Source organism: Photobacterium lipolyticum (genome assembly GCF_003026475.1).
GTDB classification, from domain to species: domain Bacteria; phylum Pseudomonadota; class Gammaproteobacteria; order Enterobacterales; family Vibrionaceae; genus Photobacterium; species Photobacterium lipolyticum.
Genome location: NZ_PYMC01000016.1, coordinates 1 through 57671, shown reverse-complemented (window position 1 = coordinate 57671; position 57671 = coordinate 1). Strand labels below are relative to the sequence as shown.

General features: G+C 47.9%; 52 protein-coding genes and 1 riboswitch (1 of these 53 running past the window's edge). Of the genes, 34 read left to right on the top strand and 18 right to left on the bottom strand.

Annotated features, from left to right (window positions below; genetic code table 11):
- Both C9I89_RS18120 and rarD read right to left on the bottom strand, forming a co-directional pair.
- Positions 1 to 414: the 5' portion of an AraC family transcriptional regulator gene (locus C9I89_RS18120; protein WP_107284728.1), read on the bottom strand. Its footprint begins 381 nt before the window's first position; 414 of the gene's 795 nt are visible here — the first part of the coding sequence; it begins with the start codon at positions 412 to 414; the stop codon falls past the left edge of the window.
- Between the two features lie 106 nt (positions 415 to 520).
- On the bottom strand, positions 521 to 1432 hold the full coding sequence (gene rarD, locus C9I89_RS18115; RefSeq protein ID WP_107284727.1) for an EamA family transporter RarD: 912 nt from the start codon (positions 1430 to 1432) through the stop codon (positions 521 to 523).
- Between the two features lie 261 nt (positions 1433 to 1693).
- Between rarD and recQ the strand changes: the two genes are divergently transcribed.
- The 3 genes from recQ to C9I89_RS18100 all read left to right on the top strand — a co-directional run bounded on the left by recQ (position 1694) and on the right by C9I89_RS18100 (position 4750).
- Positions 1694 to 3541, top strand: a complete 1848-nt coding sequence (recQ, locus tag C9I89_RS18110; RefSeq protein ID WP_107284726.1) for an ATP-dependent DNA helicase RecQ — start codon at positions 1694 to 1696, stop codon at positions 3539 to 3541.
- A 52-nt stretch (positions 3542 to 3593) separates the two neighbouring features.
- Complete coding sequence (locus tag C9I89_RS18105) at positions 3594 to 3929, top strand: DUF3630 family protein (protein WP_107284725.1); 336 nt, start codon at positions 3594 to 3596, stop codon at positions 3927 to 3929.
- A 143-nt stretch (positions 3930 to 4072) separates the two neighbouring features.
- Positions 4073 to 4750 (top strand): 7-cyano-7-deazaguanine/7-aminomethyl-7-deazaguanine transporter, encoded by a 678-nt coding sequence (locus C9I89_RS18100; RefSeq protein ID WP_107284724.1) that lies wholly within the window; start codon positions 4073 to 4075, stop codon positions 4748 to 4750.
- A 289-nt stretch (positions 4751 to 5039) separates the two neighbouring features.
- Here the strand turns inward: C9I89_RS18100 and elbB are convergent, their stop codons facing one another.
- Positions 5040 to 5690 carry an isoprenoid biosynthesis glyoxalase ElbB gene (elbB, locus tag C9I89_RS18095; protein WP_107284723.1) on the bottom strand — a complete coding sequence of 217 codons (651 nt, stop codon included), beginning with the start codon at positions 5688 to 5690 and terminating at the stop codon, positions 5040 to 5042.
- A 389-nt stretch (positions 5691 to 6079) separates the two neighbouring features.
- Between elbB and polA the strand changes: the two genes are divergently transcribed.
- Together polA and spfP are read left to right on the top strand one after the other, a co-directional pair.
- On the top strand, positions 6080 to 8851 hold the full coding sequence (gene polA, locus C9I89_RS18090; RefSeq protein ID WP_107284722.1) for a DNA polymerase I: 2772 nt from the start codon (positions 6080 to 6082) through the stop codon (positions 8849 to 8851).
- 195 nt (positions 8852 to 9046) lie between these two features.
- Complete coding sequence (gene spfP / locus C9I89_RS23115) at positions 9047 to 9094, top strand: small protein SpfP (RefSeq protein ID WP_438616993.1); 48 nt, start codon at positions 9047 to 9049, stop codon at positions 9092 to 9094.
- Positions 9095 to 9850: 756 nt separating this feature from the next.
- Here the strand turns inward: spfP and yihA are convergent.
- Positions 9851 to 10534 carry a ribosome biogenesis GTP-binding protein YihA/YsxC gene (gene yihA, locus C9I89_RS18085; RefSeq protein ID WP_107284721.1) on the bottom strand — a complete coding sequence of 228 codons (684 nt, stop codon included), beginning with the start codon at positions 10532 to 10534 and terminating at the stop codon, positions 9851 to 9853.
- 157 nt (positions 10535 to 10691) lie between these two features.
- On the opposite strand from yihA, the gene C9I89_RS18080 reads away from it, so the two are divergent.
- From C9I89_RS18080 to hemN, 5 genes are all read left to right on the top strand, one after another.
- Positions 10692 to 11309, top strand: coding sequence for a c-type cytochrome (locus tag C9I89_RS18080; RefSeq protein WP_107284720.1), 618 nt, complete (start codon positions 10692 to 10694; stop codon positions 11307 to 11309).
- Positions 11310 to 12050: 741 nt separating this feature from the next.
- Positions 12051 to 12692: a class I SAM-dependent methyltransferase gene (locus tag C9I89_RS18075; RefSeq protein WP_107284719.1), complete on the top strand. Its 642-nt coding sequence runs from the start codon at positions 12051 to 12053 to the stop codon at positions 12690 to 12692.
- Positions 12692 to 13234: a Der GTPase-activating protein YihI gene (gene yihI, locus C9I89_RS18070; RefSeq protein WP_107284718.1), complete on the top strand. Its 543-nt coding sequence runs from the start codon at positions 12692 to 12694 to the stop codon at positions 13232 to 13234. The genes C9I89_RS18075 and yihI overlap by 1 nt, the downstream gene beginning before the upstream one ends.
- Before the next feature lie 12 nt (positions 13235 to 13246).
- Entirely contained in the window at positions 13247 to 13720 is a 474-nt protein-coding gene (locus tag C9I89_RS18065; RefSeq protein ID WP_107284717.1) for a DUF2489 domain-containing protein, read from the top strand.
- 163 nt (positions 13721 to 13883) lie between these two features.
- The gene (gene hemN / locus C9I89_RS18060; protein ID WP_107284716.1) at positions 13884 to 15257 is read left to right on the top strand and encodes an oxygen-independent coproporphyrinogen III oxidase; all 1374 of its coding nucleotides are present in this window, start codon (positions 13884 to 13886) and stop codon (positions 15255 to 15257) included.
- A 109-nt stretch (positions 15258 to 15366) separates the two neighbouring features.
- Here hemN and add read toward each other — a convergent pair whose 3' ends face one another.
- The 6 genes from add to glnA all read right to left on the bottom strand — a co-directional run bounded on the left by add (position 15367) and on the right by glnA (position 23946).
- Positions 15367 to 16368 (bottom strand): adenosine deaminase, encoded by a 1002-nt coding sequence (add, locus tag C9I89_RS18055; RefSeq protein ID WP_107284715.1) that lies wholly within the window; start codon positions 16366 to 16368, stop codon positions 15367 to 15369.
- 76 nt (positions 16369 to 16444) lie between these two features.
- Positions 16445 to 18961 (bottom strand): bifunctional diguanylate cyclase/phosphodiesterase, encoded by a 2517-nt coding sequence (locus tag C9I89_RS18050; RefSeq protein ID WP_245905520.1) that lies wholly within the window; start codon positions 18959 to 18961, stop codon positions 16445 to 16447.
- A 227-nt stretch (positions 18962 to 19188) separates the two neighbouring features.
- Positions 19189 to 20604 (bottom strand): nitrogen regulation protein NR(I), encoded by a 1416-nt coding sequence (glnG, locus tag C9I89_RS18045; RefSeq protein ID WP_107284713.1) that lies wholly within the window; start codon positions 20602 to 20604, stop codon positions 19189 to 19191.
- Between the two features lie 70 nt (positions 20605 to 20674).
- A complete protein-coding gene (gene glnL / locus C9I89_RS18040; RefSeq protein ID WP_170107737.1) occupies positions 20675 to 21730 on the bottom strand; it encodes a nitrogen regulation protein NR(II) in 1056 nt (351 codons plus the stop codon).
- A gap of 140 nt (positions 21731 to 21870) precedes the next feature.
- Positions 21871 to 22425 carry a DUF4124 domain-containing protein gene (locus tag C9I89_RS18035; protein WP_107284712.1) on the bottom strand — a complete coding sequence of 185 codons (555 nt, stop codon included), beginning with the start codon at positions 22423 to 22425 and terminating at the stop codon, positions 21871 to 21873.
- Positions 22426 to 22536: 111 nt separating this feature from the next.
- The gene (gene glnA / locus C9I89_RS18030) at positions 22537 to 23946 is read right to left on the bottom strand and encodes a glutamate--ammonia ligase (RefSeq protein ID WP_107284711.1); all 1410 of its coding nucleotides are present in this window, start codon (positions 23944 to 23946) and stop codon (positions 22537 to 22539) included.
- Between the two features lie 575 nt (positions 23947 to 24521).
- On the opposite strand from glnA, the gene typA reads away from it, so the two are divergent.
- The gene (gene typA / locus C9I89_RS18025) at positions 24522 to 26351 is read left to right on the top strand and encodes a translational GTPase TypA (RefSeq protein WP_107284710.1); all 1830 of its coding nucleotides are present in this window, start codon (positions 24522 to 24524) and stop codon (positions 26349 to 26351) included.
- A 225-nt stretch (positions 26352 to 26576) separates the two neighbouring features.
- Positions 26577 to 27110: an AAA family ATPase gene (locus C9I89_RS18020; protein WP_107284767.1), complete on the top strand. Its 534-nt coding sequence runs from the start codon at positions 26577 to 26579 to the stop codon at positions 27108 to 27110.
- A 4-nt stretch (positions 27111 to 27114) separates the two neighbouring features.
- On the opposite strand, the gene C9I89_RS18015 is transcribed toward C9I89_RS18020, so the two are convergent.
- Complete coding sequence (locus C9I89_RS18015) at positions 27115 to 27756, bottom strand: DUF2959 domain-containing protein (protein ID WP_107284709.1); 642 nt, start codon at positions 27754 to 27756, stop codon at positions 27115 to 27117.
- Positions 27757 to 27865: 109 nt separating this feature from the next.
- Between C9I89_RS18015 and C9I89_RS18010 the strand changes: the two genes are divergently transcribed.
- The 3 genes from C9I89_RS18010 to C9I89_RS18000 all read left to right on the top strand — a co-directional run bounded on the left by C9I89_RS18010 (position 27866) and on the right by C9I89_RS18000 (position 30304).
- Positions 27866 to 28831 carry a virulence factor BrkB family protein gene (locus tag C9I89_RS18010; protein ID WP_107284708.1) on the top strand — a complete coding sequence of 322 codons (966 nt, stop codon included), beginning with the start codon at positions 27866 to 27868 and terminating at the stop codon, positions 28829 to 28831.
- Positions 28828 to 29265: a D-aminoacyl-tRNA deacylase gene (dtd, locus tag C9I89_RS18005; RefSeq protein WP_107284707.1), complete on the top strand. Its 438-nt coding sequence runs from the start codon at positions 28828 to 28830 to the stop codon at positions 29263 to 29265. Before C9I89_RS18010 ends, dtd begins: the two co-directional genes overlap by 4 nt.
- 118 nt (positions 29266 to 29383) lie before the next feature.
- A complete protein-coding gene (locus C9I89_RS18000; RefSeq protein ID WP_107284706.1) occupies positions 29384 to 30304 on the top strand; it encodes a bifunctional GNAT family N-acetyltransferase/hotdog fold thioesterase in 921 nt (306 codons plus the stop codon).
- Here the strand turns inward: C9I89_RS18000 and C9I89_RS17995 are convergent.
- The 4 genes from C9I89_RS17995 to hslR form a co-directional block, all read right to left on the bottom strand.
- On the bottom strand, positions 30259 to 32304 hold the full coding sequence (locus C9I89_RS17995; protein WP_107284705.1) for an AsmA family protein: 2046 nt from the start codon (positions 32302 to 32304) through the stop codon (positions 30259 to 30261). The genes C9I89_RS18000 and C9I89_RS17995 overlap by 46 nt on opposite strands.
- A gap of 245 nt (positions 32305 to 32549) precedes the next feature.
- On the bottom strand, positions 32550 to 34181 hold the full coding sequence (gene pckA, locus C9I89_RS17990; protein WP_107284704.1) for a phosphoenolpyruvate carboxykinase (ATP): 1632 nt from the start codon (positions 34179 to 34181) through the stop codon (positions 32550 to 32552).
- A gap of 322 nt (positions 34182 to 34503) precedes the next feature.
- Positions 34504 to 35382, bottom strand: a complete 879-nt coding sequence (gene hslO / locus C9I89_RS17985; RefSeq protein WP_107284703.1) for an Hsp33 family molecular chaperone HslO — start codon at positions 35380 to 35382, stop codon at positions 34504 to 34506.
- Positions 35383 to 35402: 20 nt separating this feature from the next.
- The gene (hslR, locus tag C9I89_RS17980) at positions 35403 to 35810 is read right to left on the bottom strand and encodes a ribosome-associated heat shock protein Hsp15 (protein ID WP_107284702.1); all 408 of its coding nucleotides are present in this window, start codon (positions 35808 to 35810) and stop codon (positions 35403 to 35405) included.
- A 296-nt stretch (positions 35811 to 36106) separates the two neighbouring features.
- Between hslR and gspC the strand changes: the two genes are divergently transcribed.
- The 14 genes from gspC (at position 36107) to cysQ (ending at position 48865) form a co-directional block, all read left to right on the top strand.
- On the top strand, positions 36107 to 37000 hold the full coding sequence (gene gspC, locus C9I89_RS17975; protein WP_107284701.1) for a type II secretion system protein GspC: 894 nt from the start codon (positions 36107 to 36109) through the stop codon (positions 36998 to 37000).
- A gap of 41 nt (positions 37001 to 37041) precedes the next feature.
- Positions 37042 to 39063 (top strand): type II secretion system secretin GspD, encoded by a 2022-nt coding sequence (gene gspD / locus C9I89_RS17970; RefSeq protein ID WP_107284700.1) that lies wholly within the window; start codon positions 37042 to 37044, stop codon positions 39061 to 39063.
- On the top strand, positions 39063 to 40565 hold the full coding sequence (gspE, locus tag C9I89_RS17965; protein WP_107284699.1) for a type II secretion system ATPase GspE: 1503 nt from the start codon (positions 39063 to 39065) through the stop codon (positions 40563 to 40565). Before gspD ends, gspE begins: the two co-directional genes overlap by 1 nt.
- Entirely contained in the window at positions 40565 to 41785 is a 1221-nt protein-coding gene (gene gspF / locus C9I89_RS17960) for a type II secretion system inner membrane protein GspF (RefSeq protein ID WP_107284698.1), read from the top strand. Before gspE ends, gspF begins: the two co-directional genes overlap by 1 nt.
- Before the next feature lie 23 nt (positions 41786 to 41808).
- Positions 41809 to 42243, top strand: coding sequence for a type II secretion system major pseudopilin GspG (gene gspG / locus C9I89_RS17955; protein WP_170107735.1), 435 nt, complete (start codon positions 41809 to 41811; stop codon positions 42241 to 42243).
- An 18-nt stretch (positions 42244 to 42261) separates the two neighbouring features.
- The gene (gene gspH, locus C9I89_RS17950; protein WP_107284696.1) at positions 42262 to 42843 is read left to right on the top strand and encodes a type II secretion system minor pseudopilin GspH; all 582 of its coding nucleotides are present in this window, start codon (positions 42262 to 42264) and stop codon (positions 42841 to 42843) included.
- Positions 42840 to 43199: a type II secretion system minor pseudopilin GspI gene (gspI, locus tag C9I89_RS17945; RefSeq protein ID WP_107284695.1), complete on the top strand. Its 360-nt coding sequence runs from the start codon at positions 42840 to 42842 to the stop codon at positions 43197 to 43199. The genes gspH and gspI overlap by 4 nt, the downstream gene beginning before the upstream one ends.
- The gene (gspJ, locus tag C9I89_RS17940) at positions 43186 to 43860 is read left to right on the top strand and encodes a type II secretion system minor pseudopilin GspJ (RefSeq protein WP_107284694.1); all 675 of its coding nucleotides are present in this window, start codon (positions 43186 to 43188) and stop codon (positions 43858 to 43860) included. Before gspI ends, gspJ begins: the two co-directional genes overlap by 14 nt.
- Positions 43860 to 44867, top strand: a complete 1008-nt coding sequence (gene gspK / locus C9I89_RS17935; protein ID WP_107284693.1) for a type II secretion system minor pseudopilin GspK — start codon at positions 43860 to 43862, stop codon at positions 44865 to 44867. Before gspJ ends, gspK begins: the two co-directional genes overlap by 1 nt.
- Positions 44836 to 46119: a type II secretion system protein GspL gene (gene gspL, locus C9I89_RS17930; RefSeq protein WP_245905519.1), complete on the top strand. Its 1284-nt coding sequence runs from the start codon at positions 44836 to 44838 to the stop codon at positions 46117 to 46119. The genes gspK and gspL overlap by 32 nt, the downstream gene beginning before the upstream one ends.
- The gene (locus C9I89_RS17925) at positions 46116 to 46592 is read left to right on the top strand and encodes a type II secretion system protein M (RefSeq protein WP_107284691.1); all 477 of its coding nucleotides are present in this window, start codon (positions 46116 to 46118) and stop codon (positions 46590 to 46592) included. Before gspL ends, C9I89_RS17925 begins: the two co-directional genes overlap by 4 nt.
- A gap of 2 nt (positions 46593 to 46594) precedes the next feature.
- Positions 46595 to 47353 (top strand): type II secretion system protein N, encoded by a 759-nt coding sequence (locus C9I89_RS17920; protein WP_107284690.1) that lies wholly within the window; start codon positions 46595 to 46597, stop codon positions 47351 to 47353.
- A 117-nt stretch (positions 47354 to 47470) separates the two neighbouring features.
- On the top strand, positions 47471 to 48022 hold the full coding sequence (gene nudE, locus C9I89_RS17915; protein ID WP_107284689.1) for an ADP compounds hydrolase NudE: 552 nt from the start codon (positions 47471 to 47473) through the stop codon (positions 48020 to 48022).
- Between the two features lie 9 nt (positions 48023 to 48031).
- The gene (cysQ, locus tag C9I89_RS17910) at positions 48032 to 48865 is read left to right on the top strand and encodes a 3'(2'),5'-bisphosphate nucleotidase CysQ (protein ID WP_107284688.1); all 834 of its coding nucleotides are present in this window, start codon (positions 48032 to 48034) and stop codon (positions 48863 to 48865) included.
- An 81-nt stretch (positions 48866 to 48946) separates the two neighbouring features.
- Here the strand turns inward: cysQ and sthA are convergent, their stop codons facing one another.
- On the bottom strand, positions 48947 to 50356 hold the full coding sequence (sthA, locus tag C9I89_RS17905) for a Si-specific NAD(P)(+) transhydrogenase (RefSeq protein ID WP_107284687.1): 1410 nt from the start codon (positions 50354 to 50356) through the stop codon (positions 48947 to 48949).
- 345 nt (positions 50357 to 50701) lie between these two features.
- On the opposite strand from sthA, the gene fabR reads away from it, so the two are divergent.
- The gene (fabR, locus tag C9I89_RS17900) at positions 50702 to 51334 is read left to right on the top strand and encodes an HTH-type transcriptional repressor FabR (RefSeq protein WP_107284686.1); all 633 of its coding nucleotides are present in this window, start codon (positions 50702 to 50704) and stop codon (positions 51332 to 51334) included.
- Between the two features lie 22 nt (positions 51335 to 51356).
- Positions 51357 to 51731: a YijD family membrane protein gene (locus C9I89_RS17895; protein ID WP_107284685.1), complete on the top strand. Its 375-nt coding sequence runs from the start codon at positions 51357 to 51359 to the stop codon at positions 51729 to 51731.
- Between the two features lie 95 nt (positions 51732 to 51826).
- Here the strand turns inward: C9I89_RS17895 and trmA are convergent, their stop codons facing one another.
- A complete protein-coding gene (trmA, locus tag C9I89_RS17890) occupies positions 51827 to 52933 on the bottom strand; it encodes a tRNA (uridine(54)-C5)-methyltransferase TrmA (protein WP_107284684.1) in 1107 nt (368 codons plus the stop codon).
- Positions 52934 to 53081: 148 nt separating this feature from the next.
- Positions 53082 to 53307, top strand: a riboswitch (cobalamin riboswitch).
- A gap of 37 nt (positions 53308 to 53344) precedes the next feature.
- On the opposite strand from trmA, the gene C9I89_RS17885 reads away from it, so the two are divergent.
- The 3 genes from C9I89_RS17885 (at position 53345) to murI (ending at position 56726) form a co-directional block, all read left to right on the top strand.
- Positions 53345 to 55144 carry a TonB-dependent receptor domain-containing protein gene (locus C9I89_RS17885; protein ID WP_107284683.1) on the top strand — a complete coding sequence of 600 codons (1800 nt, stop codon included), beginning with the start codon at positions 53345 to 53347 and terminating at the stop codon, positions 55142 to 55144.
- Between the two features lie 39 nt (positions 55145 to 55183).
- Complete coding sequence (locus C9I89_RS17880) at positions 55184 to 55846, top strand: Dph6-related ATP pyrophosphatase (protein ID WP_107284682.1); 663 nt, start codon at positions 55184 to 55186, stop codon at positions 55844 to 55846.
- An 88-nt stretch (positions 55847 to 55934) separates the two neighbouring features.
- Positions 55935 to 56726 (top strand): glutamate racemase, encoded by a 792-nt coding sequence (gene murI, locus C9I89_RS17875; RefSeq protein WP_107284681.1) that lies wholly within the window; start codon positions 55935 to 55937, stop codon positions 56724 to 56726.
- On the opposite strand, the gene C9I89_RS17870 is transcribed toward murI, so the two are convergent.
- Positions 56695 to 57153 carry an RNA recognition motif domain-containing protein gene (locus tag C9I89_RS17870; RefSeq protein WP_107284680.1) on the bottom strand — a complete coding sequence of 153 codons (459 nt, stop codon included), beginning with the start codon at positions 57151 to 57153 and terminating at the stop codon, positions 56695 to 56697. The two genes, murI and C9I89_RS17870, sit on opposite strands and share 32 nt — an antisense overlap.
- Positions 57154 to 57671 lie beyond the last annotated feature (518 nt).

The following is a 57671-nucleotide window of genomic DNA, read 5'->3' as shown; positions in this document are numbered from 1 at the left end:
GTCTTTTGCGAGTTGAGAGACTAAAGGGTTATCTAATTGGCAGTGAAGTTGAGTCAGCTGCTGGAATAGCGTGTTATCGGCAATATTGTTCTGTGGAAAACAAAATTGGTTTTTCCCTGAGACGTCTTGAGTATGCTGAGCAAGCCAGTCTGGCGTAATACTGAAGATCTTTACCTGATAGCCCGCCATTTCTTTCGGCTGCCCATCATGGATTTCATCCGGTGGCATGATCACTATTTGCCCGGCACCTGCGACATGCTTTGCACCGTTATAGAAATACTGTTGTTGGCCATGGGTGATTAAGCCGAAATGGTAATCGAGGTGGTAGTGGCGTTTGAAAGAAAAGCTCTGGTAATGGGCATCAATCAGGTTGATGTCATCAATGCTGCTTTTTCGATGACTGACTTTATTCATACTGATACCCAATGGGACTGAACGGTGGCGGGTTGTCTTTTAAGATCAGTACACCATAAACCAAGGTGATGCGGCTTGTAAAAAATTCACAGGCCGCACGGAATGATCAGGCTGCTGGTAACGCTTTTCGGCTCCGGCGATGGCTCTTAATGCCATCGAAGCTGAACAGTACCAATGCTGCCCAGATAAAGACAAAGGTCATGCCGTTATCTAAGGTAAAAGGCTCGTCATAGATCAACACTGCCAGTAAAAACATCAAACTTGGACCGATGTATTGAAAAAAGCCTAAGGTGGACAGTTTCAGTTTGGTCGCCGCACCGGTAAAACAGAGCAGTGGTAAGGTGGTGACAATGCCTGCCGCCATTAGCAGCAGATTCAGGTTTAACGGGTTGTCGGCAAAGTTAGCGGTCGGGCTGTCGGTGATCAGCAGAATGTAAATGGCCGCCAGCGGTAACAAGACACAGGTTTCGAGAAATAACCCGGTCTGGGCATCCAGATTAATCTTCTTACGCAGCAAGCCATAACAGCCGAAACTACCGGCTAGCGCCAGGGCAATCCAGGGCAGTGAGCCAAATTGGATCAGTTGGACGGCGACCCCGCAGGCGGCCAGAGCCACCGCAACCCATTGCAATGAGCGCAGGCGTTCACCTAAAAACAGCATCCCTAAAATGACATTGAATAAGGGATTAATGAAGTAGCCTAAACTGGCATCCAGCATGTAGTTGTTATTAACCGCCCAGATGAAGATCAGCCAGTTAGTCCCCACTAACAATGCAGTAGCCGTCAGCATGATGAGGGTTTTAGGCTGACGGAAAATCGCTCGTATCTTGCCCCAGCCTTTGCTGATATAAATCAAACCCGCCAGAAAGAAAAAAGACCAAATGACCCGGTGACTGAGAATTTCTAGCGCACTGACCTGTTGTAACGCTTTGAAATATATCGGGGCGATCCCCCACATGGTGTAGGCGGCTAGGGCAAGGATCACACCGCGTTGGGTTTTTTTGGCTTGTTCTTCCATGATTATCCCGTTGGTTATTTTATAAATTCAGGTTGATTGGCGTATCTTGGCCAAAACGAATGCGTAAGTAGTATAAAGGGGGGGCCAAAAATGACTACTTCTTTTCTGCGGGCTGTTTTGATGATTCCCCACATCCCGCTAATGACAGCAATGGCTCGGGTTTTTATGCGGCTGACAGCACGTTGAGTCGTTCACTGAAGATCGCATCTTGAGGTGGTTTGGGTATAGAATAGCTCGCCCCGATATCAAAAGAGTCGTTCTATGTCATCTAGCAGCACCGCGGTTTGTCAGTCAGTACCGTTACCATCCAGTGAGCAAGTCTTGCAGGATGTCTTTGGTTATCAGTCATTCCGGGTTGGCCAGCAGGAAGTCATAGAAGCGGTTGCCGATGGCCAGGATTGCTTAGTGATCATGCCAACCGGCGGTGGCAAGTCACTGTGTTACCAGATCCCTGCGTTGATGCTGCCAGGCATCACACTGGTGATATCGCCATTGATTTCATTAATGAAAGATCAGGTCGATCAGCTTAATGCCAACGGGGTGGCAGCGGCATACCTGAACTCGACAATGTCGCGAGAGGCGATGATGGAGACCTATCGCGCCATGCGTGAAGGGGAGCTGAAGCTGGTTTATGTCTCGCCGGAACGGGTGTTAATGCGGGACTTTATCGACCGTCTGTATGAGATGCCACTGAGCATGGTCGCGGTGGATGAAGCGCATTGTATTTCCCAGTGGGGCCATGATTTCCGCCCTGAATATGCGGCGCTGGGTACGCTGAAGCAGCATTTTGACAATTTGCCGATCATGGCGCTGACGGCCACCGCCGACGACACGACCCGCAGTGATATTACTAGCCGCCTTGGCTTAGTTCACCCCCATTCTTACCTTGGCAGCTTTGATCGTCCGAATATTCGTTACACCTTGTTGGAAAAGCACAAGCCATTGGCACAGCTGACGCGTTATCTGAGCGGGGTACGCGGTCAGTGTGGCATCGTCTACTGCAATAGCCGGAAGCGGGTCGAGCAAATTACCGAAAAGCTGTGTGACAACGGTATTCGTGCGGCAGCGTATCATGCAGGGCTGGATCATGAAGAACGGGGCCGGGTGCAGGAAAGTTTTCAGCGTGATGATATTCATATTGTCGTTGCGACGGTCGCTTTCGGGATGGGTATTAATAAACCCAATGTCCGCTTTGTTGTGCACTACGATATCCCGCGTAATATTGAATCCTATTATCAGGAAACGGGGAGAGCCGGACGAGATGGCCTGCCTGCGGAAGCGGTCATGTTCTACGATCCGTCGGATCTTGCCTGGTTGCGCCGTTGCCTGGATGAAAAGGAAGAAGGGCCGCAAAAGCAGGTCGAAAGCCATAAACTCAATGCGATGGGCGCGTTTGCCGAAGCGCAAACCTGTCGTCGTCAGGTATTGCTGAACTATTTTGGCGAATATCGCGAAGAGCCTTGCGGCAATTGCGATATTTGTCTTGATCCGCCAAAGCAGTTTGATGCCGTTGAAGTGGCGCAAAAGGCGCTGTCATGTGTTTATCGGGTCAATCAGAGCTTTGGTATCGGTTATGTGGTGGAAGTACTGCGCGGGATGCAAAACCAGCGTATTCGCGAACATGGCCACGATAAACTCACCACTTATGGGATCGGTCGCGAGCACAGCCATGAGTATTGGGTCAGTATTTTACGTCAGCTGATCCACCGCGGTTTTCTCAACCAGAATATTTTGCGTAGCTCGACGCTGCAACTGACCGAAAAAGCCCGTTCGGTGTTAAGAGCGGAAATTGAACTTGAACTGGCGGTTCCGCGCCTGGATGTTGCCGCGCGCAGTGCCAAAAGCGATAAGATGGCCAATCGCCACTATGATAAGGCGTTGTTTGCCAAGTTGCGTAAATTGCGAAAAACCATCGCCGATGAAGATGATCTGCCACCCTACGTGGTGTTCAATGATGCCAGCCTGATGGAAATGGCGGAAATGCTGCCGACATCTCAAGGTGAAATGCTGGCGGTGAATGGCGTCGGTCATCGTAAGCTGGAAAAATACGGTAATGCCTTCCTGGGTGTGATCGAAGCGCACCTGATGGCCGCTCTCAACGACCGATAAAATATGTCGGACTCGTAAACTCCGGCAATAATGCGTTGCAGAAGGAATGAAAATGATAGCGTTACAGTCTGCCTCCGGCGAATTTTTCTTTACCCGCGCATTGGATTTGGTCCATAGCCGCCTGCTGCTATCGGGTCCTGAATTTGATTTTGATACCTTTCCTGAGATTGCCGAGTTGTTGTTAACACGTATTGATGCCTGTCTGATTGAGCGGGAGCTGAATGCTGACTTGCATCTCTGGCTGATCGATTTTGAAGGTAGCCGATTGATGCTGAAAGGGGAGCACTACTCTGGCGCATTATGGCTGGAAGCCTTGTCACCGGCCGATAGCGATACCCTCTCTTTCATTGCCAGCCTTCTGCCACAACAACCTGATCTGATGGGCTGAAAGCCGCGACAGATGTTTAGCTGCTGGTCGTCGCCATAAACAGAGTATATAATCGCCGCCTTCGGTCACTGCGGTGTGGTATGAGAGCCAGACAGTGGTGGTATTTTGGGTTCCCTCTCCCCCAATGACAAAAAGGTCTGATTATGACTAGATCTCAATTTACTTCAGTACAACAGCGTAAAGCCCTTTCTTTTCTGGTTCTGTTTCACCTGCTGATCATTGCCTCCAGTAATTATCTGGTGCAGCTGCCGTTTACGGTTTTTGGTTTTCACACCACCTGGGGAGCGTTTACCTTCCCGTTTATTTTCCTGGCAACAGACTTAACCGTACGTATTTTTGGTGCCGTTATGGCGCGTAAGATCATCTTCCGGGTGATGGCACCGTCACTGGCTATCTCATACGGCTTGTCAGTGCTGTTCTATCAGGGGGAATATCAGGGGATCGCCCACTTAGGTGAGTTCAATCTGTTTGTTGCGCGCATTGCGATTGCCAGTTTCATGGCTTATTTGCTGGGTCAGATCCTCGATGTATCGGTATTCAACCGCTTGCGCCAGATGAAACAGTGGTGGGTAGCACCGACCTGCTCGACTATTCTTGGTAATGCACTCGATACGATCGCGTTCTTTGCGATTGCGTTTTATAACAGCCCAGATCCGTTCATGGCGGCAAACTGGACCGAAATTGCGCTGGTGGATTACACCTTTAAGCTGATCATTAGTCTGGGCTTGTTCGTACCGGTATATGGTGTGTTGCTGAACTACTTAATAAAGCGCTTAACAACGATCAAACCGAAGCCTGAGACCCCTCAAGAGGTGCTCTGACAAGATAGTGTTAAGGTGCGTCGTCTGCAATTAAAGATGGAAATGAGAGTTATTATCAAAAATTGCTTGCAACCCAAATGAGAATGGTTATTATTAACCTGCTTTCGGGCAAGAGGGGAAAGACAAGACCGCTTGTTTTGAAGGCACGACATTGCTCACATTGCTTCCAGTGTACTTCAGCAACGGTTGATTGTTTTTAGTGTAGGGCTGAAAACAAAAGCACCACTTCTGCTGAGCGGCGCCTGCTTAATGATTCCTCAGAACTTAAGTAGCGCCGCCTTTTCTTTGCTTATGCTAACCGTACCAGCTCTTTTACCAGCTTATTGATCCCGCTTGCCGCTTCAGAAAGATTGCTTGCCAGCATATATGCCGGGGTCGTCAGTAACCGGCGTTTCTGATCAAGGACAAAGTCATTAACCGGACAGTTGATATGCTCTCCCCCCATTTCATTAAATGTCTTTGCTATCTCAGCATCATTACCGATGGTCCCTTTTGCCCCCGAACCGTAAATGGCTGGAATTAAGGCTGGGGATATACACAAGTAACCCGCCGGTTTTTCTTCCAGCGCGAAAGCCTGACAGGCCTTTTTGACATCGGGGTTGAGCTCACAATCTGCGCCCTTGAAGGCAAAGTCAGACAGGTTTTTTGCCGCCCCAAAGCCACCGGGAATGAGCAATGCGTCAAAATCACGCGCATTTAAGTTGGCGACATCTTTAATGTTGCCGCGGGCGATCCGCGCAGCTTCGACGAGCACATTACGGGTTTCTGTGGTCGCCTCTCCCGTTAAATGGTTGATGACATGGTATTGATCAATGTTGGGAGCGAAGCACTGCCAGCTGGCTCCTTCTTGTTCAATTGCCAGCAGAGACAATACGGCTTCGTGGATTTCAGTTCCGTCGAAAACGCCAGAACCGCTTAAAATTACCGCAATTTTCTTCATTTTGGCCTCCTTCCTAGTCATTTTTGTCGTTTGTTACTCTCAGATATTCTTATTTCAGATCGGTCTGTTAACTTTTTCCACAATTAATGATCATTTTAGGATCGAGGATCACTTTTTGCTTTCTCGTGCAAGATGTTGATATTTATTGTTTTATTTTTAGTTTGTTAGTTTTTCCTTATTATTGATCAATTCAGTAAAATTAAATACTAACAAAGTTATCCACAGATAATCGGCGGCAGGTGGAAAACATCAGTTAACACTTGCAGGCTCTCATGGCATTCTAGTAGCTCATTGACAAATTTTGCTATTTTCAGCGTTGAATGAAGTAAAATCTGTGTGATGAAGTACTTCTACTTAACTCTTTCGTCCCCGGATATAAGAATACCTTTATGGCAACTATCCCAGAAAACCCACTGATCCTGATTGATGGATCGTCTTATCTTTATCGTGCTTATCATGCTGCTCCCAACTTTACTAATTCTGACGGTGAGCCAACAGGTGCGGTCTATGGTGTTGTTAATATGCTGCGTAGTATGTTACGTCAGTTTTCTACCGAGCATGTGGCGGTGATCTTTGACGCCAAAGGCAAGACTTTTCGTGATGATATGTACCCGGAATATAAGGCGCATCGCCCACCAATGCCGGATGATCTCAGAAGTCAGATTGAACCTCTGCATGCGGTGATCAAGGCTATGGGGTTGCCGCTGATCTCGATATCCGGGGTAGAAGCCGATGATGTGATTGGAACGTTAGCTGCCCAGGCATCGAAGGCTGGCATGCCAGTACTGATCAGTACTGGCGATAAAGATATGGCTCAGCTGGTTGACGAGCATGTCACATTGATCAACACCATGACAGATGTGGTGATGGATCCTGCCGGGGTTGTGGATAAATTCGGGATCGGCCCGGAGCTGATCATCGATTATCTCGCGCTGATGGGCGATAAGGTCGACAACATTCCGGGTGTGCCGGGAGTCGGAGAGAAAACAGCGAAGGCCTTATTAACCGGTATTGGTGGTATTGATGATCTTTATGCCAACTTAGAGGCGATTCCGGCGTTAGGCTTCCGTGGCTCGAAAACCATGGCAAAGAAGTTGGAAGACAATAAAGAAGCCGCTTACATGTCTTATCAGCTGGCAACGATTAAACTGGATGTTGAGCTAGATACGGCGCCGCAAGATCTGCGTAAAGGCGAGCCTGATACCGATGCGCTAACAAGTCTATTCGGTAAGTTACAGTTCCGCCGCTGGTTAGAAGAAATGCTGGATGGCGGTGATGGCAAAATTGTTGCTAACGAAAAGGCAGCAAAGTCGGCGGCAGAGAAAAAAGTGGTGGCCCCAACCATTGATCGCAGTGGCTATGAAACCGTGTTAGACGAAGCCGGTTTTAACGGTTGGCTTGAAAAACTCCAAGCTGCAGAGGTGGTCGCTTTTGATACCGAAACCGATGGCCTGGATTACATGACCGCGAATCTGGTGGGTGTGTCGTTTGCTGTTGAAGAAGGCAAAGCGGCATATGTACCGGTCGCCCATGACTATTTAGATGCCCCCGAGCAGCTGGATCGCGACTGGGTATTGGCTCAGCTTAAGCCATTGCTGGAGGATCCGGAACAGGCGAAAGTCGGCCAGAACCTGAAATTTGATGCCAGTATTCTTGCGCGTTACGACATTGAGATGCAGGGGATTAAATATGACACCATGCTGGAGTCATACGTGTTCAACAGTGTAGTCGGGCGCCATGATATGGACAGCCTGGCCCTGCGCTACCTAGAGCACAAAAATATCAGCTTTGAAGACATTGCCGGCAAGGGTAAAAAGCAGCTGACGTTTAACCAAATCGATTTGGAAGAGGCGGGTCCGTACGCGGCGGAAGATGCCGACATAACCCTTCGTCTGCACAACCAGCTGATTGCCAAAATCGAAGCTGATCCAAAACTGAAGTCGGTCTTCGAAGACATCGAAATGCCGTTGGTGCCGGTACTGTCACGTATTGAACGTACTGGGGTCTTGATTGACAGTATGCTGTTGAGCGCGCAATCGTCTGAAATTGCGGTGCGTCTGGATGAACTGGAAAAGCAAACGTATGAGATTGCCGGGCAAGAATTTAATTTAAGTTCCCCCAAACAGCTACAAGCGATATTGTTTGAAAAAATGGGCTTGCCTGTTTTAAAGAAAACCCCATCAGGTGCCGCTTCAACCAATGAAGAAGTGTTGCAAGAATTGGCCTTGGACTACCCGTTACCGAAATTGCTTTTGGAATACCGTGGGTTGGCAAAACTGAAGTCGACCTACACCGATAAACTGCCGAAGATGGAAAACCCAGCAACAGGTCGGGTGCATACATCTTACCATCAGGCAGTCACGGCGACGGGCCGCTTGTCATCGAGCGATCCAAACCTGCAGAACATCCCGGTACGTAACGAAGAAGGACGGCGTATTCGTCAGGCCTTCATTGCACCGACGGGGTATAAAATTCTGGCTGTCGATTATTCTCAAATTGAACTGCGGATCATGGCACACCTATCAGGTGATAAAGCCCTGCTGGACGCCTTTAACCATGGTAAAGACATTCACGCGGCCACCGCGGCTGAAATATTGAACCTGCCAATCGAATCAGTGAGCACCGAGCAGCGTCGTCGTGCCAAAGCGATCAACTTCGGTCTGATCTATGGCATGAGTGCGTTCGGCCTGGCGAAGCAGCTGGGAATGGGACGTAACGAAGCGCAAGACTACATGAATGTGTATTTCGAGCGTTACCCGGGGGTGCTGGAATATATGGAAAGTACCCGCACGGCAGCGAGTGAGCAAGGTTTTGTTGAAACCTTATTCGGTCGTCGCTTATATCTGCCAGACATTAAGTCACGCAATGGTCTGCGCCGCAAAGCCGCAGAACGTGCAGCCATCAATGCGCCAATGCAGGGCACGGCCGCTGATATTATTAAACGCGCGATGATATTGGTGGATCAGTGGATTTTGCAACAGGATGCGGATCGTGTACGTATGTTAATGCAAGTACATGACGAACTTGTCTTTGAAGTACAGGAATCTGAACTGGAATCTGTATCGCAGGAAGTGCGCCGCCTGATGGAATCCGCTGCCGAACTGGCGGTACCGCTGATTGCTGACGCAGGGTTCGGCGACAACTGGGATCAGGCCCACTAAGGGTTTTAAGTTTGTTCACCGGTAAATAAAATAGGAAAGCCGACATTGTGTCGGCTTTTTTTTCACATTAAATAAATGCTCACTAAATTACCTTCCTTAAAATTTAGTTACGAATGCGTGAAAAAAAACTACAACTTTTACTTTTCTTATCTGCTCAATTGATATACAGTTATCTGCGTAGGGTACAGAGGTAAGATGTTCTATCTTTCAGACCTTTTGTTTCACGTTATTGGATTTGGCTGATTCAGCCGCCCTGGTCGTTTGACCAGGGCGTTTTTTATTTCAGCGCCCCAAAAAACTCCTTTCTGTTCTATTTCTAATTTTTCAATCAATCTAGCTGCTGATGTGGCGGACCTTCGCTATCTCAATCTTGGCCTTTGTCTTCATTTTCGCCTTGGGATTGGTTGCTTTATAGCCGAACTGCTGGTGTTAAGCTTGATTTATGCCGGTTTTCCGGTCTGTGACGATATTGAGAGAGCCAATCTATTGAGTATCTGCATTTTTATTGATCTGGGTTTAGAGTAATTACTTTAAATTTAGGCTGGAGGAGTTATACTGTATTAGCTTCTTGTTCATATTTGTTATTGGTAGCGGGTTTATAGACCGGCTAGTCTGCAAATACTTGAAATAGCCATCCATTTTGTTGTGGGTGGCTTTTTTTTGTCGGTGAGAAAGTGATGTAATTAAATTCCATAAACGTTGGCAGTTGAAGGTGGAAAAAGTCACTTAATTTTCGGTGGAAAATAATCAACTAAAAATTGGTTGGTAAACCATTAAATCGTGGATTTAAGTGGGGATATTGCGGAGAAAACGCGATTATAAGCGGTGAAAGAATCAACAAAAACGGCATAAAGCACTTGCGTTGGGTGGGAAAATCATTGATGCTTTCTGGACAAAAATAAAAAAACCTCCTATTTCTCTCCCGTTGCCCCACCTGGAAGGTGGGGAATTTTTATGGCCCTGTCCTTAGCGCCATAATCAACTGAAAAGCGTTAATGATTATTCATTATTATCGCTTACCGCCGCATCTGTGTCTGTATTGCCATGTTCTGCTGCTGCGAGCATTTGCTGACGTTCAAGTTCAGGTGCAAACCATGAATCCAGTTTGCGACGCACCTGATCAAGTCCAATCCCCTTCAGTGAAGAGAACAACTCGATTTGTACATCACCACCAAAAGACTTTGCGGATTCGCGTACTTTTAGTAATTGTGATTTACGTGCACCACTTTTCATTTTGTCCGCTTTAGTTAACAGCACCAAAACCGGAAGGCGGCTTTCGATCGCCCAGAAAATCATTTGCTGGTCGAGGTCTTTCATTGGATGGCGGATATCCATTAATACCACCAAGCCTTGCAGGCATTCACGTTTTTGCAGGTATTCACCCAGCGCTTTTTGCCATTTAATCTTCATTTCTAATGGCACTTGAGCAAAACCGTAGCCCGGTAAATCGATTAGGTTACACCCTTGAGTTACCTCAAACATGTTAATTAATTGTGTCCGCCCAGGGGTTTTCGATGTACGCGCTAAGCCTTTCTGATCGGTAATGCGGTTCAGTGCGCTTGACTTTCCTGCATTGGAGCGGCCAGCAAATGCGATCTCAACGCCTGTGTCTTGGGGCAAGTGGCGAATATCGGGTGCACTTGTGATGAAGCCTGTATTTCTGTAGTTGAGAGGTTGATTCACTGTTAACTCCGTCAAGTCTTCATGTAGTCGACTGATTACTTTTATGTGAAATTGTGTAAAATGTAGCAAACCGTGCTCGGTTTGTGGTCGCATTGTATACCATGTTACTGAGCATTACTTGTGGTACTGGAAGCTCTATAATCATAAACGGAATGTCATGAAGAAATTAGCACTGATATTGACTCTTCTTGCCAGTTGCTCAGCCTGGGCCCAGGGAGATGCAGAAGCTGGAAAAGCGAAAGCTGCGGTATGTGTCGCTTGCCACGGCGCCGATGGTAATAGCATGATTGCGCAATATCCTAAAATTGCTGGTCAGCACTCTGGCTATCTTGAAAAGCAGCTCAAGGAATTCAAGCTAGCGATGTCTACGGGTGGTAAGCAAGGCCGTAACGATCCGGTGATGGGCGGTATGGCAATGCCGTTGTCTGAGCAGGACATGGCAGATTTAGCCGCTTATTTTTCAACATTATCTATCTCGGATAACACCACGCCTGAATCATCAGTAGCCGTTGGCCAGCAGCTTTATCGGTTTGGTGATCCTGAACGCGGCATCGCAGCCTGTACTGCCTGCCATGGCCCTCGCGGGAATGGCACCAGCCTGTCGGGTTTCCCGAAAATTTCGGGTCAGCACGCTGAATACGTGAAAATTCAACTTGAGAAATTCCGCTCCGCTCAGCGTAATAATGATATGAACGAGATGATGCGCTCGGTCGCGGCAAAACTGTCAGATGATGAAATCACCTCTCTATCCCAATATGTGGGTGGTCTACACTAAGTGCTCACATTGCAGTGTTGAAATTTAAAAGGCAGCTTTCCGCTGCCTTTTTGCTACTTGTCCCGCGCCAAAGCGAGGCTAAAGGAACTGTTTATGATTAGGCGTAGTTGTAGGCAGCATTAAATGCAAGTTAGCAACAAAAAGATCAGGACAAATAGTGGGAAATCGATAAATGCTGAGCCGCATGTAAGAGATCTGCCATTCGTGATGGCGAATGTTGATGAAAGAAGATCAGGGTTTGGTTATCAATGTTCGATGGATCAGCCTCTTAGCCATATTGAAATAATATTACAGGAAAGAGGCGTATGTCAGCTACCTTGTATGCCAACGGAATCAGGGTAGAGTATGGCTTGTCGACAGGGAGAACGGCGGGGGGATCGGAAAGCGCCAGGATGGCATGGACATGAAGCCCGAACTAGCCACAAGGATGGTGATTTCAGTTGTCAGGACGATAACGCGCTTAATGGATAAGCCGGTTAAGGATAAACCGCATTAACACGGAGTGTGGCACGGAAGACGAAAATTCATCAGGGAGATGAAGAACCATAAGTCTTGCAAGGAAAGCACTAATAACAAAAGGATTGTTGTCAAACCGGGATGTTTTTTCACTGGTCAGGGACAGACTAGACAGGATTTAAAGCCAATCGATGGCTGCTCCATAGAGCGACAGGTGGATACCTGTCGCTTTTTTCTTTATTGGCTTTCTGTTATGTTTCGGCTTCATTTTCCGGAGGCAGTACGATGCAGACATGCCCGCTATGCAATGGCCATTCGGCCAGTGATTTTTCTCAAGATAAACGTCGTGCATATTTTCGCTGTGAAGATTGCGCATTTATCTTTGCAGATCCGGCGTCTCGACTGCCACCCGAAGAAGAAAAAACCGTTTACGATCAACATGAAAATAATCCGAATGACGAAGGTTACCGCCGTTTCCTCAATCGTCTTGCCGCGCCGTTAGCCCTGCGGGTCGGTGATAAACCGGGCGAAGGGCTGGATTTCGGGAGCGGTCCCGGCCCGACATTATCCCTAATGTTGACAGAGATGGGGTATAATATGGCGATATACGACCCATATTTTGCTCATACTCCTTCGGTATTAGAAAAACAATATGATTTTGTTACTTGTACCGAGGCTATTGAACATTTTTACACGCCTGCGAAGGAATGGGGGCTACTGCTTAGCATGGTAAAACCTGGCGGATGGCTGGGGATCATGACGAAGTTAGTAATTAATACCGATGCCTTTGCGCAATGGTATTACAAAAACGACCCAACCCATGTGAGCTTCTTCAGCCAGGAAACTTTCCGTTATTTAGCGGAACGTGACGGTCTGGAAGTCGAGTTTGTTGGAACAGATGTAATTTTGCTGAGGAAAACCCAGTAATGACCCGTAAGAAAAGAAGTCGCACCGTAGGATCTGAAGGTCCTGCTGTATACCGCGAAAAATCGACCTCACAAATTGATATTGAAGCGCGTAAAAGCCAGAAAGAGAAGAAGCGTAAAGGCTTGAAATCAGGAAGCCGCCATTCGGCTGGCCAGGATTCAGCGAATCGCGCAAATGGTCAAAAGAAAGATCCGCGTCTGGGCAGTAAAAAGCCGGTACCGTTAGTCGTTGACGCGAAACCAACAACCAAGAAAGAGCGACGCCTGAGTGCAGAGCAAGAGCTGGCTATGTTGGAAAATGATGCGCAATTGATGGTCCTGCTCGACCGTATCGATGCGGGCGAAAAACTCGGCTCAGGCTTGCAGAAGCAAGTTGATCAGAAGTTAGACCGTATCGAACACCTGATGGGACGCTTAGGCCTGCTTGAAGAAGAGACGCCTGACGTTATCGAAGAAGCACCGGTACGCAAGGGGGCAAGAACTGATGAAGACTTACTTGATCAGTTTGAGAACATGGATTTAGACTCATTCGATAAGGAGTAACCGTTGCAGGATATGACGCTTTGGTTAGGTTTGGCCGGTACAGTTATTGCCGGGCTAGCCATTTATGCGGGGTCTTTGTTGTTTAAGTTGTATCAGCAACATCAACGCCAGAAAGCATTTCTGGAGCGAGCGAAGCTTCAACAGGCGGAAAAAATAAAACAACGCAATGCCCATATTATGGAAAGCGTGTTTATTATTGCCAACGCGGGTAAGCAAGAACAGTGTGATATGTCAGAAATTACCATTCGCTTATATAAGCTGATGGAAGTCTTGCAAGCGGAGCAGCACATTGACTTTGCATGTAAATACCCTGCGATGTTTGAGCTTTATCAGGTGGTAAGAGAGATGCCGCGTGGTGATGACCGTCAAACGATACAGAAAAAAGAGCGCATGAAGCTCGATCTGCAGCGGATGAAAGCGGAAGCTCGCCTGCAAGAAACCATTAAGCTTGAGCTGGAAGATATCCTGTCAATGAAAGCTGAATAACCTGAGGCATAAGCCGCGGGTTATAAACGACTACCTGGGTCGACCCGATCCAGGTGGCATTTCTGTCACCATTAACGAGCAAGTAGTCTACATCTTTATCAAGCTGTGGCACACTTGACGATCGTTTATCTCCCCCCACAACTACAAATAGCGGAAGTATGTCATGTCAAATGAGCAGATTATTTGGGATCAGGTACTGATAGAAAAATACAACTATTCAGGCCCCCGTTATACCTCATATCCGACCGCCCTTGAGTTTCATGAGGCATTTACGCCGGCGGAATTTGATATGGCTTGTGCGCAGTATCCTGAGCGCAAACTTTCACTGTATGTGCATATCCCGTTCTGCCATAAGCTTTGTTATTACTGTGGTTGTAATAAGATTATTACCCGCCATCAGCATAAAGCTGATCAGTACCTTGATGTGTTAGAACAGGAAATTCGTCAGCGCGCCACGCTGCTTGGTGATCGGCAGGTCAGTCAGCTTCACTGGGGGGGCGGTACACCCACATTCCTGACTAAGCCACAAATCAGTCGTTTGATGGGGTTGTTGCGTGATCAGTTCAACTTTGCCCCGGATGCAGAAATCAGTATTGAAGTTGATCCGCGTGAAATCGAATTGGATGTGCTGGATCTTCTTCGTGCTGAAGGCTTTAATCGCCTTAGTATCGGGGTGCAGGACTTTAATAAAGAAGTGCAGAAACTGGTTAACCGTGAGCAAGATGAAGAGTTCATTTTTGCCATGGTACAGCGTGCCAAAGAATTAGGTTTCTGTTCAACGAATCTCGATTTGATTTATGGCCTGCCAACGCAGAACCGTGAGCGGTTTGCTAAAACCTTAGAGCAGGTACTGACGATGAAGCCGGGCCGTTTGTCTGTCTTTAACTATGCCCATATGCCAGCCCTTTTTTCTGCCCAGCGTAAGCTTAAAGATGAGCTGCTGCCGAGTGCAAATGAAAAACTGGGGATCTTGCAAGACACCATCAGTACCTTAACCGAGGCCGGTTACCAGTTTATCGGAATGGACCATTTTGCCTTACCGAATGATGAATTAGCCGTTGCCCAACGCAACGGTATTTTGCACCGTAACTTCCAAGGCTATACCACCCAGGGTGACTGTGATTTACTGGGGATGGGCGTTTCTGCTATTTCGATGATTGGTGATTGCTACGCGCAGAACCAGAAAGAGCTGAAGGCTTACTATGCGGATGTGAACAATAAACATCAGGCACTGTGGAAAGGGGTGTCGCTTGATGCGGATGATTTGCTACGCCGGGAAGTGATCAAAGCCCTGATTTGTAATTTCCAACTTGATATGACCGTGATTGAAGAGCGTTTTGATCTGAACTTTAAAGAATATTTTGCTGAAGATCTGAAGTTATTGCAAACGTTCATCACTGATGGGTTGGTCACGGTCGATGAGCGTGTTATTCAGGTTGAATTAAAAGGACGTTTGCTGATCCGTAATATCTGCATGTGCTTCGATAAATACCTGCGTGATCGTGCCCGTCAGCAGCAGTTCTCGCGGGTGATTTAAGTACCGTCTTTCAATCTACTGATAACAAAAAGCCGCTTGATTCAATCAGCGGCTTTTCATTTGGTACTGATAGTGAATAATCAGTTCACATGGTTTGGAGCACCTTGATCTAGCGATTGGCCGCTTTCAGTTTAAGGGCCTGTTTCTCAGCATCAGACAGGAATGCAAGCTCAAGACCATTGATTTGCGCCTGGCGAATCTGCTCCTGGCTCAGGCCAACTTTCGGTGCAGCCACTTCATATTCATACGGTAATTCAATCCCCTCAACTGCCGGATCATCGGTGTTCAGGCATGCCAGAATACCGTGGTCGAGGAATTGTTTAATTGGGTGAGATTCAAAAGACTCAACGGTACTGGTCTGGATATTAGACGTCAGACATGACTCGATACCGATTTTATGTTCGGCTAGGTAGTCCATCAGTTTAGGATCGTGAACCGCTTTCACGCCATGGCCAATACGTACAGCACCGAGTTCCCGGATTGCCTGCCACATGCTTTCCGGCCCAGCGGCTTCACCCGCATGAACGGTAACGCGCAGATCAGCATCTCGTACTTGTTTGAAATGGCTGACAAAGCGATCGCCTGGCTGGCCTAGCTCATCACCGGCAAGATCGATAGCAACCAGTTTATCTTTCTGGCTTAGTAGCGCATCCAGCTCTTGCTGGCAGGCTTGCTGGCCAAACGTGCGGCTCATGATACCAATCAGATTGGCTTTGACATCAAAGTCACGACAGCCGGCAGCCACACCGTCAACGATCGCTTCTACCACACCGGCGACGGGCAAGTTGTGCTTCATGGCCATGTAGTAGGGGGAAAAACGCAGTTCAGCATAGTCAATCTGGGCATTCAGTGCATCTTCGACATTTTCATAGGCGACGCGGCGGCACGCATCAAGATCACCCAGTACCGCAACTCCCCAATCAAGCTTCGACAGGAAAGCCATTAAGCTCGGTTCAGCTTCGACGATCTGAACATGAGGGCGCAGCCCTTCAACATCGGTCGCTGGCAGTGCCATACCGAATTTCTGACCAAGTTCTAAAATAGTCTGAATGCGGATGTTGCCATCAAGATGGCGGTGAAGATCGGTTAAAGGAAGGTGCTTAGTGATCATAATTATTGGTGCCCCTATAGAAACTGGTGCGTCAGTATACGCAAAGAACAAATTACAATCATTATAGTCCGAGTGGTTATTCTTCGATGGCAGCAGAAACTGCGTTGATGTTTACTGGATCTGTTGACCATTTGCTTAATGGTTCTGGGCGGGCATAAAAATACCCTTGCGCAAAACCACAACCTAACTGTTTCAGCCGCTGTGCCTGTTCTGCGCTTTCTACCCCTTCAGCGACAATGTCAGCATTGAAGTTTTGAGTCATGGTGATAATGGCTGCGATGATTGTGGCGTAGTCATCGCTTTCCAGCATCTGATTGACGAATGAGCGGTCTATTTTCAGACTGTCAAAAGGTAACTGGGTGAGATAGGCCAGCGATGAGTATCCCGTACCGAAGTCATCAATGGCAATATGGATGCCGAGCTGACGCAGCTGATCGAGAATGTCAAAAGTGAGAAGAGGCTGGCTGACTAAGCGTGATTCGGTAATTTCCAGGGTCAGATTGGTTGCTGGTAACCCGGAGCGCGCCAGGGTTATTTTTAATTGGTCGACAAAGTCAGCCTGTAATAACTGGCGTACTGACAGGTTAACGTGCAGGGAAAAATCTTGTGGCCATTGCCCCCGAGCAATCTGTTTTTGAGTATCCTCGCAGGCCTGTAACAGGATCTGCTGCCCGATCTCGATGATCATGCCATTTTCTTCCGCCAAAGGGATGAAATGCATTGGCGGCACCATGCCCCGGGTCGGACTTCGCCAGCGTACTAAGGCTTCTGCACCACTGATAGTGTCGTTGGCCAGATTGATAATTGGCTGGTAGTGCACTTCAAATTCATGATGATTGATAGCCCGCTGTAATTCAGCTGAGAGGCGGGTTTTTTCCTGTGATGCTTCAATCATATAGGGCTGATAATGGCAGACGGGATCCGATTCCTGCTGTGTCGCCTGGCTCAGGGCCAGGCTGGAATTGCGGAGCCATTCGGTGATATCGGACTCGGCCAGCTGACCGCTGGCCACGCCAGCACAGGCACTCAGCATCACTTCGGTGCCATCGACAATAAATGGCAGGTAAAACTGTTCTAACAGTTGTCTGGCAAAATGGTCGGTTTGCGCTTGATCGCTAAAGCGCGGGCTGAAAACAGCAAACTCATCCCGGCCTATTCGGCTCAATAGCACCTCGTCGGGCAGGCTTTGCTGCAGGCGCTCGGCTATGGCAATGAGCAGTTGATCGCCCCGGTGATGACCGAGACTGTCATTGATATGACGAAATGTTTTAAGGCCAATCAGAACCACAACACCCTGTTGGTTATGGTATGTGGCCCGGGTAGTGTCAGTCAGTCCTTCCCGGCTCAGCAGTCCGGTAAGGTCGTCATATAAGATTTGCTGTCTCAGTGAGCTGAACGAGCGTTGCAGACGCGATGACATGGATCTGAATGCGGCTATCAGCTGCGCCGTTTCGTGGAGTTTAATGCCCGGGCGGATCGGGACGTCCCAATTATTTTCGGTCAGATTTTGCGACGCCTGGGCGATATCTATGATCGGCTGGGTAATGATATTTAAAATATACAGGCCGATGATCAAGCCCAGAAAACCGATAATGAATGCCGCGACCAGGCCGGATTCTTGCTGTGCAGGTAACTGACCGAGTAACCCGTGCTCTGGAATGGTTACCACGATATGCCATTGCAAGTTATAGCTATCGCGATAGCTAGTGATACGGCTGAAATAGCGGGTGTTGTCCTGAGTAAACTCGAAAGTAGTTGGTGGCTCGTCATTCCGGAGCGGTTGACGGGCGACATATTGTCCGCTGGTGGCGATTAAAGCATTGGTGCTTTGGGTGGCGAGCAGGCGACGGTTATCTGCCGTGATCATGGGGGTTTGTGTGGAATTGGCAACCAGCCGTCCTTGATTGTCAATGAGATAAGTGATGCCCGAGAATGGCAGGCTTTCACGTTCCAGGAATGTTGCAATGTGGTTGAGGTTAATATCTGTCACCACTACGCCCAGTAAGTCCTGGTGATCGAGAACAGGGGTAACGGCTGAAAGGGTGAGGGTCTGTCGTTCATCCAGGTTGGCGTAGATCTCTGACCAACCAGATTGCCGTGATTGAGCGAATGGCAAATACCAGGGACGTTCAGTCGGATCGTAATCGCGGATTTGGTGACTGGTTTTATTGTTATGGGTCGGTCCCTGATAAATGTGCAGGTCATTGCCAGTGCGTTCATCTTTCAAGAGCAGTGCCAGATTATTATCCGCATTTTTGCGAAAACCGATGAAGTACTTATCTTCACTACCAAAGGCGATGGTGCCGATTTGTTGCTGGTAGGCATACAGTTCAGTGATTGCCGCACTGAAGTAATCTTCAAGTTGAGTCAGGCGTGGTGGTTGATAGAGTTGGTGACGAGAAATGCTGTCAGCCAGAGTAAGGTTGGTATTAAAGGGGCCATCAAGAAAGCGGTGTAAGTCATTACTGACATTTTGGGTGTTCAACGACAACAGCTTGCTGCTGACTTCTGACAGCATGCGCTCGTAGCTGTTATGTTGGGCAATAGCAATCACTCCTACGGTAAGCAGGAGCAGCAGGGCAAACGGCAACATGACCGCAAACCGAAGTGTGAGCGGCCTGGTTGTAATCATTATTTTTATTTTTGTAATACGTCGTGCTGATTATATCTAACAGATATTTAGGTCAATTGCATGCACATGCAAAGAACGCTTCGATATATATCACGCCTGCTGAGAGACTTTGCCGCAATAAGCACCAGGCTGTATCACCAAATGGGTATTGAACGGTTTGGATTATTGATATTAATGACGGATGGCGATTAATCCAGTGTCATATTCAGTTCTTTGAGTTTGCGAGTCAGGGTGTTTCTTCCCCAGCCTAATAGTTTGGCTGCTTCTTGTTTGTGGCCACGAGTGTACTCCAGGGCGGTTTCCAATAAAATTTTCTCAAACTCCGGTAAGGCTTCACCCAGTAGATTCTGGTTACCTTGCTGAAGTTCGCTTTTGGCCCATCTCTGTAATGCCTGATGCCAGTGTGAGGGAGTCGGGTCGCCAGCTGGCGGAGCGTCTGTCGTCAGGAGTTCCGGCGGCAGATCTGAGGGTAGAATTTCATTACCACTGGCCATAACGGTCAACCAGCGGCAGGTGTTTTCTAACTGTCTGACATTGCCCGGCCAGTCAAGATCTGTGATGAGTTCGACAGTGCTCGGATGCAAGGTTTTGACCTCGACGCCCAGTTCATCTGAGGCCCTCTGAAGAAAGTGACGTGTCAGCTGTGGAATATCCTGACGGCGATCTTTCAGCGCCGGAATATGGACGCGAATTACATTCAGGCGGTGGAACAAATCTTCCCGGAAATCACCGTTGGTGACCAGTAACTCCAGGTTCTGGTGGGTGGCGGCAATGATCCTGACATCAACATTGACGGGTGAGTGACCACCAACCCGGTAAAACTGGCCATCAGCCAGTACGCGTAATAAGCGGGTCTGAATATCTAATGGCATGTCACCGATTTCATCAAGAAACAGAGTACCGCCGTTCGCTTGTTCAAAGCGCCCCTGACGCACGCTGTTAGCGCCGGTGAAAGCGCCTTTTTCATGGCCAAACAGCTCAGACTCAATTAAGTCTTTCGGAATGGCTGCCATATTCAGGGCGATAAAGGCTTTCTTGCTACGGGGACTATGGCGATGCAGGGCATGGGCAACCAACTCTTTACCGGTACCTGATTCACCGTTGATCAGTACCGAGATGGAAGATCGGGATAAACGGCCAATAGCGCGAAATACTTCCTGCATGGCTGGCGCTTCACCGATGATCTCCGGCACGGCCTTCAGGGTTAGTTCTGGCTGCTGCTGACGTTTATGTTCCTGGTTGTGGGTGACAGCTCGTTCTACCAAACTGACGGCTTCGTCAATATCAAACGGCTTCGGCAGGTATTCGAAGGCACCCTCCTTATAGGCGTTAACGGCGGCATCTAAGTCGGAATGGGCTGTCATGATGATGACCGGTAAGGAGGGGTGATCCTGTTGCAGTGATTTAAGCAACGTCAGCCCATCGGTACCCGGCATGCGAAGATCAGACACCAATACATCGGGAACACTGCATTCGAGTGCTTCCATGACGCTGTCGGCATTGGCAAAAGTTTCACATTTTAATCCGGCGGCATTGAGGGTTCGTTCTAATACCCAGCGAATAGAACTGTCGTCGTCAACAACCCATATCAATCCTTTGCTCATATTGTCGGTCCCCTTTAGTTATAAAAATCGGGTGAATACACTGATGCGTGACGGGTGTGTGGCTATCAGGTTAGGTTATGGGTAAGTAAATCGTAAATTTAGTGTGTCCCGGCCAGCTGACGACTTCAATTTTACCCTGGTGCTGATCGATCAGGTTGCGGGCGATAGATAAACCCAGTCCTGTTCCTCCTTCTCTTCCGGTTACCATGGGATAAAACAAGGTGTCCTGGATCTCTCTCGGAATGCCCGGGCCATCATCGATGATGTCGATTTTTGCGGCAATTCGATGGCGCAGGCCATGAATCAAGGTTTGATGGGCTGTACGGGTTTTCAGGGTGATATTACCGCCATTGATTTGTTGCAGTGCTAACGCAGCATTACTGACGATATTGAGAATAGCTTGCTCCAGCTGTTCCGGATCCATGGTGAAGTCGGGCAGGCTGGGATCATAGTCGCGGTGGATCTGAATATTTACACCACAGTCGAGGCTAACAAGTTGGCGTACTTTCTCTAACACCACATGAATATTATCAACTTGCCGCTGTCCCGGGCGTTGTGGCCCGAGCAGGCGGTCGACTAAATTACGTAGCCGATCAGCTTGCTCAATGATCATCTGGGTGTATTCGATATAACTCGGGTCCGGCAGGGCTTTTTCTAATAATTGTGCCGCGCCACGTAAACCGCCCAACGGGTTTTTAATTTCATGGGCCAGGCCGCGTACCAGTTCTTTGGCGGCCTGTTGCTGCGCGTGCTGACTGAGTTCCTGGCTGATACGACGTTGCTGGTCGATAGGCTTGAGTTCTAGCAGGATCAGCAGTTCTTTTTGCCAGGAAATCGGACTGGCATTGAGCTCTAAGGTATGGTGTTTGCCGTCAATGACAAAGGTGACGTCGCTATCAGCCAGTCCCTGGCCACTCTGAAGTGTGGCTTGCACTAAGCCGATATCCAGGGATGAGTGTTGTAATAATTCGGGGAAACAGGTGTTCAGTAGACGGCGTTTACTGAACGACAGCAATTGTTCTGCTGCCGGATTAACGTAGCGAATGGTTAACTTCTCGTCGAGCAACAGTACCGCTGTGACTAAATTATCCAGAATTATAGGGGTAAAAGTAGCTGTCACGATCATCATCCTTGTTGATATCAATACGCATCACTTTGTGATCAATGACCGTTTCTGTGACGTGGATTGATATTGTGCACCATATTGGTGCAATCAAGTGTAGCCTGTTTGCCTACGATAGTGCACCAAAAATCAGTATTGGGTGATTATTTGGTTTTTATTGCTGGTGGCTTACGCTGGATCACGGAAGCCTGGTGCAGGTAAACGGTAATACTTTTTGATGATGCAATAACCTTGCCGTATTTCAGAAGTTGTACTTGCAGCTGATGGCTACCTCTCTCTATATTGATTAAATGCCAGCTGAGGCTGGATTGTGGGTGACCATAGGCTTTGCCATCGAGCAATAACTGTACATTGTGGCCTTGATCCATTTTGCGGTTAGCGATGGCAGAGATGGCTATGATCCCTTCGTTATCGCGCAGGGTCTGTTCATGCATCGGTGACAGAAGACGAATGCTGGCCGCGGGAGCAGCATCAGGTGTCTTGGTTGATTCTGAAGGGATAAGTGCTGAGGTGGTGGGGCTGGCTGCGGATGCGGCACTCGGCAGGGAATCGAACTGATAGACTGTCGCCTTATCGGTGGGTTGATCCGAAAAGTGAACGACACCGTCGCAATCTATCCAGGAATAGATGGTAGTGGCCTGCAGAGCCGGCGAGATCAGCAGACTCAATAACGTTATCAAGATAAATGGTATATGCATTTCGGCCTCCCAAATTTGTTAGTTTTTCAGCTTGGGGAGAGACCGCAAGATCAAAAAGGCCTGCTTGTGAAGCAGGCCTAAGTCTTAGCTGTAGAGTAATGTATTTATTACTTATACAGAATAGTAAAGATTAAACTCAAGTGGGTGTACAGCCATGTTGACTTTCTCAACGTCTTCAGACTTCAGTTTGATGTAAGAATCAATGAAATCATCAGAGAATACACCGCCCGCAGTTAGGAACTCGCGGTCTTCGTTCAGGCACTTAAGCGCTTCTTGCAGCGATTCTGCAACGGTTGGGATTTCAGCTGCTTCTTCGGCAGGAAGATCGTAAAGATCTTTATCCATCGCTTCACCCGGGTGGATCTTGTTCAGGATACCGTCAAGGCCAGCCATTAGCATTGCTGAATATGCCAGGTATGGGTTCGCGGCCGGATCACCGAAGCGAATTTCGATACGGCGAGCTTTCGGGCTTGATACTACCGGAATTCGGATAGAAGCAGAACGGTTACGGGCAGAATATGCCAGCATAACAGGTGCTTCGAAACCAGGAACCAGACGCTTGTACGAGTTAGTTGCCGGGTTTGCAAATGCGTTGATTGCACGAGCGTGTTTAATGATACCGCCGATGTAGTAGATCGCGATGTCAGAAAGGCCGCCGTACTTATCGCCGGCAAACAGGTTTACACCGTCTTTTGCCAGTGACTGGTGTACGTGCATGCCAGAACCGTTATCACCGGCAAGTGGCTTAGGCATGAAAGTGGCTGTTTTACCAAATGCGTGAGCAACGTTATGAACAACGTACTTATAGATTTGGGTTTCATCCGCTTTCGCTGTCAGGGTGTTGAAACGGGTAGCGATTTCGTTCTGACCAGCCGTCGCAACTTCGTGGTGGTGCGCTTCAACAACCAGACCCATTTCTTCCATGATAAGACACATAGCAGAACGGATATCTTGTGATGAATCTACCGGTGCGACCGGGAAGTAACCGCCTTTAACGCCAGGACGGTGACCTTTGTTACCACCTTCGATGTCAGAACCTGTGTTCCAGGCCGCTTCAACGTCATCAATCTTGAAGAAAGAACCAGACATGTCGGTACTGAACTTAACATCATCAAACAGGAAGAACTCTGGCTCAGGGCCAACCAGCACGGTGTCTGCGATGCCCGTCGAGCGCATGAATTCTTCAGAACGCTTAGCGATTGAACGAGGGTCGCGATCGTAGCCTTGCATGGTGGCAGGCTCAAGGATGTCGCAACGAATGTTTAGCGTTGCGTCTTCTGTGAACGGGTCGAGCACTGCGCTTGCAGCGTCAGGCATCATTACCATGTCTGATTCATTGATACCTTTCCAGCCAGCAACAGACGAGCCATCGAACATTTTGCCTTCTTCAAAGAAATCAGCGTCGATTTGATGAGAAGGAATAGAAATGTGCTGTTCTTTACCTTTGGTATCGGTAAAGCGTAGGTCAATAAACTTAACTTCATTTTCCTGGATCAGTGCTAGTACATTTTCTACTGACATCTTGAGTAACCTCCGGTGTTAAGATTGGGCAACTGGCCGCAAAAATTTTCATTGCTCTGTGCAGAGCGAATCTAAATAAGATATAGCGAAAAGCGTGCCAATTTTTTAAAGCCCCAAAATCGCCCACTTACGGCGCATTGGGGGCTAAGGGAATCCATTTTTGCACCACTATGGTGAATGATCGCACCATTGTGGTGCATTGGTGCTGGTATTCACGATGATGGTGCGTCCCTACTATTCGCCTATGTAATTATATTGTCAATCTGACCACTGCATAATCACGCTAGTTTTTGGATTAATCGGAAGTTTCAAAGACCGCGATGATATTTTGCTGACTTGTGATAACGACTGCTTTCGAGAAGCGCTGAGCGACTGTGGGCACAGTCTTTTATCGGTTGTAAGCATGCATAAACAGTGAGGGAGAGGGGGGGTTATACTCGGGCTAAAAAAAAACCGGTGATATAAATCACATATTACGTGGGTTTTAGCGTAAAATCTGTTAGATTATGAGCCGTTTTTTTAATCAAGTAGCACCTACCGTTGGTCGCTGCATGTTCTGAGTGAATGTGAAATCCATGTCTAATCAACAGATCGATAACTTAAGAAATATCGCAATTATTGCTCACGTTGACCACGGTAAAACTACCCTGGTTGATAAACTACTACAGCAATCTGGCACGTTAGAGGGTCGCGGCGAAGCCGAAGAGCGTGTTATGGATTCTAACGATATCGAGAAAGAGCGTGGCATCACCATTCTTGCTAAGAACACGGCAATTAACTGGAATGACTACCGCATCAATATCGTAGATACCCCGGGACACGCTGATTTCGGTGGTGAAGTTGAGCGTATCATGTCAATGGTTGACTCAGTATTGCTTATCGTTGATGCCGTTGATGGCCCAATGCCTCAAACTCGCTTTGTTACACAAAAAGCATTCTCATACGGTCTTAAGCCAATCGTTGTCATTAACAAGATTGACCGCCCTGGTGCTCGTCCTGAGTGGGTTATGGATCAAATCTTTGATCTGTTTGATAACTTGGGCGCGACTGATGAGCAACTAGATTTCACAACTGTTTATGCATCTGCATTAAACGGTTGGGCAACAATGGAAGAAGGTGTTATTGGCGACGATATGGAACCATTGTTCCAAGCGGTTGTTGACAATGTTGCACCACCAAGTGTTGACGTTGACGGCGCCCTGCAGATGCAGGTTTCTCAGCTAGATTACAGCTCTTATGTTGGCGTAATCGGTGTTGCCCGTATCGCTCGTGGTTCTGTTAAGCCAAACCAGCAAGTGACTATCATCAATGCTGAAGGCAAGAAGCGTAACGGTAAAGTCGGTACAGTTCTTGGTTACCTTGGCCTTGAGCGTCACGAAGTTGAAGAAGCTAAAGCAGGCGATATCATCGCTATTACAGGTCTTGGTGAACTGAAGATCTCAGACACTATCTGTGACGTAAATACAGTTGAAGCGCTTCCAGCTCTTTCTGTTGATGAACCAACAGTTACCATGACTTTCCAGGTGAACACGTCTCCGTTCGCAGGTAAAGAAGGTAAGTACGTTACTTCTCGTAACATTCTTGAGCGTCTGCAAAAAGAACTTGTTCATAACGTAGCATTACGTGTTGAAGAAACCGACGATCCAGATAAATTCCGTGTTTCAGGCCGTGGTGAACTTCACCTGTCTATCCTGATCGAAAACATGCGTCGTGAAGGCTTTGAGCTGGCAGTATCTCGTCCTGAAGTTATCATCAAAGAAGAAGATGGTCAGCTAATGGAACCGTTTGAAACCGTGACTATCGACGTGATGGAAGAGCATCAGGGCGGTATCATGGAAAACATCGGTCTGCGTAAAGGTGAACTTACGGATATGGCACCAGATGGTAAAGGCCGTGTTCGCATGGACTTCATGATGCCTTCTCGTGGTCTTATCGGTTTCCAGACTGAATTTATGACGCTAACGTCTGGTTCAGGTCTGATTTACCACTCATTTGATCACTACGGTCCTCACAAGGGCGGTACTATCGGTCAGCGCAACAACGGTGTTCTGATTTCGAACGCAACGGGTAAAGCGCTAACTTACGCACTATTCAACCTTCAGGAGCGTGGTCGTCTGTTTGCTGAACACGCTGACGAAGTGTATGAAGGTCAGATCATCGGTATTCATAACCGTGCTAACGATCTAACGGTTAACTGTCTTAAAGGTAAGCAGCTAACTAACGTTCGTGCATCTGGTACAGATGAAGCGCAGACGCTATCTCCTGCCATCAAGTACACACTTGAGCAGGCACTAGAGTTCATTGATAACGATGAGCTGGTAGAAGTAACACCTGTAAGTATTCGTATCCGTAAGAAGCTTCTTACTGAAAACGATCGTAAGCGTGCGAGCCGTGCACCGAAGTAATCGGCCACGAAGCGTAAGCTAAAAAAATCCCGCCACTGGCTTCGCCATGGCGGGATTTTTGTATCTGAACCCATTCGATCCAGGCATATCAAACGGCTGGCAATGCTCTGAACTGACATTCATCGAATTGGTGTCATTATTCCGATTGCTACCACAGGTTTGATTTTCCACAGCCCGCCCACTTTACAGTATACTGGTTGCTTAATGCACGATGAGCGAAGCAGTATGCAGCCAATTATTATTACCGGCGGTCCGGGTGCGGGTAAAACCACCCTACTCAATGCGTTGGGAAACAAAGGCTATTTAGTCTTCCCTGAAGTATCTCGCACCTTAATTCAGCAACAAGCCACTCTGACGAATGGCGTGTTACCCTGGACCAACCTACCGGCCTTTGCTGAGCTGTGTCTGGAGATGATGGCAGAACAACGTCGTTTTGCTGAGAAAGGCACCATGCCAGCCTTTGTTGATCGGGCAGTCCCGGATATTTGCGCTTACCTGACCATCGGCGGAGAGCCAGTCAGCCAACCTTATATTGATGCCTCATCGGGTTATGCCAAACAAGTGTTTTTTTGTGCGCCACATGATATGACTTATTGCCAGGATGAAGAGCGTCCTCATAGCTTTGCTGAAGCGCAGGCGATTCATGAACAGCTGATCAGTACCTATGAAAGCTTGGGTTATGAGGTGATGGCGGTACCGTGGGGAAGTATTGAAGAGCGGGCCAGCTGGGTGCTGGCTCGCATATCGCTAAAGGCTTAAGGTATTAGGTGTTCTTCAGCCTGGCAATAAAGCGTTCAGATTCATCAATGGCGGTTTGCATGTCGATAATGGCTCGCTGAATATCATTTTGCAGTGATGTAAACTCACCTTGCAAGGAGCCAATGGCTGCGGCATTGAGGTTATGTTTCAGGTATAGGGTGTTATCTCGCAGCGTATTGAGTACCGGCGTCATTTTTTTCTCGGCACGGTGCATTGCCGTTAACATTTTCTGATAAGACGCCTGAGTGGCTTTGAGTTTCTTTTCACTGTCGCGTTTGAGGTTGGTGCTGGTGTATAGCGCCAGCTCATCTTGCCACTCGTCAAACAGGGCATCCGCGACATCTTCGATGGCGGCAATACGCTCGCTCACTTTTTCGGCGGCATCAGCGCTGGCTTCATACTGATCATTAATTCGGTTGTAGGTCGCTTCCAGTTCTCCGCCGTCAAACTGGTCAAGGGCTTTTAAGGCATCGAGGGCGCTGGTAAATTGGGCTTGAGCATCTTGTTGAGCTTCGGTGGCGTCTTCAACCCGGTCCACCATAATCTCACGCTTATGGACGCCGACTTGTTCCATGGCAGAATAGTAGGCACTCTGGCAGCCTGATAACAGGGTGGTACTTAAAATGATGGCAAGCAAGTAAGGCATATCGGGTTCCTTGTCTGGGGTAACTGAGCCTGTCACGGGGATAGGATTTCCAACTGTGCAGAGCAATCCGTATTAGACTTTGAAATATATACCAATAGATTAAATGAATATGGCTGACAATAAAATAACTGACAAGATCCAATTTTCCCGGCAGGCCAAGATTGGCTTTGCCTACTTTACCTACCTGCACCGGCGTATTGGCCACGATCGGCTAACCGTCACCGCAGGCTCGATGGCCTATGTGACTTTGCTTTCACTGGTTCCTCTGATCACCGTAGTGTTAGCGGCGTTGTCTGCTTTTCCGGTTTTTGCCGGTCTGGGGGACTTATTGCAAAATTTTGTCATTGAAAATTTTGTGCCGGCCGCCGGTGAGGTCGTGAAAAAGTATCTCAATGAATTTGTCGCCAACGCAGGTAAGATGACGGCGGTCGGTGTGGGTGCACTGTTTGTCGTCGCCATGATGCTGATGTCATCGATTGATCAATCGCTAAATTATATCTGGCGAGTTCATGAGAAGCGTCGTCCGGTGATTTCATTCTCAATATATTGGATGGTGTTAACCTTAGGCCCCATTCTGGTCGGCTCCAGCATTGCGGTCAGCTCTTATCTCGGATCGCTGAAATTGCTTGATAGCGAAGCGGTCAGCGGTCTGTTCCAACAGATGCTGCGCGGACTACCGGCAATTATGTCGAGCTGTGCGTTTCTGGGGTTGTACCTGCTGGTGCCCAATATCAAGGTGAAGTTGAGCCATGCCCTGATTGGTGCCTTGACGGCCAGTGTGCTGTTTGAGTTGAGTAAAAAGGGCTTTGCCCTCTACATCACCAACTTTCCCTCCTACCAGGTGATCTATGGCGCATTGGCCGTGATCCCGATCCTGTTTGTCTGGGTCTATTTATGCTGGTGTATTGTGCTGCTGGGGGCGGAAATTACCGCCAGTTTAGGTGAGCGAACACATTGGGCGGTTGCAGACCGGGCAAAGCCTGCCCACTCTGATAAAGATGGTGCAGAGGTTAAACAACATTCTGACGTAACAAGCCATTTTGAAACAAAAAGTGAGAAGGAACAAAGTAAATGATTGCGCTAATTCAACGTGTAAGTGAAGCCAGTGTGACTGTCGATGGTCAGGTAACAGGTACCATCGGAAAAGGTTTGCTGGTTTTACTAGGGGTAGAGAAAGGAGACGATGAAGCAAAAGCGCAGCGTTTACGTGATAAGGTTTTGGGTTACCGCGTGTTTGAAGATGACGCCGGAAAAATGAATCTGAATGTCCAGCAAGTCGGTGGCAGCGTTTTAGTGGTGTCGCAATTTACTCTGGCTGCCGACACAAATAGCGGCATGCGGCCGAGCTTTTCAGCCGGTGCCGCGCCCGCAGATGCAGAACGCTGGTACGATTATTTTGTCGAACGTTGTAGGGATAAAGAAATTCAGACTGAAACCGGTATTTTTGCTGCTGATATGAAAGTGGCTTTATTGAATGATGGCCCCGTGACATTTTGGCTTCAGGTTTAAACCTGATTGATAAAGCTTTGCGCTTAATAGCAGGGGGCAAACTATCATTAATTAGCCAGGCTGGTCTGTTTCGCGAAGGATAACGATAACCTACCGGGTAATGCAGGAGAGGGATGGCATGTTTCGACTGATCACACCACAAACGGATACTGAGTTAGCGAGCTACTATCATTTTCGCTGGCGTATGTTACGTGAACCCTGGCACATGCCGGTTGGCTCTGAACGGGATGCTTACGATGAGCTGAGCTGCCATCGAATGATTGTGGATGATAAAGGAGAAACCATAGCTGTCGGCCGGTTGTATATGACCCCGGATAATGATGGGCAGATCCGCTTTATGGCAGTGCATCCAGAATATCGGCATAAGGGCATGGGGGCGTTAGTCCTGATGGCCTTGGAGTCGCTGGCTCGTCAGGAAGGTGCGAAGCGGCTGGTCTGTAATGCCCGGGAAGACGCGATCCCGTTTTATCTTAAAAACAGCTTTGCCAGCCAGGGAGAGCTGAGAGATGAACGCGGCCCGGTGCGTCACCAGCAGATGCTGAAGTATCTCGACCCGCTAACAGATGTCGTGCGCCATCCGGAATGGTGCCAGGAGTTACAGGAGTTATGGCAATATCAAATTCCGATCAGTGACAAAATGGGGGTTAAAATCAGCCAGTACACCGGTTTCCGTTTTGAAGTCAGCGCACTGATCAATGCCAACCTCAATCCGAGTGAGTTTATGTTTGCCGGCAGTATTTTCACCATGGCGACGTTAGCGGGCTGGGGTTTTATCTGGATGCTGATTAAAGAGCGCAAACTGCAAGCTGACATTGTGCTGGTGGATAGCCATATCCGTTATGTCGCACCAGTGAAAGAGCGTCCACGTGCCGTGGCTGGTGTCGAGAGCTTGAGCGGTGATTTTGAGCGCCTGGCGAGTGGCCGAAAAGACCGGGTGACGGTCGAAGTGAGCGTTTACAGTGGTGAGCAACGGGCTTCCATATTCACCGGTACTTATCTGTTGTTTCCATTACAGGAAGAGAGCGACAGCCGTCGTTGATCTCCTTCCCATTCGCGGACGAGCTGCTGGCAGCCTTGCTTTGCCTGCAGCTTAACGGCTTGTTCGGCCGAATTGGCCAGATCCCATTTCCCCTGTAGATTAGCTTCGATTCCGTTGCCGCTCAGTGTTATTGGCTCAATCACTAGGCGCCCGCGATCGGCGGTAATATGCAATGGTGTTGCCGAAAACGGCTGAACCGGTGCTGACGCATCGGCCGTGCTGTTTGATACGTTTTTTGATAAGTGGTTTGATAAATTGTCTGAACTGTTGCGGGCTTGCCAGTCAATATCAGTCTGTTCTTTGCCGGGCTGACTCCAGAGTTGCCATAGCTGCTCAGTTGTCAGCTCTCGCGATTGTAATTGCCGGAATCCGGCGGTTAACTCGCCACTTAAACTGTAAGCCAGGCTGGTCTGATGCTGTGCCAGTCCTGTTGCTGATAATGTGATATCCATTGCGCCGCTTAACGGCAGAGGCAGCTGGAACCAATAAGGTAAGGTACTGGTCGGCATACTGTCGGCTTGCAGGAATAACTGCCAGGGTTGACCTGGCCGATCAAGCTGAACTTCCCCGGTTGCGTCCAGCAAGCCGTTTTTGAAGGGGACGATTGCCTGAGTCAGCTGCCAGTTTCCAGCCTCGCTTTGCATCATAAGATACGGTTCAATCATCGTGACTCGGTTAACACTGGCAAAACCGGCACTGACGCTCAGTTCACCCTGCCATAATCCCAATTGTCCATGACGTTTGAGGAGCAGATCTTCGCCATTGATATTCAGCCCGGTCAACTGGAAAGGGAAGGATGGGTTGTTATCTGTCAGCTGGGCGTAGCCCACGTCCAGTTTTGTTATGCTGATATCATCAAATGCCCGGTTCAGTGTGGCGGCGGATTGCCGCCATTGTTCGGGGCGCAGCCATCTAATGCCATTGATGGTGACTTGGTTGAGTGCCAGCAGATCCGGCGTTAATGCGCCATCGGTCTGGATAAAACCGTCAAAGACTTTACCCGACAAGCCATCGATAGTGATTTGTTGCGGGGCAAAAGACAGTTCAACCAGAGGTTCCTCAAACACGGTCTCTTGCCATTGAATACTACTGGCACTGAGGGACAGGTGGGCGTTTTGTTGCTGCCAGTAAGTCGCTGGCCAGTGCCAGTCTTGCAGCGATAAATTCACCGAATTGAAAGCATGCCCGGGCACTTCCACACTGCTTTCCAGGATATCAAGGCGTTTGATATTCAAGGTTAAATCGGTAGCTTCTAATTGTGTCAGTTGCGTCTTGAATTGCTCAAGCAGAGTCGGGTCCTGTAATTGTAACCCGGTCAGAGTGAGCTGGTGCAGAATGAGAGAGTCAGGTTGTACGTCGGAAGCTAAGTACTCGGCCTGACCGTTAAGGCTGGCGTGTTGCCAGTCAAAAGAAAAACCATACAGTTTCCATTTTTGGTCATAGTGGTCACCATCAATGAGGACATTCTTCAGTTTGATATTCTGCCAGCTGAGCCGGGAAGCGGAGAGTTGGAAGTCACCACTGAATTGCCCCCAGGGTTGAGCCTGGCTATTCCAGTTGTCTATCTGTAAGCGAGCATCTTGCAGGCTGATGGCTGGCGAAGTGATGTTAAGGTTATTGAGTGCCAGGCGTGCAATATAAATAGCGGGCAGAGTCTTAAGAACGATGGGTTGCATGCGTTCCGTACCCTCTATTAATACGCTGTCGAAATACCAGCCTTGCTTGAATAATTGCTGGGGAGCCAGCCATAATTGCAACTGGTCTGCTTCTAACACGGGAACTTGGCGATAGTTTAGCTGCGGCTGCTCTAGTTGAAGGTGCCAGGGATCGCTGATGTGGTAGGCAATGTTATCAGCCTTGAGTTGGTAGTCAGAGAAGGTATTAATGGTACGGGTGATGATAGCGGTGGCGTACTGGGTGTGGAGTAATGCCAGCATAATGGTACTGGTTAATAGCAGTAGCACCACGATGGTTGCGAAAATTTTCCCCACAGTACGCATTGATACCTTCCTTCTGTTATACCAAGCTGCTGACAAAACGCTGTATGGATCAGGATCTTAGTCAGTTTAGTGTTACTCAGAGTGGCGTAAAATCGGGTGAGCTGCAAGGAAATACACTGTTTTTCATAGCGGTGATCGACTTTCATGGGGATGAACCGTTTACATTCGATTTTTGGTTTTGTCGGTATTGCAGAAACAGAAAAAGAAAGCCCCTCAAAAGAGGGGCTTGGAGTACCGTCGTGAAGTTAGTCTAACTGCGGACCTGCCGCGACCAGCTCGGCCCCTTCTGAAGTATCAGTATACTTATCGAAGTTATTAATGAAGCGCTCAGCCAGATCGATTGCTTTGCTCTCCCACTGCAGAGGATCAACGTAAGTATCACGCGGATCCAGAATGGCAGGATCAACACCGGGTAGTGATGTTGGTACCTCCAGGTTAAAGATTGGGATATGTTTGGTTTCAGCCTGGTCGATAGACCCATCAAGAATGGCATCAATAATACCGCGGGTATCCTGAATCGAAATACGCTTGCCTGTGCCGTTCCAACCGGTATTCACCAGATAGGCTTCCGCACCTGCCGCTTCCATACGCTTAACCAGTACGTCAGCATATTTGGTCGGGTGCAGAGTCAGGAACGCATTACCAAAACACGCAGAGAAGGTTGGCGTTGGTTCAGTGATACCCCGTTCAGTACCGGCTAGTTTGGCGGTAAAGCCTGACAGGAAGTGGTACTTAGTTTGCTCTGGTGTCAGTTTTGATACCGGAGGTAGTACCCCGAATGCGTCAGCAGACAAGAAAATCACCTTGTTTGCATGGCCGCCTTTCGACACTGGCTTAACAATGTTTTCAATGTGGTAGATAGGGTATGAAACGCGGGTATTCTCAGTTTTCGAGTTGTCGTCGAAATCAATCGCACCGTCACCACGAACGGTCACGTTTTCCAGCAACGCATCACGACGGATGGCGTTGTAGATATCAGGTTCCGCTTCTTTAGACAGGTTGATTGTTTTCGCGTAGCAGCCGCCTTCAAAGTTGAAGACACCGTTATCGTCCCAGCCATGCTCATCATCACCAATCAGGGCACGTTTAGGATCGGTCGACAGGGTGGTTTTACCTGTACCGGATAGCCCGAAGAATACTGCTACATCCCCATCCTCACCCATGTTGGCAGAGCAGTGCATTGATGCGATATCTTTCAGCGGCAGGAAGTAGTTCATCATTGCGAACATACCTTTCTTCATCTCACCGCCGTACCAGGTACCGCCGATCAGCTGCATTTTTTCCGTCAGGTTAAAGACTGTGAAGTTTTCAGAGTTCAGACCATGCTCTTCCCACTTCTTATTGGTGCACTTCGCGCCGTTCATGACGACAAAATCAGGTTCAAAGCTTTCAAGCTCTTCTTCTGCCGGACGGATGAACATGTTTTTCACGAAGTGAGCCTGCCATGCGACTTCCGTGATAACACGAATGCACAGGCGGGTATCTGGGTTGGTACCACAGTAACCGTCAACCACAAACAGGCGTTTGCCGGAAAGCTGGTTAGTTACCAGTGATTTCAGCTCATTCCAAACGTTCTGATCAATTGGCTTGTTGTCGTTCTTGCCTTGGTCTGCCCACCATAGGGTATTGCGGGTAGTGTCATCTTTAACGATGAACTTATCTTTAGGCGAACGACCGGTGAAAATACCAGTATCAACAGACACTGCACCAAGTTCAGTTACGGTACCTTTTTCATATCCTTCTAAGCCCGGCTTGGTTTCTTCTTCGAATAAAGCTTCGTACGAAGGGTTACGTACGACATCTGTAACATTACTGATACCGTATTTAGACAGATCCACGCTTTTTGCAACCTTTTTCTCGACGTTGATGACAGTCATAGGTGCTCCTTGGGTAAGATGATGTTTAACTGTTGACCATGCTAGCAACCCTAACAGGCTAATTCAGGGAGGCTTATCAAAAAATAACCACTGAAATGTTAAGTTTGCGTAAAAGTCATAAAATCCGTGTGAGAGATAGTTTACAGTGGTGTAAAGTGATTACGCTAGTGGCTGAGATTAATATTTCTCTTAAAAAAAGACGGGGAAATAGCATGTAAGATAATGTAATCACGGGGAAAAGGTGTGCTTCAGGTAAAAAAATAGCCGAAATGAATTCGGCTATTTTTATCATTTGCAGGTGTTTTTACGGGGTGAGAATTAATTAGTGTACTTGGCTGTTGTCGCCTGCAGATGAACTCTCTAGTAATGCTGCCACGTCAATACTATCAAAGTCATAACAGGTACCACAGTAGTCGCAGTGCAGCGAGACTTTCCCTTTATCGGCCAGGATATGTTCGATTTCAGCGCGGTCAAGCGAGCAAATAGCAGAGCCACTGCGCTCACGTGAACAACCGCAATGGAATTCAACCGATTGTGGATCGAATAATTGTACTTCTTCCTGATGGTACAGGCGGAAAAGCACGTCTTGTGCATCAAGACCAAATAATTCTTCGTCTTTTACCGTGTCGGTGAGTTGTTCAAGGTGTTCAAAATCGCCAGAGGTGCCTTGGCCGTCAGGCAGGATCTGAAGAAGCATACCTGCTGCCGTTGCTTTATTGGCAAACTCTCCCGTTCGTAACCAGATACGGGTTTTCAGTTGCTCTGATTTTTCGAAGTAACCTTCCAGGCTGTGTGCCAGGCTGTCGCCTTCCAAGCCCACGACGCCCTGATAGCGTTCACCTTTCGTTGGGGTAATAGTGATCACCAGGTGGCCTCTACCCATCAGGTCATGGATATTGCCTTCAGCAGGAACGTCACCTTCCCAACGAGCCACACCACGTAGTTTCTGATCGTGATCGCCGTTGATGACCGCGAGCTTTACCGGGCCGTCACCTTGCAGCTGTACCGTGATCGAACCTTCAAACTTCAGAGTGGCCGTAAGCAAGCTGGTTGCGACAAGCAGTTCGCCTAAAAGCTTCTGCACTGGCGCCGGGTATTCCTTGCTGGAAATGATGCGTTGATATGTGTCGCCTAACTGGACGAGCTCACCACGTACAGATACACCTTCAAATAGGTAACGGTACAGATTATCGTTTGTCATTAGCTTGTCTTCTCCAGCAATTAGTTACTGCTCTTAAATTTAATTATATCGCGTCGTTGTTTTTTATCGGGGCGCTTATCAGGGCTTGGGCTGTCAAAAGCATTAATCTTGCGCATTTGTGCATGTTGCTCACGTTGCTTAAGGCTGTCTGCCGTTTCCTTATATAAGGTTTGTGCTTCCGGCGCTCCCCGGCGTGCACTTGACAGTTTCTCAATGATGACCGTTTTTTCTTCGTTGCCCTGTCTTATTCGGACTTCAGCGCCGACTTCGACAATTTTACTTGGCTTGGAGCGCTGGCCGTTGTAGTGCACTTTGCCACCATCGACCATGTTTCGGGCAATTGATCGAGTTTTATAAAAACGCGCTGCCCATAGCCATTTATCAAGACGGACCTCGAGAGGGTCTGAATTCGATGATTGACGACTCACAACGGGCTCCTTACCCAAAAATGGGCGCTAAAAATAGCATAATACATTGACTGCGTCAGCAGCAGGTTAAGTCTAGTTAATGGTGTTATCGGGTCGAAATTTCAACATTAAAAAAAGAAATTGATCCAGATTAGATCTAGTCTATTGATAGTAATTGTGTTTTTTACGTGATCTGGATGGCTATATTGAATGATTTCAGCCCTGCTCTACTGCCTTAATCCCTTTAGAAAGAGTATTCTATACGATCAGGTTGGCTAATTACACAATATGCATTCTCAGGAATAATGGATTTAAGAATGGTTGCAACAAAGTGGTTTGGAGCACTTTACTCTAAGCGTCCGCTGTCGGCACAAACAGTGACACGAATAATAACGTGGCTATTGGTCGTGATGTTGGCATGGCTGCTGGGACGGTTGGCGTGGTCATTTGTTAAGCCCGCGACAGATGTGACTCCCTGGCAGGCGAAAGTGGCGTCAGCTTCTGGCGGCAAAACATCGGCCTTTCCGCTATCTGATGTATTGAGTATGAATTTATTTGGTCGCTATCAGCAAGATGCGCCGATCCTAAAAAAGGAACCGGTTAAGCAAGATGCTCCACAAACCAAGCTCAATTTAACCTTGGTAGGCGTGGTCGCGAGCTCGCGTCCTGAAACCAGCCTTGCGGTTATTACTAAGGGCGGTAAGCAAAATACTTATGGTCTTAACGAAGCCATTGAAGGAACGCGAGCAACCCTGCAGGCAGTTTATGTTGATCGGGTGATTATCCGTAACAGTGGTCGTGATGAAACCCTGATGCTTGATGGGTTGAAGTTTTCTCAATCTCAGGCTCAGTCTTCCAGCCGTCAACCGGAACCCGGCCGTTCTTCTAAATCGCCGCCAGCTTCGGAACTGGCTAAAATTAAGCAGGAAATTCTTGACGAGCCGCAAACGTTGTTCAGTTATATTCGCTTGTCGCAAGTGAAGAAGGATGGCGAGTTAGTGGGGTACCGCGTTAACCCGGGCAAGGACCGTGTGTTATTTGATGCCGTTGGTCTTATCGCCGATGATTTGGCAGTAAGCCTTAATGGCAATGATTTAACCGACTCAACGGTAATGGCTAAACTGTGGACTGAATTGTCCCAGGCCACTGACTTTACGCTAACGGTTGAGCGTGAAGGTCAATTACATGATATTTATATTGAATTGCAGTAGTGATTCGACAGCGAACAAGCGATTAAGGGCAGGAGTTTTTTGTGAAAAAATGGATGGGTAAGAGTGCCCTGTGGTTGGCAAGTAGCTTGCTATGCAGCTCAGTGATGGCGAGTGACTTTAGTGCCAGTTTCAAAGGAACTGATATTCAGGAATTCATCAATATCGTCGGGCGAAATCTGGAGAAAACGATCATTGTCGATCCCGCCGTGCGTGGTCAGGTGAATGTGCGCAGTTACGACTTACTGAACGATGAGCAATATTACCAATTTTTCCTCAATGTACTGGAAGTGTACGGCTTTGCCGTGGTCGAGATGGAAAACGGGGTACTGAAAGTTATTCGTGACAAAGATGCGAAAACCTCTGCCATTCCTGTCGTTGGTGATAACGATAAGGTGCAAGGCGATGTCGTGGTTACCCGGGTGATTGCGGTTCGCAATGTGTCCGTTCGAGAGCTTTCGCCATTGTTACGCCAGCTGAATGATAACGCTGGCGCCGGTAACGTGGTTCACTATGATCCTGCCAATATCATTATGATCACCGGCCGGGCTGCGGTGGTGAATCGATTGGCTGAAATTATCGAACGGGTTGACCGTGCGGGTGACAAAGAAGTCGCCATCATCGAGTTGAAAAATGCCTCAGCGGCAGAAATGGTACGGATAGTGGATGCGCTGAACAAAACTACCGACGCCAAAAATATCCCAGAATTCCTGCAGCCAAAGCTGGTGGCCGATGAGCGAACCAATACGGTGTTATTGTCTGGCGATCCAAAAGTACGAGCTCGTCTGACCCGCCTGATCCGTCAGCTGGATAGAGAGATGGCAACATCGGGTAATAACCGGGTGGTGTATCTGAAATATGCCAATGCGGAAGAGATGGTCGATGTGCTTAAGGGCGTGTCTGAAAATTTGCAGGCTGAAAAACAAGGCGGCAGCAAAAAGACAGCAACCGGCAATGGCGCAGAAGTGATGATATCGGCGCATGCTGATACCAATGCGCTTATCGTGACCGCACCGCCTGATATTATGCGGGCGCTGGAAAATATTATTGCCCAGCTCGATATTCGCCGTGCTCAGGTGCTGATTGAAGCGATGATTGTCGAAATTGCCGAAGGTGACGGTGTCAACCTCGGGGTGCAGTGGGGATCACTGGATGGCGGGGTGGTGCAGTTTTCCAATTCCGGGGTACCAATTTCTCAGTTTGCGGTGGGTCTGAAAGAGGCCGAAGATGTTCCAGGTTCCACAACCATTACAGGGGCTGGTGATAATCAAGTCACAACGACGACACCGGATAAGCAAGGTGACTACAGTACCCTGGCCAGTGTACTTGGCGGCGTCAATGGTGCCGCGTTGGGGGTGGTGCTGGGTGACTGGACGGCGCTGGTTAATGCCGTTGCCACAGATACCAACTCCAATATTCTCTCTTCACCGAGTATTACCGTACTGGATAACGGCGAAGCTTCATTCATTGTCGGTGAAGAAGTTCCGGTGGTCACGGGTTCGACGTCAAGCGCAAGTAATGACAATCCATTTCAGACCGTTGAACGTAAAGAGGTGGGGATTAAGCTCAATGTTACCCCGCAGATCAATGAAGGCGATTCGGTACAGCTGAAAATTGAACAGGAAGTATCCAGTGTGATCGGGGCTAACGGTGCAGTGGATGTCCGTTTTGCCAAACGTCAGCTGAACACCTCCGTGCTAGTGCAGGATAGCCAGATGATTGTGCTGGGCGGCTTGATCGACACACAAACCAATGAAAGTGAATCGAAAATCCCGCTGCTAGGCGATATTCCGATCTTGGGCCATCTGTTTAAATCAACCAATACCACGACCACCAAAAGAAATCTGATGGTGTTTATTAAACCGACCATTATCCGCGACGGTGTGACGGCTGACGGTATTACTCAGCGTAAATATAATTACATTCGTGCCGAACAGCTTTACAAGGCCGATCAGGGGTTGAAATTAATGCCCGATATCATGCCACCGGTGCTGCCTAAATTCGGTGAGAACATTGAGCTGCCGGCTGAGGTGCGTGCCTTTGTCGCTCAGTTGGAGGACCTGTAATGGCTGCGGTTAACGCGGAAGGCGACGTGCTTACCCTGTTCCGCTTGCCTTTTTCATTTGCCCGGCGTCACCGTGTTGTACTGGAAGCCGGCGAGCAAGGCCTGATACTGTTTTACTGCGGTCAGCTATCTGCGGTGGTGTTAGCGGAAGTGCGCCGTGTTGCCGGCGGAAATTTTACCCCGGTGGAGCTGGCGGAGAAAGCGTTTGAGCTGAAATTAACCGAGGCTTATCAGCGGGATTCATCTGAAGCCCGTCAGCTGATGGAAGATTTGGGTTCAGACAGTGATGATTTCTTCTCGTTGGCCGAAGAGTTGCCGGAATCTGAAGACTTATTGGAATCAGAAGATGATGCACCGATCATTAAATTGATCAATGCCATGCTGGCTGAAGCTATCAAAGAAGCAGCTTCTGATATCCATATTGAAACCTTTGAAAAAGTGCTGTCGATCCGTTTCCGGGTTGATGGTGTCTTGCGTGAAGTGTTGCAACCGAGCCGTAAGCTGGCCCCCTTGCTGGTCTCGCGTATTAAGGTTATGGCCCGTCTCGACATTGCAGAAAAGCGTGTGCCGCAAGATGGCCGTATCTCACTGCGTATCGGTGGCCGAGCGGTAGATGTCCGTGTCTCGACCATGCCGTCGTCTCATGGCGAGCGTGTGGTACTGCGCTTGCTTGATAAAAATGCGACCCGTCTCGATTTGCATAGTTTGGGGATGACACCTGAGAACCATAAAACCTTCCGTCATATTATTCAGCGTCCCCACGGTATTATCCTGGTGACCGGTCCGACCGGTTCAGGTAAATCCACCACCCTGTATGCGGGGTTGCAAGAGCTGAATAGTCAGGAAAGAAATATCTTAACGGTGGAGGACCCGATCGAGTTTGATATCAATGGAATTGGTCAAACCCAGGTTAACTCAAAAGTCGATATGACTTTCGCCCGGGGTTTGCGTGCTATTTTACGTCAGGATCCTGATGTCGTGATGGTCGGTGAAATTCGAGATTTAGAAACGGCTTCTATTGCCGTCCAGGCATCGCTGACCGGCCACATGGTTATGTCGACCTTGCACACCAATACCGCGATCGGTGCGATCACCCGTTTACGTGATATGGGGATTGAACCTTTCCTTGTTTCTTCTTCTTTGCTTGGGGTGCTGGCTCAGCGTCTGGTGCGTACCTTATGCTCTGAATGTCGTCAGCCCTATGAAGCTGATGCCGAGCAGAAAAAGCTGTTTAATCTGGCTGAAGATGAGCCACTGACGTTGTATCACGCGATCGGCTGTGAGCACTGTAACAATAAAGGCTACCGTGGCCGTACCGGAATTCATGAGTTGCTGTTGATCGATGAAAAAGTGCAGGAGCTGATCCACGCCGAAGCGGGTGAGCAGGCGATTGAAAAAATCATCCGTCAATACACGCCAAGTATCCGTGATGATGGCTTGCTCAAGGTCAAAAAAGGTATCACTACCCTTGAAGAAGTGATGCGAGTGACCAAGGAGGGCTAATGGCAGCATTCGAATACAAAGCGCTTGATGCTAAAGGTCGCCAGAAAAAGGGCGTACTGGAAGGGGATAATGCCCGTCAGGTACGTCAGCAACTGCGCGAGCAAGGTTTTGTGCCGGTAGAAGTGGTACAAACTCAGGGCAGTGAGAAAAAGCAGGCTAGTACCGGTTTCCGGTTTCGTCGTGGTATTAGCGCGAATGAACTGGCATTGATCACTCGCCAGCTGGCGACGCTTGTTCAGGCTGGCATGCCTCTGGAAGAATGCATAAAAGCCGTCGCAGAGCAAAGTGAGAAGCCGCGGCTGAAAAATATGTTGCTGGCAGTGCGTTCTCGGGTGGTTGAAGGCTATACCCTGTCAGACAGCATGGCCGAGTATTCCCATGTGTTTGATCAGCTATTTCGTGCCATGGTGGCGGCGGGTGAAAAATCCGGTCACTTAGAGACTGTGCTGAATCGCCTGGCGGATTACACTGAAAACCGCCAACAGATGCGCAGCAAGCTACAGCAGGCGATGATTTACCCGACCATGCTGACATTGGTCGCTGTCTCGGTCGTTGCCTTTCTGCTGGCGACCGTGGTACCGAAGATCGTCGATCAGTTTGTCCAGATGGGGCAACAATTACCGACGATTACTGAAGTATTGCTGGCAGCCAGTAACTTTGTTCAGAATTGGGGCATTGTCGTGGTGGCGGTCATTGTGACAGCAATAGCATTGCTAAAAACGGCTCTTAAAAAGCCTGACTTTAGAATGAGGTGGGATCGTTGGGTATTGCGGATACCTGTGATTGGTAAAGTCGCCCGCGGCCTGAATACCTCTCGCTTTGCCCGTACCTTGTCGATCTGCACCTCCAGTGCCATTCCTTTGCTTGATGGTATGAAGGTCGCCTCAGATGTTATGACCAATACCTGGGTCAATAAGCAGATCTTAGAAGCGGCAGACAAAGTGCGTGAAGGGTCGAGCCTTCGTGTTTCTTTAGATAAAACAAAACTGTTCCCCCCGATGATGCTGCACATGATTGCTAGTGGTGAGCGTAGTGGTGAACTGGAACAGATGTTAACCCGGGCCGCTGATAACCAGGATCGGGATTTTGAATCTCAGGTTAATATGGCGCTGGGTATTTTTGAACCACTATTGATTGTCTTTATGGCGGGCATTGTCATGTTTATCGTGATTGCCACCTTAATGCCAATCATTGAATTAAATAACATGGTTGGCATGTAGTTTTTCCTTTGGAGGTCTTTTCAATGCAACGCAAACAACGCGGCTTTACGCTGTTAGAAGTCATGGTCGTTATCGTTATCTTAGGTGTGCTGGCCAGCTTGGTGGTGCCAAACCTATTGGGTAACAAAGAAAAAGCGGATCAGCAAAAAGTCGTCACTGACATCAGTGCGCTTGAGCAGTCACTGGATATGTACAAGCTGGATAACAGCGTTTATCCGTCCACTGATCAGGGACTGGAGGCATTGGTGTCTAAGCCATCATCAACACCAGAGCCGCGTAATTACCGTGACGGCGGCTACATCAAACGTCTACCTAAAGACCCTTGGGGTTATGAATATAACTATGTTATGCCTGGTGAGCATGGCGCGATTGATGTCTTTAGCCTGGGTGCAGATGGCCAGGAAGGCGGAGAAGGTAACAATACGGATATTGGTAACTGGAACATGCTGGACTTCTAAGTCCAGGATTGAATAACCATGAATAAACGTGCAGCAGGTTTTACTTTAATTGAGATATTGTTGGTACTGGTGCTGCTGGCAACGAGTGCCGTGGCCGTTATTATGACACTGCCGGAAAGTAAAGAAGACAAGGTAAAAGAAGAGGCTGCACGTTTTCACCACCTGGTCCAGTTACTGGGTGAAGATGCCCTGCTCAATGGCATTGATTACGGGATCCGTATTGAGCGCCATCGTTATCAGTTTCTTGAGCTAACCAGTAAAGACTGGCAGCCGATCGCCGCGTCCCGTTTTTTCACTGACGTTGAAGTCGGCGACGATATCGACTTGATCGTCGAAATGGGCGGCTATTCCTGGCAAGACAAAGATCGTTTATTCAAACCAGGATCTCTGTTCGATGAAGACTTGTTTGCTGAACAAACTGATAAAGACAAGATTAAACCGCCGCAAATTGTAGTAATGGCCAGTGGTGAATACACCCCGTTTACCCTGGCATTTGAAGTGGATGGTGTAAACCAGTTCTGGCGTATCCAGGCTGATGAATTGGGGCAGCTCTTTTTACTCCGCCCTGGTGACGAGCTAAAAACAGGGAAAACACGATGAAGCATAATCGCGGGATGACTCTGTTAGAAGTACTGGTAGCTTTGGCGGTGTTTGCCACGGCGGCGCTCAGTGTTATGAAAGCCGTGAGTCAGCATTTAAACACGTTGGGCTATTTAGAACAGAAAACCTTTGCCGTCATGGTGGCAGATAACGAGTTGGCGAAGATCCGCCTGTCGGGACAGATCCCGGCCACTGAGAAGCGCGGCAAGTCTGATCTGGCCGGGCGCGAATGGTACTGGAGCATTAAAAATACTAAAACGGCAGATGGTTATTTAAGAGCGCTGGATGCCACGGTGGCAACGGATGCTGAGAGAAAACAAACGGTGGTCACGGTCAGAACTTATGTTGCGAATTAATTGCCGCCGCCCTTCAATCCGACGTGCTGGTATGCAGCAGCGGGGCTTTACCTTATTAGAAGTACTTGTGGCCATTGCGGTATTCGCGATGCTGAGCTTGTCGGCCTATCAGGTACTTAGTAACGTACAGCTAAGTGATCAGCAGTCTCGTGAACATAATGAACGACTGAAATCGATTCAACGAGCCATGGTCATGATGGATAACGATTTCCGTCAAATAGTTGCGCGACGCGTGCGCAATCAGGGTGAACAACCTTCAGAGAAGCTGCTGCTGTCAGGTGAGTACCTGCTTGATTCGCAAGACCAGGGCATCATATTTACCCGCGCCGGCTGGCAGAACCCGCAGCAAATGTTCCCGCGGGGTGAAAATGTCCGGGTCGGTTACCGGATCATAGAAGACAAGCTGGAGCGCGTCTGGTTCCGCTACCCTGATACGGTGGTGGGAACAGAGCCTTTAGTACGCGAAACCTTAGCGGATGTTACCAAGCTCTCTTTCCGTTATTACAGCGAGAAAAAATGGGTCGATGAGTGGTCCAAAGAGACGGCTTTGCCGGAAGGCATTATGGTTAAAATGACCCTGGCTGATTTCGGCGACATCGAGCGCGTTTACCTGCTGCCGGTATCAGGGCTCAGTGCGGTTGGGCAGGAGGATAACAGTTAATGAAACAGCAAAAAGGCGTTGCGCTGATCGTTGTCTTGTTGCTGTTAGCCTTGATGACTCTGCTGGCCGTGCAAATGACCGAACGATTACATACTAACTTCTACCGGGTCGAGAACCAGGTGCTGAATCAGCAGGCATACTGGTATGCCCTGGGACTGGAAGAGCTGGCAAAGGTGGCAATTAAGCAAGGCGTCGATGACAGTGATACCGTTAACCTGAGCCAGGCATGGGCAACCAAAGGCCAGCGTTACCCGTTAGAAAACGGTGAAGCGATTGGGGACATTGTTGATCGCCAGGCCTGTTTTAATCTCAATGCATTAAGTAGCGTCAAACCAGAAGCGGATCGAAGCAAGAAGCCGTTTTTAGTGAGCTACCTGCAATCACTGCTGGAAGAGGTTGGTGTCGAGAGCTATGAGGCTGAAGTTGTTGCAGATTCCAGCTGGGAATTTGTGGATCCGGATGATGCCGTACAGTCATCGTTCGGTGCTGAAGACAGTACTTATGAAGGTTTTCTTCCGCCTTATTTACCCCCGAATGACTGGCTGGCTGATGTCAGTGAGTTTCGCGCCATTAATGGCGTCACCGGCCAGATTTACAATAAGGCCCGGCACCTGCTTTGTGCACTGCCAAGCGCAGATATGGTGCTGAACGTGAATACCATTGATGAGCAGCAGGCCGCCCTGCTGGTGGGGCTATTTACCCCGGCGTTATCGTTGTCAGATGCCCAGACGTTAATTGCTGCCCGTCCCTATGACGGTTGGCAAAGTGTTGATGATTTTAAGCGCGAACCGACGATCAGCGGGATTGATGCTGCAACCCTAAAGCGTGCGGAAAGTCACCTGGCGGTGAGCAGCGATTATTTTCAATTGGATACAGAAGTGTTGGTCGATCGAGCCAGACTTAGGTTAGTTGCATTACTTAAACGTGATGCTCAAAAAGAGGTGACAGTGATTCGTCGCCGTTATGGAGGGATCAGTGAGCGAATTTCTGACAATAAGGCTAAGTAGCCGGCGTGAACAGCCGGTGCAATGGCTGGTCTGGTCGCCACAGCAAAACGAAGTAATTGCATCAGGCCAGCTGGCCGGTATGACGCAATTGAATGAATTGGCTGAATATGCGGCGCAGCGTCCGGTTATTGCACTTGTTCCTGCCAGTGAGTTGCTGTTAACTCAGGTTGCTATTCCTGCAGGCAGCGGACGTCAGTTGGCGGCGGTTTTACCCTACCTGTTAGAAGATGAGCTGGCACAGGATGTTGATTCACTGCATGTGCATCTGATAAAGCGTCAAGGTGATATCGCCAATGTTGCTATTATCGAGCACAGAAAAATTGAGCAATGGCTGAGTGAGTTAGCCAGAGCCGGAATGGAAGTGAAAAAGCTGGTGCCAGACTGTTTGTGTCTGCCACTGTACGATGATGGTTATAGCGCTGCGGAACTTGAGCGGCAATGGTTGGTCCGTCAGTCCGAAGCTGAGGGTATCTGTGCAGAGCCGTCATGGCTGGCTAGCTGGTTGCTGGCACAAAAAGCGCCGATTGCTGCCGTTGTCGTTGAAAGCGAAGAGCCGGTAACCGAGGAAGAGGCAGAAGCCGAAGAAGCCGAAGAAGCCGACGGTTTACCGGTATTAACCATCCACCACTTTACGCCGGCACCGGAAAATATGCCGGGCAAATGGCAACCTGAACCCCCTGAGCTGGTCATGCAGTTGCTCGCAAAAGGTGCTGAAAGCAGTAAAGTTAACCTGTTGTCCGGGCCATATAAGCCACAATCGGCATGGCGAAAACATCTGAAACCATGGCGTAAGGTGGCGGTTGCTGCGGGATTGGTATTGACGACTGTCATTGTTGAACACTTTGTGTCAGTGCAAAGGCTGGAACTGCAGGCGCAGGCTTACCGGGCCGAAAGCGAGCGCATTTTCCGTCAGGTGTTGCCTGAATTTAAACGTATTCCTTCACAAAGTTACCTCAAAAACCAGATGAACCGTGCGATTACCCAACTTGGCGGCGGCGGCAGTGATCAGGGGTTATTACCGTGGCTGCTGCAACTTAAACCAGTGTTGAGTAAAGTGCCGCAAATGACGATTTTGAATATGAAGTATGATCAGAATCGCGGTGAATTACGTCTTCAGGCAAGCGCCGCAGAATTTCAGCATTTCGAGCAACTGCGCACCTTACTGGCGAAAGAGTTTGAGGTGGAGCAAGGCCAGTTGAATAAAGAAGGTAGTCAGGTTAATGGTGCCGTGGTATTAAGGAGAAAATCATGAACGCGTGGTGGAAAGCCTTGAGTCTGCGCGAGCAACGTCTGGTGCTGGGTGGTGCCGGAGCATTAGCCCTTGCGGTTATTTACTGGGGATTGTGGCAGCCATTGGCGAACCGGGCAGAAATGGCACAAACACGTATTCAGGCTGAGCGTCAGTTACTTAGCTGGGTGGAAGGAAAAGCGGATCAGATCGTCCGCCTGAAAGGTGCATCCGGCTCGGCAGTGAAAGTGACCAATAAAGGTCTGAACCAGGTCGTAAATGAAACCACCAGTCGTTTTCGTATTGAGCTTATACGTATGCAGCCTCGCAGCGAGGCAGTACAAGTGTGGGTTAAACCTATACCATTTAATACATTAGTTAACTGGCTCTCTTTTTTACGCGATGAGCATGGTATCGAAGCGCAGTTTCTGGATATTTCTAAAACAGATGTAAATGGTATGGTCGAAGTGAACCGCCTACAGCTTGGGCGAGGATAAACGTGAAGTTTAAATTAGCATTAGGTACCACCTTTGGTGCCGTCTTAATCGGTAGCTTAATTGCCCATGTTCCAGCCAGCTGGTTATGGCAGCAGATGCCGCCAGTCAAAGGATTAAACATTGCGGGGATCAGCGGTACGCCCTGGCAGGGAATGGCATCACAAGTCAGATGGCAACAGCAGAACCTGGGGCGCGTGCAGTGGGAAATGAGTCCGGCTGCTCTGCTGACAGGTAAAGCTTCATTTGCCGTGCGTTTCGGGAAGGGCAGCGATCTGGCTTTTGATGGTAGGGGGACGGTGGGTTACGGCACATCCGGTCCGTTTGCGAAAAATTTACTGGTATCGGTGCCGGCTCAGAATATCCTGAAGTATGCTCGTGCACCCATTCCGGCAACGGTTGCAGGTAACCTTGAACTGACCGTTCGTGATTATCAATACCAGGCGCCTTATTGCTTTGCATTAGATGGCTCACTGGCGTGGACATCCGCCAATATTAGTTCTCCTTTGGGAGGGATCAATCCCGGCCCTGTTATTGCAAATTTGGGCTGCGAGCAAGGTCAACTGACGGCGCAGGCAAGCCAATCTTCAGTTGATATATCCAGCGACTGGCAAGCGTCGTTAGCGGCCAACCAAAGCTACAGCTTAAATGGTTGGTTTAAGCCCGGCGCGCAATTTCCGCCTCAATTAGGCAAGCAATTAAAGTGGTTAGGTAACCCGGATAGTAAAGGACGTTATCAAATAACCTATAGCGGGCGCTTATAATAATCGTATAAAGTTCGGCTGGTATTTTAGCAAGGGTAAAGGTTTCCAAAGAAATTACTTTATTTCACCCGGCTATTGCCCTTAAATAGCCATATTATGGTGGTACAGGAAAACGGCATGGCGGCTGGAAAAAATAAACCTGAAATCTTATCGACCGAAGTTGTGGCCCAATCACAACTGTTTAAAATCGAGTCTCTTGGCTTGCGTTTTTCCAATGGGGTTGAACGTACTTATGAGCGGATGAAACCCAGCAATCGTCATGCTGTGTTGGTTGTACCGGTTACCGCTGACGGTGATCTGTTGCTGATCAGAGAATATTCTGCAGGTACCGATCGTTATGAGCTTGGCTTCCCCAAAGGCCTGATTGATACCGGAGAGAGCGCAGAGCAGGCAGCCAATCGAGAACTGAAAGAAGAAATTGGCTTTGGGGCGAAACAATTACAGCTTCTTAAGGAAGTGGTGCTGGCCCCTTCTTATTTCTCCAGCCGGATGACCTTGTTCTTAGCACAAGATTTGTATGCGGAGCAGCTCGAAGGTGATGAACCGGAGCCGTTAGAAGTTGTTCGCTGGCCTGTTAATCAGGGCGAAGAGCTGATCAACCATCTCGACTTTGCTGAAGCCCGAAGTATTACTGCACTTTTCCTCGCGTTAAAGCAACTTTCAAACTAGGAGCGAGTTATGGAATTATCGAATCTTTTACCATCGGTGATTGATATTGCTCGCGAGTCTGGGCAAGTGATCCTCAATATTTATCAGTGCGGCCAGTTTGAAAAGGAAATTAAACAAGATAACACGCCTGTGACCAGTGCCGATTTAGCGGCCCATAAACTGGTGATGGAACGATTAACTGAACTGACGCCTGATATTCCGGTGTTATCAGAAGAAGACGCGGAAGTCCCCCTGTCGGAGCGTAGTCAATGGCAGCGTTACTGGCTGGTGGATCCGCTGGATGGTACCCAGGAATTTATTGCTGGTAGCGGTGATTTCGCGACGATCATTGCTTTAGTCGAAGGTAACACGCCAATTATGGGTGTAGTATATGCGCCTGTTTCTGGTGTGGTTTATTATGCTTACCGCAGTAAAGGTGCCTGGAAGATCACCCCCGAAGGTGAAACGGTACGTATCGCGACGCATACGCATGAATTGCCAACACAATCGATAGCGGTTGCGATTAGCCGTCGCCAGGATGTTCGTACGATTACTGAACGTCTTGATCCTTCATTGAATTATGAGCTGGTCCCATTAGGTTCGGCAGCGTTGAAATCGTGCCTGGTCGCAGAAGGCGCGGTAGACTGTTATTTACGCTTAGGCCCAACCGGTGAGTGGGATACTGCGGCAACGCAATGCATTGTTGAAGAAGCGGGCGGGCGTATTCTCAATACGCATCTTGACCCCCTGTCATACAATGAGCGTGACACACTAGAAAACCCTAATTTTATTACCTTAGGGGATGTATCGCTTCCTTGGGCGACGATTTTGACGCCAGATAATCGCTTGCTGGATGAAAAGTGATTACGTAGCTAAGTGTTAAGCCACGATTGAACGAAAAAGGAGCCTGCTGGCTCCGTTTCTATTCGGTTAAAACCAAAACCGTCAAAACAAGCGGTTTAATCCATTCAGTGCCGCAACACGATAGGCTTCTGCCATTGTCGGATAGTTAAAGGTGGTATTGACAAAGTAATCGATCGTATTGCCTTCCCCTTTTTGCTCCATGATCGCCTGGCCGATATGGATGATCTCCGCGGCACGTTCGCCAAAGCAGTGGATCCCCAAGATCTCTTTGGTTTCGCGATGGAACAGGATCTTCAGGCTTCCCACTTCGGTACCGGCGATTTGAGCTCGGGCCAGATGTTTGAACTGCGAACGGCCGACTTCGTAAGGGACTTTTTCTGCCGTTAGCTGCTGCTCTGTTTTACCGACGGAGCTGATTTCCGGAATGGTATAAATACCGGTCGGAATATGATCGATAAGGCTGCCCTGTGCCTCTCCGTTGGTGATGGCCTGTGCGACAAACCGCCCCTGATCATAGGCTGCGCTGGCAAGGCTTGGGTAACCAATTACATCGCCAACCGCATAGATATGATCAACCTCGGTGCAGTAGTTGTTATTGACGACGAGCTGGCCTCGGGAATCGGGAGTCAGGCCGACTGTAGCCAGGTTCAGCTTATCGGTATTACCGGTTCGGCCATTGGCATACAGCAGGCAATCAGCGCGCATTTTTTTACCAGATTCCAGATACAGTATGACACCCTCTTCAGTTCCTTCAATGGTCTCGAAAGTCTCTCCATTACGGATCATCGCACCGCTGTTCCACAAATGGTATGACAGCGAATCGGAAATTTCGTTATCTAAAAATTCCAGCAAGCGATGACGGGTATTGATGAGATCGACTTTAACCCCTAAGCCTCGGAAAATAGAGGCATACTCACAGCCAATGACACCTGCGCCATAAATAATAATATGGCGAGGATCATGCTTGAGCTGCAAGATGGAATCACTGTCGTAAATACGCGGGTGATTGAAATTCACACCGTCAGGGCGATATGGTCGAGAGCCGGTTGCAATGACAAATTTATCGGCACTGTAAGTCTCACTGCTGCCGTCACGATTTTTTACCCGAACGGTGTGACTATCAATAAAGTGGGCCTCACCAAAGATGATGCTGCACTGATTGCGGTCGTAAAATCCTTGGCGCATTCGGGTTTGTTTGTTTACCACATCCTGAGCATGGCCTAAGATTTGACTAAACGTACTGTGCAAGCTGGAATTATTTTTGCAATACAGTGGGTTCTGGTTGTATTCAATGATGCGGCTGACAGCATGGCGTAATGCTTTGGATGGAATCGTGCCCCAATGGGTGCATCCGCCGCCAACACTTTCTTCCCGCTCGATAATCGCGACATTCAATCCGGCTTTGGTAAGCCCCATAGCCGCCCCCTCTCCACCTGGCCCGCTGCCAATAATGATGGCATCAAAGTGGAGCGATTTTATATTCTTCGTCATTGGTGGCCTTTTATTATCATCAGTGCAACATTGCCATAGCCACAGCTTAACTTTTTCCTGTGTTAGGTAAAATCAGAGGTACGTGATAGGTCGGTGATGATCACGTTGTTCACTGGAAATTGAGTGAAAATTCAATCCTGACAAGCTTATTATGCTGTTTACGGCTTTAATTATCTGGTGAGTGACTTTGTGAGCTGGTAGTTAAAATTCACAATAACTGCTTTGATTCAGCTTCTATCAGGATTTACTATGCTCTGATGGATATGAAAAATGCCGATTCACGCTGAAGCTATAGATAAAACAGCGTATAGTTGCAAAAAAAGGTCATAGAGAAGCAATAGATTCATGGGGATCAGGGCTCAACAAAAAGAAAAAACCCGCCGCTCACTTATTGATGCTGCATTTAGCCAGTTAAGTGCAGATCGCAGTTTTTCCAGCCTCAGCTTACGCGAAGTTGCTCGTGAAGCTGGTATTGCACCGACATCTTTTTATCGCCATTTTAAAGATATGGATGAATTAGGGCTGACCATGGTGGATGAAGGTGGTTTGATCCTCCGTCAGCTCATGCGACAGGCGCGACAGCGCATTGCTGAGGAAGGCAGCGTAATTCGTACTTCTGTTGAAACATTTATGGAATTCATTGAAAGCAGCCCGAACGTATTCAGGCTGTTATTGCGCGAACGTTCCGGTACCTCGACGGCGTTTCGTGCCGCAGTTGCCCGTGAGATCCAGCACTTTGTTGCCGAGTTGAGCGAGTATCTGGAAGCCAAAACAGGTGTTACTCATGAAGAGGCCTACATTCAGGCTGAGGCATCAGTGACGCTAGTATTCAGTTCCGGAGCAGATGCGCTGGATATTGACACTCATGCTCGAGCTGAGCATGCTGAAAGGCTGATATTGCAATTAAGAATGATTGCTAAAGGTGCCTATTGGTACCGCAAAGAGCGTGAGCGTCGTGAGCTCAGGCAGAAACTATAACCTTATTGTGTTGGTGAAGGATATGGACAAGGAACAAGTAAAATCGGAACGTAAGACATTGATTCTTTCTTTATTAGCGGGCTTATGTGGTAATGCAACGTTAGCGGTATTTACGTCTAGCCATGTTGCATTTTCAGTCTTCCCGGTTATCGCATTTGGCATGGCAGTGTACAGCCTGTATCAAGAGTACCTGAGTAGGCCGCTGGCTGAAGGGACACCGGCCATTGCATTCGCCTGTTTTCTAGTAGGTGGATTTGCTTATTCAGCCTTCTTACGTGCTCAACTGCCAGATATGGGATCAAACTTCCTGCCCCTTATGATTGCTCTGGCTCTGTTGGTGTGGGTAGCTTATAAGATGGGTATTATGAATACTCAGGATAAGTCAAAGGAAGCATAATTGTCTGATATTGAAATAAAAAAGGCGCTGTTAAGCGCCTTTTTTATTGCCTTGATTTATGGCTAAAACAGCTTGTGGACAAACGATGTCAGGTGTTACTTACGTTCAAGAAACACACCAGCTTCCATATGGTGGGTATATGGGAACTGATCGAATAGCGCAAAGCGGGTAATACGGTGAGTCTGAGATAAAATTTCCAGATTCTCTTTTAATGTATCAGGATTACATGAGATATACATGATGCGCTCATATCCCTGCACCATACGGCAAGTGCCTTCATCCATGCCAGAGCGTGGTGGATCAACAAAGATAGTGTTGCAGTTATAGCTTTGCAGATCGACGTTCTGATCTTTTAAGCGGCGGAATTCTCGTTTACCTTCCATCGCATCGGTAAAGTCTTCCGCTGACATACGGATAATTTGTACATTATCAATATCATTCACGGCAATATTGTACTGCGCTGAATCTACCGATGGTTTGGCAAGCTCTGTTGCCAGAACACGGTCGAAATTCTTAGCCAGTGCTAAAGAGAAATTACCGTTACCACAATAGAGTTCAAGCAAATCACCTTCACTGTCCAGAGTACAATCAACCGCCCATTCCAGCATCTTCTGAGCGACTTCGCCATTTGGCTGGGTAAAGCTGTTTTCAACTTGCTTGTAGGTCAGGCTCTGACCAAAGACATTCAGCTTCTCAACCACAAAATCACGATCGATGATAATTTTCATCTTGCGGGCGCGGCCAATGATATTCAGGTTAAAACCTTCATCATTAAGGCGCTGTTTTAGTGCTTTTGCCTCGGTTTCCCATGCTTCATCTAACTGGCGGTGATAGAGCAGTGACACCAGAATTTCACCGCTCAGAGTTGAGAGAAAATCCACCTGGAATAGCTTATGACGTAGGGTATGACTTGGCTTCAGTGCTTCAATAAGCAGTGGCATTAAGTCGTTGATCACACGACTTGCTGCAGGGAACTGATCAACACGATATTTTTCACGTGTTTCCTGGTTGAACATGACGTAGTAGAGATCTTCGCCTTCATGCCATACACGGAACTCTGCGCGCATACGGTAATGCTCGGCAGGAGAGGCGAACACCTCAAGCTCGGGAGTTTCAAAATCGTCAAAGATGTTTTGAATACGCTCTGCTTTTTCATCCAGTTGCTGTCGATAATCAGCGGTGTTAATTGCGGTGGATGCCATTAGTGTGCCTCAAACTGCTCAAAATAAGAGCGCAGATTCTATTGTATTGGTGACCGATGTCCAGTGTTGTTCCTGATAAAAGTGTAGTTGGAACCAATTATTGATCAGCCTGCACAAACAAAAGCTAGACATTAAGCGCATTGATAACTAGCATTTGCGGTGCGCTGGTTTGCTAAATTTTAGCCAGGGAACACGGTGAGATTCCGTGACTGACGCGCAGCGGTAATTGAGAACGAAAGCACACGGACGTATGTTCCAAAACACTGCTTCTTAGCATTGCGCAATGCAATCAACCGGAAGTGGGAAGTTGTGCCGTAGGTGGTTGTTCAACCATGCTCTTAAGTCCGAAGACCGGCCAGCGTATCAAGCAATAATTGCTGAGTAATAAACGCGACTTAAGGTATCCCAAAAATGAAAAAAACGCTTCTAGCAGTGGCATTAGCCCCGCTGTGTCTTCAATCTTATGCTTTTGCTGCAGAAACTTCGCCTGATGAAGTGATGGTTGTAACCGCTAACCGCTTTTCTCAGCCTGCCGGTAATGTTTTGGCTTCGTTAGATGTTGTAACGAGACAGCAAATAGAGCTGGCTCAGGCGAAATCACTAGTTGATGTCATTCGTTATCTACCAGGCGTTCAAATTGACCAAAATGGTGGGCGAGGCCAGAAAACATCAGTATTTATTCGTGGTTCAGAAAGTAGTCATACGCTAGTTTTGCTTGATGGCGTACGTATCAATTCTGCGACAGCTGGTGGTTTTAATTTTTCTGGTATTCCAGCAGCAGTGATTGAGCGTGTTGAGTTGATCCGTGGTCCAAGAGCGGCTGTATATGGTGCAGATGCGATTGGTGGTGTCATTAATATTATCACAGTACCTGATGACTATGACACTAAGCATCAGCTAACAGCAGGTATTGGGGGGGACGGTTACTATCAAGGTGCGTGGCGTTCTGTTGGCCGTATTAATGATAAGACTGTCGGCCAAATTACTCTGAATAAAGAGTACACCGACGGCTATAACATTAAAGAAGGTAGCTTTGCAGATAGTGGCAATGATTATGGCTATGAGACAAGAGATCTTGTTGCTGGACTTAACCATCAATTTACTGACGCAGTAAGTGCAAATTTAAATCTCTTATATAATGATGGTTACTCTCAATATGATTCGTATGGGGCACTAAAGCGAGCTGATTTAGAGTCATATCAGTTATCTGCAGAAGGTGCTTATTCTTCAGACTTACTCCTTAGTTCGCTTCGTTATAGTAAATATAAAAACGATACCAATAACTACACAGAATCTGCACCAACTTCAAACAGTCAGTTTATAACGTATCGTGAAAGTATTAACTGGTTAAATACTTTTGAGCTGGCTGATCGTTGGATGATGTCTGCTGGCTTTGATTGGGATAACGAAGAAGTAGGTGGAACCACTAATTATGTCGATAATTCAAGGGTTAATAGAGCTGTTTTTGTAACATCAACGGCAAATCTTGCTAACGTCACATTAGAAGCTAGCGCTCGTCATGATGATAATGAAAGTTATGGCAATCATACGACTTGGGGACTCGCATTAGGCTGGCAGTTCACTGAAGAACTAAAGGCATATGTGAGCCATGGGACGGCCTTTAAAGCGCCAACATTTAATGATTTGTATTATCCCGACAGTGGGAATCCAGATTTACAACCGCAAGAATCTGACTCGACTGAAGTAGGTATAGCTGGTTCGCATCGTTTGGTGAGCTGGCGTTTAAGTGCATATGATTCGAAAGTCGATAATATGATCATTTACTACCCACCAACCTGGACTCCTGAGAATGTCGATGCTGAGTTAAAAGGGATTGAGTTTGACGCTCAGTTTGATACTGGTTTTATTAGTCATGATCTAACGTTAGGCTATTCTGATCCTAAAGATACCAATGGATTCCAATTAGCTCGACGTGCTAGGGAAAGCGCAAGTTGGAAAGGAACCTATTCTGCTGATACTTGGGGTACCACATTAGGTATGAGATATCAGGGTAAGCGTTATTCGGATCCAAGTAATTTACAAGCTCTGCCGAGCTATGTTGTCTGGGAAGTGGTTGCAAATTACGATGTGACGGATAGCTGGAAGCTATCTGGTCGAGTAGATAATCTGTTTGATAAAGATTATTCGACAGCCACTGATTACAAATCTCAAGGGCGAATTTGGTACCTTGAAACATCGTATCAATTTTAATTATTAAGGCCGCAGTAGCGGCCTTTTTCTTGAGGCGTTATGAATCCCATCAAAGTTATTGTCAGCTGGTCTTCCGGCAAAGACTCCACGTTAACCCTCATCAAACTGCTCAATGACCCAGCCTACGAAGTGGTTGGTTTATATACCACTTATCTTGAAGATGAAGTGCCATTCCAGGCAACACCGATTGAGGTGGTTAAGCAGCAGGCCCGGCTAACAGGATTACCGTTAGTCACTATTGCGCTATCCGAAGTATTTCCCGCCAATGACGTTTACCAGTCGTTAGTTGTTGAAGGATTAAAAACAAGCGGGTTAGAGGTGGAAGCCGTCGCGTTTGGCGATATGTTCTGTAACGGCATTGCCGATTACCGTCGTAGCTATATTGAACCCGCAGGCTGGCAATGTGTATTTCCACTACTCGGACGGGACAGCAACGAGCTGGCGCAAGAGATCATTGATTGCGGGATCAAAACGCTGGTGACAACAGTTGATACCAGTCAACTTGATGGCTGTTACTGTGGCAAGTGGTATACGGCTGAATTTATTGCAGGTTTACCTGATGGTGTTGATCCCTGCGGTGAAGAGGGTGAATTTCATACCCTAGTCGTGAAAGCACCATGCTTTACCGGTGAGCTGGCTATCTGCAAGACGGAATGTGAGCGACAGGAAAGGTTCCATTATCAGAGATACCAGTTACTTTAATAATCACTTCATTATCAGGAGATGTTTTTTATCTGGTGAAGAACGCAGTATGATAAGCGCCCTGATAATAACTTCTGGTCTGTGGTGAATAGTGAAAAGAGTACTTGTTTTTGATTCTGGTGTTGGCGGGTTATCGGTTTATCAGGAAATACATGCTCTTCTACCACAGGTTCAATATATCTATGCTTTTGATAATGCGGCTTTTCCTTATGGAGAGTTAGCTGAAGATGTATTAATCCAACGCACTCATCATATTGTTTGTCTGTTAGTTGCCCGCCATGATATCGATTTAGTCGTTATTGCTTGTAATACTGCGAGCACTATCGTTCTACCTTCGCTACGTGGATCATTATCCATACCTGTTGTTGGTGTGGTGCCCGCGATAAAACCAGCCGCCGCAATCAGTAAAAAGAAAGTGATTGGTCTACTTGCTACGCCTGCAACCGTTAAGCGTGCTTATACTCATGATCTTGTTCAGCAATTTGCCTGTGATTGTGATGTTCTTATGATTGGTTCAACGCGATTAGTTGAAATGGCAGAAGAAAAGCTACGAGGTATAAGCGTGTCGTCAGATGAGCTCGGTAAGATTTTACAACCCTGGCAAGGTAAGGTTGACAGTATTGTTTTGGGTTGTACACATTTCCCCCTTATAAAAGAAGATATTCTATTGGCCTTTAGGTCGGCTGTACAAATTGTAGATTCAGGAAAGGCAATTGCCAACCGAGTCCAATTGTTACTAGGTGAGTGTGTTGAGACTGGTGGGACGATTGAAAACCTTACATACAACAGTGCCGCGACAAAAGATGCCGCGGCACTGAATTACAGTTTAAGGAAAATGCAGTTAGGGATTATTCAATCTCTTCATCTTCCAAATTTTTAGGTTCATTGGCTTCACGAATTTTTAAAGTTCGCTGACCATACTCTTTATTATTGAGATTGCGGATAGCGGTATCCGCATCCTGACTATTCATTACAACAAAGCCAAACCCCCTGCGTTTACCCGTACGCTTATCTTTCATCAAGCGCACAGCAAACACTTCGCCATGTTCGGCAAAAAGGTTTTTCACATCATTTTCGTTTGCACGATAAGGCAGGTTGCCTACATAGATGGTTTTGCTGCTCTGGGATGAATCTATTGAATTTTGAGATGATGGCTGTGAATCTGGCATAAAGTGTATAGCCAGGCCTGTAATGATTACACCAATAGCAAATGCTACCGCTGGTGGAACAGATACGAAGTTAAAAACTAGAGTACCGATAATGGCAATGGCGATTACCGTCATTAGTGTTTGCTTGGAAAATTTCATATTTAAAACTACATCGTCATAAAGGGTAAGAGAGAATGCGTGATTGGTCGTTTTAACAACAAGGTCACATTGATATTACTTTCATTGACTTGTAATTACCAGTTAGTGAATGTGACGGTCCTCTAATGTTGTAATTACAAGCTGTAAGTTCACATTAGATGAAATAATCATCAAGCGAAGTCTTTTTTGAAAAAAACGCTTGTCAGAGTGATCGAAGTCTCTATAATGCCGCCTCACTGACACGGAGCACGGCAACTTAAGCCAGCAACCAGTCAGTATGTTCTTTAACAATTTGACCATGCAATCTGTGTGGGCACTCGTGAAATGATTAGTCAAAAAGATTTATCAATGAACTGAGTGACCGAACGATATGGTTCCTGCAGAGGAATGGTATTGGCACAGTCAATTTACGTTTCAACTTCGGTTGAAACAGAAAATCAGTAAAAATCATTGAGCCGTATCGAAAGATACAACAAAACTTTAATTGAAGAGTTTGATCATGGCTCAGATTGAACGCT

What these genes read in the sequence shown, in the direction of transcription:
- C9I89_RS17995 (WP_107284705.1), bottom strand. Translation starts at nt 32,304, where the DNA reads ATGCGTACTGTGGGGAAAATTTTCGCAACCATCGTGGTGCTACTGCTA.
- C9I89_RS18015 (WP_107284709.1), bottom strand. Translation starts at nt 27,756, where the DNA reads ATGCCTTACTTGCTTGCCATCATTTTAAGTACCACCCTGTTATCAGGC.
- gspH (WP_107284696.1), top strand. Translation starts at nt 42,262, where the DNA reads ATGAATAAACGTGCAGCAGGTTTTACTTTAATTGAGATATTGTTGGTA.
- gspC (WP_107284701.1), top strand. Translation starts at nt 36,107, where the DNA reads ATGGTTGCAACAAAGTGGTTTGGAGCACTTTACTCTAAGCGTCCGCTG.
- add (WP_107284715.1), bottom strand. Translation starts at nt 16,368, where the DNA reads ATGATCACTAAGCACCTTCCTTTAACCGATCTTCACCGCCATCTTGAT.
- hemN (WP_107284716.1), top strand. Translation starts at nt 13,884, where the DNA reads ATGTCAAATGAGCAGATTATTTGGGATCAGGTACTGATAGAAAAATAC.
- C9I89_RS18010 (WP_107284708.1), top strand. Translation starts at nt 27,866, where the DNA reads ATGGCTGACAATAAAATAACTGACAAGATCCAATTTTCCCGGCAGGCC.
- C9I89_RS18020 (WP_107284767.1), top strand. Translation starts at nt 26,577, where the DNA reads ATGCAGCCAATTATTATTACCGGCGGTCCGGGTGCGGGTAAAACCACC.
- C9I89_RS18080 (WP_107284720.1), top strand. Translation starts at nt 10,692, where the DNA reads ATGAAGAAATTAGCACTGATATTGACTCTTCTTGCCAGTTGCTCAGCC.
- C9I89_RS18075 (WP_107284719.1), top strand. Translation starts at nt 12,051, where the DNA reads ATGCAGACATGCCCGCTATGCAATGGCCATTCGGCCAGTGATTTTTCT.
- gspI (WP_107284695.1), top strand. Translation starts at nt 42,840, where the DNA reads ATGAAGCATAATCGCGGGATGACTCTGTTAGAAGTACTGGTAGCTTTG.
- C9I89_RS18105 (WP_107284725.1), top strand. Translation starts at nt 3,594, where the DNA reads ATGATAGCGTTACAGTCTGCCTCCGGCGAATTTTTCTTTACCCGCGCA.
- recQ (WP_107284726.1), top strand. Translation starts at nt 1,694, where the DNA reads ATGTCATCTAGCAGCACCGCGGTTTGTCAGTCAGTACCGTTACCATCC.
- cysQ (WP_107284688.1), top strand. Translation starts at nt 48,032, where the DNA reads ATGGAATTATCGAATCTTTTACCATCGGTGATTGATATTGCTCGCGAG.
- C9I89_RS17895 (WP_107284685.1), top strand. Translation starts at nt 51,357, where the DNA reads ATGGACAAGGAACAAGTAAAATCGGAACGTAAGACATTGATTCTTTCT.
- pckA (WP_107284704.1), bottom strand. Translation starts at nt 34,181, where the DNA reads ATGACTGTCATCAACGTCGAGAAAAAGGTTGCAAAAAGCGTGGATCTG.
- C9I89_RS17880 (WP_107284682.1), top strand. Translation starts at nt 55,184, where the DNA reads ATGAATCCCATCAAAGTTATTGTCAGCTGGTCTTCCGGCAAAGACTCC.
- trmA (WP_107284684.1), bottom strand. Translation starts at nt 52,933, where the DNA reads ATGGCATCCACCGCAATTAACACCGCTGATTATCGACAGCAACTGGAT.
- fabR (WP_107284686.1), top strand. Translation starts at nt 50,702, where the DNA reads ATGGGGATCAGGGCTCAACAAAAAGAAAAAACCCGCCGCTCACTTATT.
- gspF (WP_107284698.1), top strand. Translation starts at nt 40,565, where the DNA reads ATGGCAGCATTCGAATACAAAGCGCTTGATGCTAAAGGTCGCCAGAAA.
- C9I89_RS17885 (WP_107284683.1), top strand. Translation starts at nt 53,345, where the DNA reads ATGAAAAAAACGCTTCTAGCAGTGGCATTAGCCCCGCTGTGTCTTCAA.
- C9I89_RS17870 (WP_107284680.1), bottom strand. Translation starts at nt 57,153, where the DNA reads ATGAAATTTTCCAAGCAAACACTAATGACGGTAATCGCCATTGCCATT.
- gspG (WP_170107735.1), top strand. Translation starts at nt 41,809, where the DNA reads ATGCAACGCAAACAACGCGGCTTTACGCTGTTAGAAGTCATGGTCGTT.
- dtd (WP_107284707.1), top strand. Translation starts at nt 28,828, where the DNA reads ATGATTGCGCTAATTCAACGTGTAAGTGAAGCCAGTGTGACTGTCGAT.
- C9I89_RS18035 (WP_107284712.1), bottom strand. Translation starts at nt 22,425, where the DNA reads ATGCATATACCATTTATCTTGATAACGTTATTGAGTCTGCTGATCTCG.
- yihI (WP_107284718.1), top strand. Translation starts at nt 12,692, where the DNA reads ATGACCCGTAAGAAAAGAAGTCGCACCGTAGGATCTGAAGGTCCTGCT.
- gspE (WP_107284699.1), top strand. Translation starts at nt 39,063, where the DNA reads ATGGCTGCGGTTAACGCGGAAGGCGACGTGCTTACCCTGTTCCGCTTG.
- C9I89_RS17925 (WP_107284691.1), top strand. Translation starts at nt 46,116, where the DNA reads ATGAACGCGTGGTGGAAAGCCTTGAGTCTGCGCGAGCAACGTCTGGTG.
- nudE (WP_107284689.1), top strand. Translation starts at nt 47,471, where the DNA reads ATGGCGGCTGGAAAAAATAAACCTGAAATCTTATCGACCGAAGTTGTG.
- C9I89_RS18100 (WP_107284724.1), top strand. Translation starts at nt 4,073, where the DNA reads ATGACTAGATCTCAATTTACTTCAGTACAACAGCGTAAAGCCCTTTCT.
- C9I89_RS18050 (WP_245905520.1), bottom strand. Translation starts at nt 18,961, where the DNA reads ATGTTGCCGTTTGCCCTGCTGCTCCTGCTTACCGTAGGAGTGATTGCT.
- C9I89_RS18065 (WP_107284717.1), top strand. Translation starts at nt 13,247, where the DNA reads ATGACGCTTTGGTTAGGTTTGGCCGGTACAGTTATTGCCGGGCTAGCC.
- polA (WP_107284722.1), top strand. Translation starts at nt 6,080, where the DNA reads ATGGCAACTATCCCAGAAAACCCACTGATCCTGATTGATGGATCGTCT.
- sthA (WP_107284687.1), bottom strand. Translation starts at nt 50,356, where the DNA reads ATGACGAAGAATATAAAATCGCTCCACTTTGATGCCATCATTATTGGC.
- gspJ (WP_107284694.1), top strand. Translation starts at nt 43,186, where the DNA reads ATGTTGCGAATTAATTGCCGCCGCCCTTCAATCCGACGTGCTGGTATG.
- rarD (WP_107284727.1), bottom strand. Translation starts at nt 1,432, where the DNA reads ATGGAAGAACAAGCCAAAAAAACCCAACGCGGTGTGATCCTTGCCCTA.
- elbB (WP_107284723.1), bottom strand. Translation starts at nt 5,690, where the DNA reads ATGAAGAAAATTGCGGTAATTTTAAGCGGTTCTGGCGTTTTCGACGGA.
- C9I89_RS18000 (WP_107284706.1), top strand. Translation starts at nt 29,384, where the DNA reads ATGTTTCGACTGATCACACCACAAACGGATACTGAGTTAGCGAGCTAC.
- typA (WP_107284710.1), top strand. Translation starts at nt 24,522, where the DNA reads ATGTCTAATCAACAGATCGATAACTTAAGAAATATCGCAATTATTGCT.
- gspK (WP_107284693.1), top strand. Translation starts at nt 43,860, where the DNA reads ATGAAACAGCAAAAAGGCGTTGCGCTGATCGTTGTCTTGTTGCTGTTA.
- glnA (WP_107284711.1), bottom strand. Translation starts at nt 23,946, where the DNA reads ATGTCAGTAGAAAATGTACTAGCACTGATCCAGGAAAATGAAGTTAAG.
- hslO (WP_107284703.1), bottom strand. Translation starts at nt 35,382, where the DNA reads ATGACAAACGATAATCTGTACCGTTACCTATTTGAAGGTGTATCTGTA.
- glnG (WP_107284713.1), bottom strand. Translation starts at nt 20,604, where the DNA reads ATGAGCAAAGGATTGATATGGGTTGTTGACGACGACAGTTCTATTCGC.
- glnL (WP_170107737.1), bottom strand. Translation starts at nt 21,730, where the DNA reads ATGATCGTGACAGCTACTTTTACCCCTATAATTCTGGATAATTTAGTC.